The organism is Mycobacterium appelbergii (genome assembly GCF_032883035.1).
GTDB lineage: Bacteria > Actinomycetota > Actinomycetes > Mycobacteriales > Mycobacteriaceae > Mycobacterium > Mycobacterium appelbergii.
In genome coordinates this window covers 172,129-228,635 of record NZ_JAMQTH010000010.1, presented here as the reverse complement: position 1 = coordinate 228,635, position 56,507 = coordinate 172,129, and the positions used below count along the sequence as shown (strand labels likewise).

The following is a 56,507-nucleotide window of genomic DNA, read 5'->3' as shown; positions in this document are numbered from 1 at the left end:
CGCCCGACACCACAAGCGTGCGATCGGTGAATGAGTCCTGCTGGGTGGACATTGGCCTCCTCGCGCATCGGCGTTTGCGGCCGATTTCCTGATGGTATTGCCATTCTCATTTTTGGCAAGTCCCGTAATCATAAGCCTTCGCCGGGCGCGTAACGTCGCCTACCGGACGGTTTAGCGCCAGTGCAGGCCGCGCATTTCCGTCGTGCGGTATTGGCATTCTCATTTTTGGCAAGTACGTTATCGAGTGATGAGCGACGACGTTGAGACCCCCTCGGGCATCCCGCTGGCGCCCGTATACGGGCCAGGTGACCGCTCGGGCGAACCGCCGGCACCCGGTGCCTACCCGTTCACCCGTGGCAACTTTGCCTCCGGCTACCGCGGAAAGACCTGGACGTTCCGCCAGTACTCGGGCTTCGGCACTGCCGAGGAGTCCAACCAGCGCTACCGGTATCTGCTCCGCCAGGGCGGTACCGGCCTGTCCGTGGCGCTGGATCTGCCGACCCAGTGCGGGTACGACTCCGACGACGACGAGTACGGGGAAGAGGTCGGTCGGGTAGGCGTCGCCGTCGACACCCTGGCCGATGCCGAGGTGCTGTTCGACGGCATCCCGCTGGAGGCGATCAGCACCAGCTTCACCATCAACGGGACCGCTGCCATCCTGCTGGCGTTCTACGTCGCCGCTGCCGAGAAGAAGGGCGTCCCGCGGGAGAAACTGACCGGCACCATCCAGAACGACATCCTCAAGGAATATGCCTCGCGTGGCACCTGGATCTGGCCGCCGGAACCCTCACTTCGGCTGATCGCCGACACCATCGAGTTCTGCGCGGCCGAGGTGCCGCGCTTCAATGCGATATCGGTGGCCGGTGCGCACTTCCGCGATGCCGGCGCCAACGCCATGCAGGAGATGGCGTTCACCCTGGCCGACGGCGTCACTTACTGCGACACCGTCATCGAGCGCGGCCGGATGACCATCGACAAGTTCGCGCCGCAGATCTCGTTCTTTTTCTACACACACGGTGACTTCTTCGAGGAGATCGCCAAATACCGCGCCGGACGGCGCCGTTGGGCGACGATCGTGCGGGAGCGCTACGGCGCCACCGCCGACAAGGCCTCAATGTTCCGGTTCGGCTGCGTATCCGGCGGTGCCTCCCTCTACGCCCCGCAGGCGCAGAACAACCTGGTGCGGGTCGCCTACGAGGCGATGGCTTCGGTGCTCGGTGGCGTGCAGTCGATGTTCACCGCCGCCTGGGACGAGCCGTTCGCGCTACCCAGCGAGGAATCGGCGACGCTGGCGCTGCGCACCCAGCAGATCCTGGCCTACGAGACGGGCGTCACGAAAGTGGCTGACCCGTTGGGTGGTTCGTACTTCGTCGAAGCACTCACCGATGCCAGCGAGGCGAAGATCATCGAGATCATGGACGACCTGGAGCGTCATGGCGGGATGGTCCGGTGCATCGAGGACGGTTACCTGCAGGGCCTGATCGCCGACGAGGCGTTCAAGATCCATCGGGAGGTGGAAACCGGCGATCGGCCCGTTGTCGGGGTCAACAGATTTGTCTCCGACGAGCCACCGCCCGAGATCGCCACCTACGAGCTGGATGCGCAGGGTCGCGACCTGCAACTCAAACGGCTGATGAAGGTCAAGGCGGAACGCGACCCTGTCCTGGTGGCCGACACTCTTGCCGCGCTCAAGCGGTCCGCCGAGGGAGACGACAATCTGATGCACAAGCTGATCGACTGCGCCAACGCGTACTGCACGGTGGGCGAGATGGTTTCGGCGCTGAAGTCGGTGTGGGGCGAATTCCAACAGCCGGTGGTGTTCTAGCTATGGCTACCCGAGTACTCGTCGCCAAGCCCGGCCTCGACGGGCATGACCGGGGCGCCAAGATCGTCGCCCGCACCCTGCGTGACGCCGGGTTCGAGGTCATCTACACCGGCATCCGGCAGCGAATCGAGGACATCGTCTCGATCGCCGTGCAGGAAGACGTTGCGCTGGTAGGTCTTTCGATCCTTTCCGGTGCTCATGTGGCGCTGACCACGCGCATCGTCGATGCGTTGCGCGCAGCCGACGCCGGCGACATCGCCGTGGTCGTCGGTGGCACCATCCCGCAGAGCGATGTCCAGAAGCTGCTGGACGTCGGTGCGGCCGCGGTGTTCCCGACCGGCACGCCGCTGGACAGCCTCGTGACCGAGGTTCGCGCGTTGACTGGGAAGGCAGGCATATGAGGTTGGGCGGGCGAAGCGGGGTGGGCATATGAGACTGGGCGTGATGATCGGGGCCGAGCGTGGCGATATGGCCCGCAAGGTCAACAAGCTGGTATCCGATATCCAGTGGGCTGAGGCCGCGGGACTGGACACTGCATGGATGCCGCAGGTGCCCGATGATTTCGACGCGCTGACCATGGCGACCCTGATGGCCGGGCACACGTCACGCATCGAGCTCGGAACCGCTGTGGTGCCGCTGCAGGCGCAGCATCCGATTGCCCTTGCGCGCCAGGCGTTGTCGACTCACGCGATGTCCGAGGGTCGACTTGCCCTCGGCGTCGGCCCGTCACACCACTGGATCATCCGCGACATGCTGGGCCTGCCCTACGAGAAGCCGGCCGCCTACACCCGGAACTATCTCGAGGTGCTGAACGCCGCCCTGGCCGGACCTGGACCGGTAGACGTTGAGAATGAGTCGTTCACCGTGCACAACCCGACCGCGCTCGGCGCCGAAACGCCGCTGCCGGTGCTGATCGCCGCGCTGGGGCCGGTCATGTTGCAGATCGCCGGGGAGATGGCCGACGGCACCGTGCTGTGGATGGCAGACGAGCGCGCCATCGGTGACCACATCGCGCCGCGGATCAACAAGGCCGCGGACCACGCGGGCCGCCCTGCACCCCGGATTGTGGCCGGTATCCCGGTGTGCCTCTGTGCGAATTCGGAGATCGACGCTGCCAAGGAACGTGCCAATCGCATTCTTGCCGAGGCGGAGACATCCCCCAACTACCAGAAACTGTTGGATCGTGGCGATGCCCGCAATGTCGGGGACCTCTGCGCGGCGGGTGATGAGCAGGCGATCCTGGCGCGCTTCAAGAAGTTCGCCGACGCCGGTGTGACAGATCTGTCGGTGCGGCTGTTGCCGATCGGGGACACCCGCGACGAGCTGATCGCGTCGAAGTACCGCACCCGCGAGGTGATTGCGGAGCTGGCCAAGGCCGTGCAGTGAGCGCGGTGGGCGCGCCGCTGGCGGGCATTCGCGTCATCGAGGTCGGCGTGATGTTGGCAGGCCCGTACGCGACGATGATGCTGGCCGATCTGGGCGCTGAGGTGATCAAGGTCGAGCCGCCGGGTGGTGAAATCTCCCGGCAGGTCGGGGACAGCTATTTCGCGAGCCTCAACCGGGGAAAACGCAGCGTGTGCCTGGACCTCGCATCCGCGTCCGGTCAGGCGAAACTTGCCGAGCTGGTGGCTGACTCGCACGCACTGCTGGTGAACATGAAACCTTCGGTGATCCGCCGACTCGGTCTCACATATGAAGCACTGCGTGAGGTCAACGACAAGATCGTCTGCGTGGCGATGACCGGATTCGGACTTGACGGCGGTGACGATCCGGCGTTCGACTATGTCATCCAGGCAGCCACCGGAGTGGCGGCGATGACCGGTGATCCCGATGGTCCGCCCACGCTGCCGGGATACTCGTCGGCGGACAATTCGACCGGATTGACCGCGGCACTCGGGCTGTTGGCGATGATCATCTCCGGGCGCGGCGGTCAGGTCGACGTGTCGTTGCGCGATGTGATGCTCTCGCAGCTGAACTACCGGGCGTCGGCGTATCTCAACGACGGCGCCGAGCCGCGTCGGTACCCCTTCGGTGCGCACTCCTACTACGTTCCGGCCCAGCTGTTCCCGACCCAGGACGGGTACCTGGCGCTGTTCGTCACCCATGACGGGTTCTGGAAGTCGTTCGCCGGTGAGGCGGGCATCGGGGGTTTCTCGACGATGGCCGAGCGGGCCGCTCAACGCGACGAGGTGATCGCCGTGGTGACCACTGCGCTGGCGGCGGACACCGCTTCCGGGTGGGAATCCCGGCTGAAGCCTCTCGGGATCCCGGCCGCTGCCGTGCGCACGCTGCCCGAGGCGCTCGCCATCACGCCCGAGGCACTTGTCTCGGCCGGTGAATTCCGGTTGGTCGGCAGCCCCATCCACATCGGCGGATACGAGCCCGAGTACCGGCAGGCGCCGGCATTCGACGAGTACGCCGACCCGGGGGTTCAATCCTCGTCGTAGGAGACCGTCACGCAGTCGGTGTCCGGCACGGCCTGGCAGGTCAGCACCCAGCCGTCGGCGACCTCGTCATCGTCGAGCGCGTCATTGACGCGCATGCTGACAGCGCCGTCGATGAGCTTGGCGATGCAGGTACCGCAGTTGCCTGCCTCGCAGGAGAACGGCGGCGTCATGCCGGCGCGGCGGGCGCTCTCCAGGAGCGTCTCGCCCGGCCGTCTGGGCACCGACGCCTGTTCGCGGTCGAGCATGATCGTCACCTGACCACCGGTTTTACTGGCGGTATCGGCGGACATCGCTTCTGCCGTCATGAGACTCCCCTGCGCACTAGCATTCTGACTTAAAGAGAATATCATTCTCTTTAAATGATAGTATCTTCTCGGTGTCCTCGGCGCGATCGTCGACTTCTCAGGAAGGGGTTGCGGCTCTTGTCTGACACTGTCGCGCTTTCATTCGAGGATCGCGACTACACCCTCGCCGATCTCGATGACTTGGCAGCCGGCATGGCCACCACGCTGGAGCGCCACGGGGTAGGGCCGGGCGATCGGGTGGCGATCATGTCCTCGAACAGGCCCGAATTCGTGGTCGCCCTGCGCGCCATCTGGCAGCTGGGTGCCGCGGCGGTGTTGATCAGTCCCGCTTGGAAAACCGCTGAGGTCGCGCACGCGCTGTCGCTCACCGACCCCGCGTATGCCGTCGGAGACCACGCGGCGCTCGCCGAGCAGCTGCCGATGCTGCGCCTCGACGAACCGATCGTCCCAACTCACCGAGCGTACGAACCGCCGAGTCCCGATTCCGATGCGTTGTTCGTGTTCAGTTCGGGAACCACCGGGATGCCCAAGGCGGTCCGGCACACACACCGCGCCTTGGCTGTTGCGGTGCGGCACTGGCGTGACGCCCTTGGCCTTACGGCGGCCGACCGCATGCAGATCATGACGCCGCCTTCGCACATCCTCGGGCTGCTCAACATCGTGATGGCGCTGGACACCGGCGCCTGGATTCGGCTGCACCGCCGATTCGACATCGATGCGATGTTGCGCCACATCGCATCCGACCGGATCACCATCGAGATGGCGGTGGCCCCGATCGCGTTGGCGCTGGCCTCCCACCCCGGGCTGGACAGCTACGATCTGTCATCACTGCGCTACATCATGTGGTGCGCCACGCCCGTCACCCGCAGCGTCGCCGAGACCGTCACCGAACGGACGGGGGTGGGATGGCTCACCGCGTACGGCACCACCGAACTGCCCGTCATCTCCTGCAATCCGCTCACCGATGTCCGCATCGACACCGTCGGGCGTCCGGTGCCGGGAGTGCGGGTGCGGATCGCCGAGGACGGCGAGATCCAGTTGAGGTCGGACTCGGTCATGGCCGGATACCTGCCTGCTGACGCGACGCCAGAGGCGTTCTGCGACAGCTGGTATCGCACCGGCGACGTCGGCTTCCTGGATGCCGACGGGTATCTGCACATCACCGACCGTTCCAGGGAGATGGTCAAGGTACGCGGCTTTCAGGTCGCCCCGGCCGAGATCGAGGCCGTGCTACACGGTCATCCGGCGGTCGCCGATTGCGCGGTGTTCGGTGAGCCGGACCCGGCCGACGGCGAGGCGATCGTCGCCGCCGTGGCGACCCGTTCAACGACGACTGCCGAAGAACTCATCGAGCTTGTCGGTGAGCGGCTGGCGTCGTACAAGCGACCCAGCCGCGTGGAGTTCGTAACCGAGATACCCCGGTTACCTTCCGGAAAGGTGTTACGACGAGTGCTGAAGGAGCGGCATGGACGTCCGTCTGACGGCTGAACAACAGCAGCTGCGCGAGGCCGCAGCGAAATTGGCCGACGATCTTGGGCCGGGTGCGGTCCAGGAACTGTCGGAGGAAGGCCGGATCACCCGGTTGGAGAGCACGGTCGCCGCCACCGAGTGGCGCACGCTGCGCTCTGACGGAGCTTCCGGTGTCGAGGTCGCGATCATCGCCGAGGAGTTCGGCCGGGGGCTGGTCGACGTGCCGTTCCTCGGCCCGGTTCTCACCGATGACCTGTCCCGTCGGCTCGGCCGCCCGATGCCGGAATCGACAGCGCAGGCTGGAACGCCCGGTGTGGATCTGACCAGAAGTGCGGTCGGGGTGGTCGAGGCGCCAGAGGCACTCGGCGAGCTGTCGTCCGAGGACACCCTGCGTTGGCAGGCGTTGGCGCTAGCGGCCACCAGCGCGGATCTGGTCGGTGCCGCGCGCGGGGCCCACGCCCTGGCGTGTGACTACGCGAAAGTCCGGGAACAGTACGGCTCGACGATCGGCTCGTATCAGGCGATCGCCCATCTGCTCGCTGAGGGCCTCGCATTGATCGAGGGCTCGATCAGCGTGTTGCGGCATGCCGCCTGGGCGGTCGACGAACTGCCCGCCGAGGAAGCGGTGCGCGCCGGTCGGATCGCGAAGATCTACTGCGCCCGCGCCGCACGCACGGTCTGCGAAACCGCCATTCAGGTACACGGCGGCATCGGCAACACCTGGGAATGTCTGGCGCACGTCTATCTGCGACGCGTACTGACGTCCACCGAGTTGTGGCCTGTTGGATTGGAGGACATCGATCTTGGACTTTCGTGATTCATCCGAGGAAGCGGCATTCCGCGACCGGTTGCGGACCTGGCTGGCCGACAATGCTTCGTCGTTCAAGGCGTCAGGTGATGATTACTGGACGCTGCAGGGGAGGTGGCATCAATCCCTTTATGCGGCAGGGTTTTTCGGAACATCTTGGCCGCGTGAGTTCGGCGGTCAGGACCTGCCGCCGGTCTATGACGTCATCGTCGATGAGGAACTCGCCCGCGCCGGTGCACCGCCGCGGCCCAGCCTCGGCTACCTGGTCGTCGGACTGGGGCAGCACGGCGGCAAGGAACTGCAGCAACGGTTCCTGCCCGGCATGATCAACGGCACCGAGCGCTGGTGCCAAGGGTTTTCCGAGCCCGGGGCCGGCTCGGACCTGGCCTCGCTGACGACCACCGCCACCCGTGACGGGGACAACTACATCATCAATGGCCACAAGATCTGGACCAGCTACTCCGATGTGGCCGACTGGTGCCTGGTGCTGGCCCGAACGGACAAGACCGTGGCCCGCCATAAGGGCATCTCGGCGTTCATCGTGTCGATGCACCAGGACGGCATCGAGCAGCGGCCGCTGCAGATGATCAACGGCGTCACCACCGAATTCGGTCAGGTGGCCTTCGACGGGGCGGTGGTCCCGGCTTCGCACATGGTCGGCGCACCGGGGGAGGGCTGGGCGTTGGCGATGACCGTGGTCAGTCACGAACGGGAGCCGTCGACGCTGGGCTACTCCGCGCGGTACGGAAAGCTGGTGCGGGAGATGGCGGCTCAGGTCGACGCCGCACAAACGAGGGTGCCCGAGGATCTGGCATGGGCGGCGGTGCAGGCCGAAATGCTGCGCCTGCATGTACGGCGCCGGCTGTCCGAACAACTCGACGGCATCAAGCACGGACCACAGGGCTCGCTGGACAAGCTACTCATGACCTGGGTGGAGCAGTCGGTCGGGCACGCCGCGCTGGCGGTGACCGGGACCCGAGACCCCGAGTTGCTCAGTGCCTACCTGTACAGCCGCGCACAGAGCGTCATGGGCGGTACCTCGCAGATCCAGAAGAACATCATCGCGTCACGAATCCTCGGACTGGAGGTCTAGATCCACATGTACGGAATGCCAGAGGAAATCGATGTCCGGGCCGACGGTGCGCTGCGCATCATCACGCTCAACCGGCCCGACGCCTTGAATGCGGTGAACGACAATCTGCACGTCGGGCTCGCGGGAATCTGGGAAGCGCTCAACGAGGACGCAGAGGCCCGCGCGGCGGTGATCACCGGTGCCGGCCGGGCATTCTCCGCAGGCGGAGACTTCAACTATCTCGACGAGCTTCGACGCGACGAGGCGCTGCGGCAGAAGACGATCAAGCACGGTCGGGACCTCGTCGTCGGCATGGTGCGGTGCCGCATCCCGGTTGTGGCCGCGGTCAACGGTCCGGCGGTCGGACTAGGCTGCAGCCTGGCTGCGCTGTCCGATGTCGTCTACATGGCGGAGAACGCGCATTTCGCCGACCCGCATGTGCAGATCGGTCTGGTCGCCGCCGACGGTGGTCCGTTGGTGTGGGGTTCACAGATCAGCCTGTTGCAGGCCAAGGAGTTCGCCCTGACCGGGGTACGGATCAAGGCACAGCGGGCCGTCGAACTCGGACTGGCGAATCACGTCGTGGCGGACCCGCTCGCCGAGGCGATCACGTGTGCGAAGAAGCTCATCGACTTGCCGAAGCAGGCGGTCGAGGCCACCAAGCGGTTGATGAACATCCAGCTCGAGCAGCAGGTGATGGCGTCGCTGGACTACGCCAACCTCGCAGAGTACGTATCGTTCGGGACCGCCGATTTCAATCGCATCGTCGACGGTCTGATCGCCAAGGACTAGTTCGTCAGCTCTTCGGAACGCAGGACGGTGCCGGTGATCCCGCCGGCGTCCTGGCGGGCCAGCAGAACCGCGGCCCGCGCCATCGCCTCGGGTGGCTCGACCATCTCGGCAGGTATCGCCATGCCCCCGCCGCCGGCTTGCCAGCCCTCGGTCAACACCACCCGGGACGGGCTCAGGCAGTTGACCGCGATGTTGTCGTCGCGCAGGTCGGCGGCCAGCCCGAGGTAAAGCCGCTCGGCGGCGGCCTTGGACACCCAGTAGGCGTTCGCCCCGTGCTCGACCATGCCGACGCCGGTGGTGGTTACGGCGATCAGTGACCCGCCGCCGCGGGCGCGGACATGGGGGATAACGGCTTTCGTCACCAGGAACACTCCGGTGAGGTTCACGTCCAGGCACAGCTGCCACCGTTTGAGTGGCGTGGACTCGACGGGCCCGAGCCACAGCACACCGGCGTTGGCGACCAGGATGTCGATTCCGCCGAACTCCGAAACGGTCGCGGCCACAGCGTCGTTCACCGACGCCTCGCTCGTGACGTCACAGGCCACCGGCAGTGCATGTCCGCCCGCGGTGGCGATGGCGTCGGCTACCGATCCGATGGTGCCGGGCAGCTTGCCCGGCTCTTCGGAGCGGGCCGCCACCGCGACCGCCACGCCTTCGGCGGCCAGGGCTCTCGCGATCGTCGAGCCGATGCCACGGCTCGCGCCCGCGACGAACGCGACCTTGCCGTCGAGAGAAGGCATTCCGCGCACGCTCGTCACAGACCGACCGGGGGCAGGGTCATTTGGGCGGGAATCGCAGCGCCCCGTCGAGGCGGATGATCTCGCCGTTGAGGTAGTCGTTTTCGATGATGCTCTGGGCCAACTGTGCGTACTCCACCGATCGCCCCATGCGCTTGGGGAACGGCACCTGCGGACCCCAGTACTGCTCCAGCTGATCGGCGGCGGTGCCATACGCCGGTGTGTTGATGGTGCCCGGGGCGATGGTGACGACGCGGATGCCCAGCGGGGACAGGTCGCGTGCGGCGACCAGCGTCATGCCGAGCACGCCGCCCTTGGCTGCGGAGTACGGCAACTGACCGATCTGGCCTTCGTAGCCGGCGATCGATGCAGTGTTGACGATGACGCCGCGACCGCCTTCCTCCAGCGGATCGGTCTTGGCGATCGCGGCGGCCGACAGCCGCATCACATTGAACACCGCGGTCAGGTAGAACTCGATGGTCTTCTTGAACCCGTCGAGGTCCAGCGGCGACCCGTCCTTGCCGACCAGGCGGCCGCCACTGGCGGGACCACCGTGGGTGTCCACCGAGATTCTCAGCGGGCCAAGTGATTCCGCCTCGGCAATGGCTGCCAGTACGGATTCCTCGGAGGTGGCGTCGGTGCGCACATATCGGACGCCGAGCTCCGTCTCCAGCGCACCGCCCTTCTCGTCGGCGAGGTCGGCGACGACCACCTTGGCGCCTGCGCCGTGCAAGCGGCGCACGGTCGCCTCGCCCAGGCCGCCCGCGCCGCCGACGACGATCGCGGAGCTACCGGTGATCTGCATATGGTTCCCCTTCTTGCAACTGACACTCTCAAACTGAGAGAATAACATTCTCATATTGGGTCACTCCAGGGAGAACATCAATGCCTGAAGCCGTCATCGTGTCAGCGCTGCGCACGCCCATCGGAACCGCGACGAAGGGCACGTTGCGCGACACGGACGCCTACGCGCTCGCCGATCACGTGGTGGGCGCGGCGGCGGGCGAGCTGTCGGGGCCGATCGATGACGTGATCCTTGGCGAAGGGCTCTACGGCGGTGGGGTGATCGCCCGGCATGCCGCGATCACGGCAGGGTTGACCTCGGTGCCCGGCCTGTCCAACAACCGGCACTGTGCGGCCGGACAGGCGGCCGTGCAGAGCGCCGCAGCCGGCATCCGCGCCGGGATGGATCAACTGATCCTCGCCGGTGGGGTGAACTCCGCGTCGACCTCGCCGCGCTTCACCCGGCAGGTGGGTGACGAGACCGCGAGCTGGTTTCCCCCCACCCACCCGGACAGGCCGGATGCTCCCAATATGGACATGTCCATCACGATCGGCTGGAATGCCGCGCTCAAGGCCGGGGTGAGCCGCGAGGAGATGGACGAGTGGGCGTTGGGGTCTCATCGCAAGGCCGTCGCCGCGATCGACGAGGGCCGCTTCAAAGAAGAGATCGTCGCCATCGAGACTCCGCACGGACTGTTCGACACCGACGAACATCCGCGCCGGGACACCACCATCGAGAAGTTGGCCGGACTCAAACCGCTGCATCCCGAGATCGAGGGCTTCTCCATCACCGCGGGGAACGCCTGCGGCGCCAACGACGGTGCCGCGCTGCTGGCCGTGGCCAGTGACAAACTCGGCCTGCCCGCGCTTGGCACCATCAAGGCCTGGGCCTCGGTCGGAGTCGACCCGGCCTCCACCGGCCTCGCACCGGTCGAGGCGATCACCAAAGCCCTTGGCCGGGCCCGTCTGTCGCTCTCAGATGTCGACCTCTTCGAAATCAATGAGGCGTTCGCATCGATGTGCGTGGCCACCATCAAGCTGCTCGACATCAACCCCGACATCGTCAATGTCAGCGGCAGCGGTTGCTCGCTGGGACACCCGATCGCCGCGACCGGCGCACGCATGCTGGTGACCATGGTGCACGAACTGCGCCGCCGCGGCGGCGGAATCGGAGTGGCCGCGATGTGCGCAGGCGGCGGCATGGGGTCGGCCACGGTGATCGAGGTCCCGGCACCCTAGGGTCAGTGACGTGACCGTTGACGAGCTCATCGCCGCCGCCCGCGGCGGATCACTGCGTGCCGCGGGCCGGCTGCTGAGCCTGGTCGAAAGCGACCGTCGCGATGAGGTGCTCGCGGTGTTGGGGCCGGCCGCGCCCCGCGTCATCGGCGTCACCGGACCGCCGGGGGCGGGCAAGTCGACGACAGTCGGCGCACTGGTCACCGCCTACCGTGACCGAGGCCTACGCGTCGCCGTATTGGCTGTCGACCCGTCCTCGCCCTACAGCGGCGGCGCGTTACTCGGCGACCGCATCCGGATGTCCGCCCACATCAACGATCCAGACGTGCTCATCCGCTCGGTGGCCACCCGGGGACATCTGGGTGGGCTGGCCGCCGCGGTACCCTCCGCCATCCGGCTGCTGGCCGCGTTGTCCTATGACCTGATCGTGCTGGAGACCGTCGGTGTCGGGCAGTCCGAGATCGAGATCGCCGCGATCGCCGATCCGACCGTGGTGATCCTCAATCCCGGTGCCGGCGATGCCGTTCAAGCCGCCAAGGCCGGTCTGCTCGAGGTCGCCGACCTGGTGGTGGTCAACAAGGCGGATCGCGAAGGCGCTGACCAGACCGCCCGCGACCTGCGGGCCGAGGCCAGCGTGCCGGTGCTCAAACTGATTGCGGCACAGGGTGAAGGTGTCGACGAGCTCGTGGCGGCCATCGATGCCCACCATCGGGCCGACACCCCCGAGCGGCGCACCGCACGGGCCCGCACGCAGATCCTGTCGCTGGCGCAGACGTTGTTGCGCCACCACGCCGAGTTGGATCGGCTGGCCGCATCGGTCGCCGACGGCACCACTGACCCCTACACCGCGGCCGAACAACTGTTCGCCGACGAGGCCCGCCCGCGGTCAGCTGGGTAGAGCGACGATGCGGCGCATCGTCTGTAGCAACTCCGCGCGCAAGGTGTCATCGTCGATGTCGGCCACCAGTGGATGCATCACCGCGACGCTGATCACGCCGGACAACGTAGCCGCGTGCACCCGCGCGGTGTCGCCTGACCCGCCGCCGAGCAGTGCCGCGTACAGGCGGTCGATGAAACGCTGAAACGGTTCGTGTTCGGCCAACAGTCGTACCACCACGGGATCGAACTGCAGCGTGCTGGCCGCGCGGCGGCGGGCCACGGCCAATTCGATCACGCGGGTCAGCAGCAACTCCCGCGCACGAGTGGGCGAGCCCTCGGCCTCGGCCGCGTCCAGCGCTTCCTCCAGCAGTCCGAGTTCGCGCTCGGTCAGCGCGATGACGATGGCTTCCTTGGTCTTGAACTGGTGGTAGACCGCAGCTTTCGTGACACCGATGGCGTCGGCGATCATCTGCAACGAGGTGCCGCTGACACCGTGTTCGGAGATCAGCTCGAGCGCCGCGTCCAGGACACGGGTCTGTGCAGCACTGCGTTTCGTCGAGAGCACGACACGACAGTAGCCGACGGGTTAGGTGGAATCAGGCCTGTGCGGCGGCTTCATTTGCGGACAGCATCGAGTGGGCGTGGTCCAGGATGAGGGTGCGTGCGCGTGGCCTGGCGATGGCCAGCAGGCAGATGTCGAAGGCATGCAGTGCGCTCGCCCGGAGTTGGTCGGCGTCGATGTCACCGGCGGTCCAACGCCGTTGGAGGTGGAACAACACCATGGCGGCGTGGTCGGCCAGGACATCCGGATCGATGTCGTCACGCAGTGCGCCGCGCCGGGTTGCGGCCTTGATTTCGGTGACGATGAGATCCCAGCCGCTCCATCGGAGGTTGACCTGGTCGAGGAGCCGGTCGTCCATGAGGACGGCGCGCACGACCGCCTTGGGGATGTCGGCGACGACTTTGTCGATGGACAACGTGATGGCCTCCCAGATCCGTTCGATGGGATCTGTAGCCGAGAGCTGGTGTACCGCAACATCCATGGAGTCCAGTGAGCGCTGGATGAGCGCAGCGAGGAGGCCTTCTTTGTCGCCGAAGTGGTTGTAGAGGGTGCGGACGCTGACGCCGGCCTCGTCGGCGAGGCGGCGCATGGACAGCTGCTCGACGCCATGTTGCTCGACGAAGTCCCGGGCGGCGTCGAGTACGTGGGAGCGAGTTCGCTGGAGGGCGCGTGAGGCCATGGGTGTCACTCTACTCAGGTGTGCCACAGCGAGCGATATTTGCCACGCCGGTACAAATGTATAACACCGTTGCAGATTCGTTCTGATTGTGGTTAGCATCACAGCGCCCACATCAGACGTTCTCGAAACTTGCGAGGGATAAGCATGGTGCAGCAACAGCCCTACATCGTGGTCTCGACCGACAGCCATGTCGGACCGTCGCTCAAGAACCAATTGCGTCAGTACTGCGAACCGAAATACCTCGACGATTTCGATGACTTCGCCGCCGAGATGGAAAAGCACGGCATGTTCTCGCTGCGATCGTCCAAAGCGGGGGATCAGGGCTATGACGAGAACTGGTCTTTGGATCAGTCCCAGGCCGAGGAGTTCGCGAAGACCGCAGGCATCCGGAACCCGGACCAGATGGATCTGGGGTTCCTGAACCGCAGCTACGAGCACAGCTTCGTTCCCGGTCTGCAGGACCCTGCGGCGCGGCTGGCCGATATGGACGAACAGGGTGTTGCCGCGTCGGTCATCTATCACGGCGGTCTCAACGGTGAGTCGATTCCGTTCTCGACCACAGGCCTCATCAGCTGGGGCGACTCGAAATACGATCGTCTCGAGGACCTCGGCGTGCGTATCTACAACCGGTGGTTGGCCGATTTCGTGTCGTCAGCCCCGGAGCGCAGCGCCGGCATCGCTCACATCCCGATCTCCGACCCGGCCGCCTGCGTCCGCGAGGTCTACTGGGCGGCGGAGGCGGGGCTGAAGGGAATCAACCTTCCAGCCCCTCGCAATGACATCCCGATGCTGAACGACTCGGTGTGGGAGCCGCTTTGGTCCGCCTGCGAGGAGACCGGGATGACGCTCAACACCCATGGCGGCGGAGGCGAGCATTACCCCTACGAGGGTGAAGGCGCCCAGGCGATGTACATGATGGAGACCCTCTTCCGGACCCGTCGCGGCGTCTGGGTGATGATCCTCGGCGGTGTGTTCGAGCGCCACCCCGCGTTGAAGATGGTGCTCACCGAGCAGTGGATGGACTGGGCGCCGGGCGTGATGGACGATATGGACGGTCTCTACCATTCGCGAACCGGCGAGTGGGTCCGTGCGGCACTGTCCATGCCGCCGTCCGACTACTTCAAACGCAATTGCTTCATCGGTGCGAGCTTCATGTCCAATTGGGAAGCGAAGCTGGGAGTGGACCAGGACCTCACCGACAAGGTCATGTGGGGCGACGACTATCCGCACGCCGAAGGAACGTGGCCGGATACCAGAGAGGCCATTCGGTTCACGTTCAATGACATCGAGCCGAAGTATGCCCGGAAGTACCTCGGCGACACCGCAATCGACGTGTACGGACTCGACCGCGCGAAGCTGGCCGAGGTAGCGGCCAAGATCGGCCCCACGGTCGATGAGGTCGCAACGCCCTACACCGTCCCCGACGATGCTGTCATGGGTCTTTACGCGTTCCGCACCGGCCCTGGACGTTTTATCTAGCCAATCTGGCGATCAGTTACGAGGAGACACTGAAATCGTGGAAGAGACAACGGCTTTGAAATCGCCTTGCCGTACCGTGACTACCGGGGAAGTCGATCATCTGCATGAATTCGGCTGGGTGCAGCTGAAAGGGTTTGTGGATCCCGACGTGGTGCGCAAGATGCTTGCGATCGCCCGCGGCAAGATGGGTGACGATGCGGACAGCAATCCGCTGCAGGCCGGCGCCGCGCCCGAGACCGACGGTGATGGGCAGCCGGGCCTGGAATACTTCAACGTCGAGCAGAGCGCAGGCCTGTCAAACCCGGTGATGCGACCGCTGATCGACGAAGTGGGCAAGAGTGCGAGCGTGCTGCAACGACGACGCCTTGCCGACGGCTCAGCGGTGGGCACCCGGTACTACACCGACTTCTTTGCGCCAAAGTTGCCCAGCACCAAGGTTGCCCGCCATGGGGGAAACGGTGCGACCGCGTTCCATCAGGACTTCATCACGTTCTCCGTCGACCGGTCCGGGGGCTTGACCTTCTGGTTTCCGTTGCAGGCATACGGACCCGAGGCCGGAACGATGTCGTTCGTGAACGCATCGCATCGCGCCGGGGTGATGGGCGACTACACCACTTACGGTGACGGGGATGCCCTCGATGCCTTCCCGGAGCTTCGTGATCTCGAGATGAGTGAGCAGTTGACCTACGAACTCGGCGACATCTCGGTCCATACCCACTTCACGATCCATGGAGCGGGCGTGAACACGATGGACCGGCCGCGTTGGGCCTACCTGCTGGTCACTCAGCCGGCGGACGTGTGCTGGAACGGAGCGCCGACGCCGAACTTCGATTCCAGCCGCATGGCGCAATGGCAGCCCCTCGATGACGAGCGCTTCCCGCTGATCGGCTGAACCAGAGTCCAAGGAGACACGACACATGCTGGTCCTCGCCAATGCCAACGTTTTCGACGGCCGTACGATGCTCCCCGGCAGGCACACGGTGACCGTCGACGGGAACCGGATCGAGGCCGTCAGTCCTCACCCGGGGTCGGTGCCCGACGGGGCGATCGACCTGGCCGGAATGACGTTGATGCCGGGTCTGATCACGTCGCATCTCCATCCCGACTTCTATAAGTTCAGTATTGCCATCGCGGCGACCGAGCGACCCGGCAAAGAGCTGCCGCCCGGAGTCATGATGGCGATCGGAGTGCGTACCTGCCGGGTGCTGCTGGAGAGTGGGTTCACCGGCTACTCGGGTGCATCCTGCGCGCACGATATCGACGCTGCGCTCAAGATGTCGATCGCCGATGACATCATCCCCGGCCCGCGGATCCGTGCCTGCGGACACCATCTCGGAACAACCGGCGATATGAACAACAGTGGACGCTGGTGGAAGCGGTACGAGACGCCGGGAACCGATGTCTGCGCTGACGGTCCCGAGGCTATGCGTGCTCTGGTCCGGGAGGAGATCAATCGCGGTGTCGAGACGATCAAGATCTTCGCCAGTGCCGGTCACGGTCAACTGCATCGCACGATCCGCAACATGTCTCGTGAAGAGATCGCCGCAATCATCACCACCGCCCATGAACGGGGCGCGAAGGTCCGGGCCCATGTTTCGGACAAGGCGATGATGCTGGAGTGCATCGAACTCGGGCTCGACCTGATCGATCACGGAGATGAGATCGACGAGGAGGTCATCGAGGCGATGGTGGAGGCGGGCACCTTCTGGGTGCCCAGCCTCATCTATCCGTGGAGCCTGCTCGAACTCGGTTACGCCGCCGAATTCGGCGTGACGCGTGAGCAGTACGACCACACGCGGGCGATGCTGCCGGTGGCGCAGGCCGCAGGCGTCCGAATCTTGATCGGTGACGACTACAGCGGAATCTTCCGCGATCTGCTCGACGACGATCCACTGGACCACCAGGTCGGCAATTACGGACGTGAATTCGCCTACTACGGCGCGATTGACGGTCTCTCGCCGGCTGAGGTGCTGAGCTGGGGCACCAGGAATGCCGGCCAGTTCCTGGCCGACGAACCCGAGCGGGTCGGCGTGATCGAGGCAGCTGCCATGGCCGACCTCATCGTGATCGATGGCGACCCCCTCGACGATCTCTCGTTGTTGTCCCGTCCGGACGACTCACTCAAAGGGGTCATCCGTGATGGCGCGCTTGTCATCGACCGATTGGAAACTGAGCCGGCTCTGCACTGACGGTGGGCGCGGCCGGCGAACAACAGATGAGGAGCCATGACAGGCAAAGTTCAACGTGGTGTGCCCGTCTCGGCAGAAGCTCCCGGGTTCCTCACGGGGGAGACGATCACCAGCCGAGGTTCTGCCCTACCTGTCAACCGATTCCAAGGAGTGTCATGTCGCCCAGCCCCGCGCCGTCGTTCTCGCGCATCGCGCCGATCGAGATGGACGCACTCACCGAGGAACAGAGATCGCAGATGCGGGGATGGGAGGCCCTGCACTTCAATCGCGTCATGATGCGAAGCCCGAATCTTTTCGAGGTCATCCTGCCGTTGATCGCGAAAGTGGTGGCAAAATCGGAACTTCCATCCCACGATCGGCAGGTACTCATCTTGCGGACCTGTGCCCTCACCGGCGAGGTCTACGAGGCAGAACACCATGTGTTGATCTCGCGCGCCGCAGGATTGTCCGACCGTGACATCGAGGCGGCCCGTGCAGGTGCTGGGTTGTCGCCGGTCCATCAATTGCTTTCTCGCGCCGCCGAAGAACTCGTCCATGACTTCACGGTCAGTGACGACACGTGGATTGCGTTGGCCGATCACTACTCTGCGACCGGGTTGATGGAAATCGTCGGTCTGGTCGGTGCCTACACCACGATGGCGATGCTCACCAGATCTCTTGGTATCCAACTCGAGGACGAGGAGACCATGGAGACGTTCAGGGCGCTGCGGCAATACGTGTGAGAGGCCTGGCCCCATGCTGTCCGACGAAAATCCTCAGACGATGACAGGAGCAACCACGATGGACACTGAGCACGTTCGATCCGTCGATGCCAAACCCATGACGAGACGGGCTGGTGCGACCCGCAGAATCGTTGTCGTGATGGCGATCTCGGGCGCAGCCGGTATCGGGCTGGTTTCGGCGCCCGAAGCGCTGGCCGACGAGCCGCCGTTTCACATCCTGAGCTCGCAGGATCTGTGCAACTTCGTCTGGCCGACATCGCAGGCAATGCCTCGCCCGGACCAGTTCGGTACCGTGTGCGCCAGAAAAGGTGGTGTGCTGCACAGGTTGTCGCGATCCATGCCGGCGTTCGTTTCGGACACATTCATCCTTGAACCGGGTAGTGCAGTGGAATTGCCGGTCGGTTCGGTACGTGTCCATCCCGACGATCCGATGAGTGATTGGATCATCCCTGACTGCCACGTGCCAGGCCGGGTTGACTGCGGCGGGTCTGTGCGCTGAACCCGTCGACGAATTACCGGCACAGTTCGTAGTTCGCGCATCGGCCCATCCTGATGATCGATGGGCCGATGCGCCGCTACATCAGTCGTTGAGCTTGTACAAGTTGATCGCATTCTCGCTGAGGATCTTTCGCGCGTCCTCGGGGGAGGTGGCAGCGACGACCTCGTTGATCGCGCTTGCGCTGTACCCGAACGTGCCCTCGCTGTGTGGGTAGTCCTGCGCCCACATCACGCGGTCGGCGCCCAGGTGGTCGAGGAGCTTCAGGCCGATCGTATCGGTCTGGAAGGTCGCGAACATGTTGTTCTGCCAGTAGTGACTCGGACGGTGCTTCATCGGCCAGCCGAAGAGTTCGCGGTGCGCGCCGTAGGTGAGTTCGGCGTCTTGGAGTGCACCGGCGATCCAGTTGATGCCTCCCTCGGCGAACACGACCTGCAGGTTCGGATGGCGGTCGAAGATGCCGCCGAAGATCAGGCTGCCGAAGGCACGGCGGAACGGTGCGGCCTGCATGAGAAAGAATGTTCCGAAGCCGCCCCGACCACCTGAGGACGGTACTTCGCCGATGTGGAAGTTGACCGGCAGGTCCGCCTCGGCGACGCAGGCCCAGAAGCGGTCCATGTCCGGGCTGTCGTAGTCGATCGTCTCGCCCTGGGCGTTCTTTCCGGGGCTGAAGGGGAGCATGAAACTCTTGAGGCCGAGGTCGACGATCTGCTGGACAGCCTGTTCTGCGTGATCCGGATCCCACCAGTTGCTGCAGATGCCGACGCCGTAGAAGCGGCCAGGGTTCGACCTGCCGAGTTCGGCGATGTACTCGTTGTATGTCCGGTACATGAGCTCTTGCATCTCCTGGTCCGGATAGCGGATGAAGGCGAGCAGGCTCTGGGGATAGACAATCTCCTTGTCGATGCCTTCGGCGTCCAGATGGCGGTTCCGGACACCGAACTCGAACCCGTCGTTGAGAACCGAGCGGGCGAGTGCGGTGTCAACGTCGGCGCTCTCCGGATAGGCCTGCATCGCGTCCTTGAATCCGACCTTCCAGTAGCGGTCGAACCAGACCCGTGGCGCATCCTCGCGCCGATCGGCGGGGAACCGTTCGTAAAAAATGTCCTCCGTGAGCTCGATGTGGTTGTCGGCTGACACCAGGACGAGACCCTCTGGCAGCTTGGCCGAATCCCGGGACTGGCTGGTGCGGTCGACGATCATGCCGGCCTCTGCGGTGAGTGGGTTCTCAAATGTCAGGCGTTCGTCGAGCATGGCAACCTCTCCGTCGAATTCGTTGCAGGACACCGGGCTTGATGGTCCGTGAAGCGCATGCCGAATAAGACCCCCGGCGGGGATCTTGCGGCTGCGACAATGTGATGCTAACCACATCGAGGGATATTTGCAACACTGTTGTACTTTTACTCGAAAGTATCGGATCGAGTTGGGGTGGGCGGGTTTTCAGTCAATCGCGGTCGGCTGCGACGTACTGTTTGACGTTCCATTCGCGTGGATCGTGTGCCCCCGCCGGGACCGCGTTGTCCGGGGTTCCGCCGATCACTTCCGTCCAGCGCTCGACGACAGCCTCGATGGTCAACGGATTTTCGCTGAATCCTCCGGTCTCTGCCAGGTAGACCCGGTTCACGAGCCCACCGGCGCCGTTGATCGTGTCGCCGGACACCGGGCAACACTCGTGGGACAGGACCGCGGCCACCGGCGCCACCAACTCCGGTGGGAGGTTGGACTGCGCGAGCTGGTACATGGGCGAGCTCTCGTCCTGCTGCGCGGCGACCATGCGCGTGAACGCGCCGGGGTTGAGGTTGTTGACCTTGATGCCGTACGCGTCGCCCTCACCGGCGAGCGCGCGGGTGAACGAGAAGACGCCGCCCTTGCTGGCGCTGTAGGCCACCAACAGCGGCGCGCCCGCGAAGGCGCCCGAGCTTGTGTTGACGATGCGGCCGTAGCCGTTGGCCTTCATGTGCGGCCAGGCAGCGCGACACGTCCATATGGTGCCCATCAGATTGATGTCGACATGCTGACGGATGTCATGTGAGGTCATCTCGTCGAATGCGGCGGCGATCGAGATACCGGCATTGTTGATGAGCACGTCGACCTGGCCGAACGCGTCGATCGCAGTCTCGATCAAGGCCGCCGCGCCTTCCTCTGTCGCAATCGAATTGGTGTCCGCGACGGCGCTTCCGCCGGCGCGGCGGATCTCCTCGACGACCTCTTCGGCTGACGCGGTCCCGGCATAACCTGGCGCCACGGTGCGGCCGATGTCGTTGACGACCACGTTGGCACCGCGTTCGGCCAGCAACAGTGCATAGGAACGGCCAAGGCTGGGTTTGCCGCCGGCGCCGGTGACAATCGCGGTGCGGCCGTCGAACCGAAGATCAGTCATGGAGTGCCTTTCTCAGGTCGATGACGCCACCGGTGGGCACTGCGATGCTAACCGCACCGTGGATCAAAGTGCAACAGCGTTGCATAGGTAAACCACTGTGTCAAATATGGTCAGAGCGATTGTCCACATCAGTCGGAGCGCGCGGCGGCGATCCCTGCCCGGTAGCCGAAAACCATTGCCGGGCCCAAGGTGCCACCCGCGCCGCCGTACGCTTTGCCGGTCACCCCCGCCATGGCATTGCCTGCCGCGAACAAACCCGGTATCGGATTGCCAGTGACATGCAGGACACGGCCGTCGCGATCCGTGCGCGGCCCACCCTTGGTGCCCATTGCACCGACCGTGACAGGAACGGCGTAGTACGGCGCGGTGTCGATGGGCCCGAGCGTCTGCCCGGCCGGTGTCGCCGCATCGGGATCACCCCAATAGCCGTCATACGCACTGGAGCCGCGGCCGAAGTCCGGGTCGACCTCTCGTGCGACGTTGTCGTTCCACCGGCGCAGTGTCTGGGTCAACCCTTCGGCGTCGATTCCGGTCTTGGCGGCAAGCTCGCCCAGATCGGCCGAGGCGCAGAACCAGTCCGGCACCGGATCGCCTGGTGCGACCCCGAGAAATCCGTAGCGCTGCAGGTGTGCAGAATCGAACACGATCCAGCCCGGATCGTTGGCATAGCCGGTTTTGGGATCGAGGTACTGAAACGGGCCCGCCATCGAGTTGTATTCGCCTGCCTCATTGAGGAACCTTCTGCCGGCCCGGTTGACGATGACGCTGCGCGGGCGCGTGCGTTCGAGCCGCACACTGCGGCTGCGCGGATGTCCGTCGATGGTGTCGCCAGGGATCTGCACGATCGGAACCCACCAGGCCTCACCCATGTTGGCCAGATCGGCGCCGTGGGCCATCGCCATCCGCAGCCCGTCACCGGTGTTGTTGGGTGGGGACACCGGACCGTGCATGGGCCCGCGCAGATACGTCTCCACCAGTGTGGAGTCCCACTCGAAACCGCCGGTTGCCAGCACCACACCACCGCGCGCCCGTACCCGAATCTCGCTGCCGTCAACCGTGATTCGAACACCGGTGATGCCGTTGGCGTCACCGAGGAGCTCGACGGCGCGCGCGCAGGTCACCGGTTGTACACCGTGATCGAGCAGTCCGCGCAGCAGTCCGGCGATCAGCGCGGTGCCTGCCACGCACAGGTCGGCGGTCGGGTCATCGACAGCGGCGTGGATGCGCGCCCGGGTTTCGGCGTCGATGCCGACGTTGCTGAAATCTGCCGGAAATGACGTGATCCGGTCCCGCCATGCGCCGAGTTTGGCGAGGTCGACCGGGCCTGCGCTGAGAGATCGACCGCCGCCGGGGCGCCCACCGGGCAGTTCCGGCTTGTAGTCGGGGAAGCCCTCGGCGACCGCGAAGCGCAGTTCGCTGTGGGATTCGACGAAATCGAGCATCGTCGGACCGGTGCGCACGAATGTCTCGACCAGATCGGTGTCCATGTATCCGAGCGACTGCGCATGCAGATAGGCGAGCGCGTCGGCGACCGGAAGCGGTCCGTCAGAGCTGCGGTCGTGGGCCGGTACCCAGACGATGCCACCGGAGACAGCGGTCGTCCCGCCTACGGTGGCGGCCTTCTCGTACACCGCTACCGAAGCGCCGTTGACGGCGGCGGTCAGGGCCGCGGTCAGTCCGGCGCCGCCGCTACCCAGTACTACGACGTCGAACTCGTCGTTCCAGTCAGTCTCGTTGTGATCCAAGGCTCCAGACCCCTTTCAGTGCAGGATGGTGGACAGTTCGTGTGCGGCTCGCACCACCGCGTCCTTGCCGTTGCGCACGACATCCTCGCGGTGGGAGATGAGATTGATGCAGGTGGGAGGCGACGGTGGGCGCCTGCGCACCGGCACTGCCAGGCCATAGGTGTCCGGTTCGATCTCGCCGTGGGTGATCACCCAGCCCTGCTCGCGGGTCTGGCTAACCAGGTCCCGTTCACCGGGTCGCACGGGCATGCTGGCCAACAGCGCCACCCCGGCCGCCCCGCGATCGAGTGGATGACGGCTGCCCTCGTGGAAGGACAGTTGGTAGAAGACCTGGCTGGGCACGATGACCGCGATCGCGACCTGTTGGTCGCCTTCGGCGACGAGCAGCGACACCGTGGTGCCGAGTTCGTCGGCGAGGGTGCGCAACGTCGGCACGCTCAGTTGCCGCAGATTGTTGTCGAAGGACGAACCGAGCACGGCGAGTCCGGCTGCGGGGCGGTACCGGCCGTCCTCTCCCTTTGCCACATAGCGGAACTGGCTCAACGTCGCCAGCAGTCGGTACGCGATCGTCCGATGCGCGCCGACGTGGTCGGCGACCTGCTGCACGGTCAAACCGGTGGGTGCACTGGCTATGGCCTGGAGCGCGCTCAGTCCGCGCGCCAGAGTTTGAGAGCCGGGCGCACCGTTGGGAGCGCCTTCGGCCTTCGGCTTGGTGGCCCGGGTTGGCATCGCGCCCTCCTTGACAGATAGATCCTCGCGAGTGATGCTCTGATAATAATGCACGAGAGTGTGCGATATATGAGCAAAGTGCTTACGAATACAGAGAATTCGATTCTCTGCACTCCGGAGAGGGCATCATGACAAGCACTGCGGCCGACGCGGTTTCGGAAATAACCGTCGAGTTCGAGAGCGTCTGGAGTGATCTGCAGGGCGTTGCGTTCTCGCAGGGCTACCTCGATGTGGGCGGAGTGCGCACCCGCTACCTGCACGCCGGTGACCGCGAGTTGCCCACCCTGGTGCTGCTGCATGGGTCCGGCGGACACGCCGAGGCTTATGTGCGTAACCTCGAATCCCACGCCCGGCACTTCTCGACCTGGTCGATCGACATGCTCGGGCACGGATACACCGACAAGCCGGGACATCCGCTGGAGGTGGCGCACTACGTCGAACACCTGATGAAATTCCTCGACGCGATAGGTGTGCAGCGTGCCCACATCTCGGGTGAATCCCTCGGCGGCTGGGTGGCCTCCCGTGCTGCCGTTGACCATCCCGACCGGGTCGAGAAGTTGGTACTCAACACCGCAGGCGGCTCTCAGGCCGATCCCGAGGTGATGAAGCGCATCATCACGCTGTCCATGGCGGCAGCCGAGAATCCCACCTGGGAAACCGTGCAGGCGCGCATCAAGTGGCTGATGGCAGACAAGAGCAAGGATTACGACGACATCGTGGCCAGCCGCCGGCGGGTGTACCGGCAACCGGGATTCGTCGCAGCAATGAGCGACATCATGGCGCTGCAGGACCCTGAGATCCGCGCACGAAACCTGTTGGGGCCGGCCGAATACGGCGCCATCGCCGCGCCCACGCTGGTGGTCTGGACCAGTGACGACCCGACGGCCGATGTCGCCGAGGGGCGTCGCATCGCCGCCATGATCCGCGGTGCCCGTTTCGAGGTGATGCCGGGATGCGGGCATTGGCCGCAATACGAGGACCCCGAGACCTTCAACCGGTTGCATCTCGACTTTCTGCTGGGGCGGTGACGGTGTCAGAACAAGAGGTCGACGTGGTCATCGTCGGTGCCGGACCGGTCGGGCTGACGCTGGCGAACATTCTTGGGGTCCAGGGCGTACGCACACTGGTGACCGACGAGCGGGATGCCGTCATCGACTATCCCCGCGGCGTCGGACTAGACGACGAATCCCTGCGCACGTTCCAGTCCATCGGTCTGGTCGAGCGGATCTTGCCGCATACCGTGCCCAATCAGATTCTGCGGTTCTACGACGGAAAGCGTCGGCTGCTGGCCGAGATGGCGCCTCCCGATGCGCGATTCGGCTGGCCCAAACGAAATGGTTTCGTCCAGCCCATGGTTGATGCGGAACTGCTGGCCGGGCTTGATCGCTTCGAGCACGTCGCGGTCAGTTGGGGCCACCGGATGGAATCGGCCAGTCAATCCGCCGACGGTGTGATTGTGCACTTCGGTGCCGAAGTCCCCGCAGTACGGGCGCGGTATCTGGTCGGCTGCGACGGCGGGCGCAGTGCTACCCGCCACCTGATGGGGGTGTCCTTCGACGGCACCACCTCGGCCACCCGCTGGGTGGTGATCGACCTCGCGAACGATCCACTGGGCCATCCCAACAGTGAGGTCGGCGCCGACCCGCAGCGGCCCTACGCCTCGATTTCGATCGCGCACGGAATCCGGCGCTTCGAGTTCATGATTCACGCCGATGAAACCGACGAACAGGCCGTCACCCCGGCATTCGTGGCCAACCTGCTTGCCCCGTTCGTCCCGTACCCCGAGCAGGTGGACGTGATCCGCCAACGGGTGTACACCCACCACTCCCGCATCGCGGGAGCGTTCCGCAACGGACGGATGCTGCTCGCCGGAGACGCCGCGCACCTCATGCCGGTGTGGCAGGGCCAGGGGTACAACAGTGGCATCCGTGACGCGGCCAATCTCGGCTGGAAGCTGGCCGCAGTGGTCAACGGGCACGCCGATGATGCCCTCCTGGACAGTTACGATGCCGAGCGACGCAAACACGCCAGGGCCATGATCGACCTGTCCACCATGGTCGGGCGCGTCATCTCGCCGACCAACCGCCGCGTTGCGGCATTGCGGGACCGCCTCATTCGCGGTGCCTCTGTGGTGCCGTCGCTCAAACGTTACGTGCTGGAGATGCGGTTCAAACCGATGCCCCGCTACGAACAGGGTGCGGTCTACCATCCGAAGCCGCCCGGGCCGACCTCGCCGGTGGGCACGCTGTTCATCCAGCCCCGGGTGGATACCCGCGAACAGACGAACGTCCTGCTCGACGACGTGATCGGCCCGGGATTTGCGGTGCTGTGCTGGAACAACAATCCGCGGGCATTGCTCGATGACGATGCCTTCGGGCAGTGGAAAGCACTGGGGGCCACGTTCATCGCGGCGCGCCCGCTGACACAACTTCATTGGGCCGGTCACGACGACGCCGACGTGGTGATCGTCGGTGACCGCACCGGTGCGCTCAAATCCTGGTTCGACGTGCATACGGAATCTGTACTGGTGCTGCGGCCGGACCGGTGCGTCGCGGGAGCCGACATCGCTCAGCGTGCACCGGCTCTGAGCGCCGCCCTCGCCGACGTTCTGCATCTGAGGCAGGAAGGAGGAAACCGTGCCAGTAGCCCTGTGCTGTATGTCCCACAGTCCACTGCTGAATCTTCCGGGACCGTCGGCCGAACTTCTTGACGACCTGGCATCCGGGTTGGCAGCGGCTCGGGACTTCGTCTCCGACTTCGACCCTCAACTGGTCGTGACGTTCTCGCCGGACCACTACAACGGGTTCTTCTACCGCCTGATGCCGCCGTTCTGTATCGGCACCGCTGCCAACGGTGTGGGGGACTATGGCACCCACAAGGGTCCGCTGGATGTTGCAGGTGACATCGCCGACGCGTGTGCGCAGGCCGTGTGGCGGTCCGGCGTCGACATCGCCGTCTCGTCGTGCATGGATGTCGACCACGGCACCGTACAGCCGTTACAGGAACTGTTCGGTTCGGCGACGGCACGTCCGGTGGTGCCGATCTTCATCAACTCCGTCGCCACACCGCTGGGCCCGCTGGCGCGGTCCCGCGCGCTCGGCGCCGCGGTCGGGGCGTACCTGAGTACCCTCGACATGCGGGTGTTGGTGTTGGGATCCGGTGGTCTGTCACATGATCCGCCGGTTCCGACGCTGGCCACCGCGCCACCCGCGGCACTGGACCGGATTGTGCACGGTGCACCGATGACCGACGAGCAGCGAATGGCCAGGCAGGAGGCCGTCGCTCAGGCGGCACACGACTTCGCCCACGGCCGGAGCCCGCTGCGGCCGTTGAACCCGGACTGGGACCACAGCCTGCTGGAGATTTTCGATGAAGGCAGGCTCGCCGACCTCGACGGCTGGACCAACTCGTTCATCGCGTCCGAGGGCGGCAACTCGGCGCACGAAATCCGGACCTGGGTGGCCGCGTTCGCGGCGCTGGCAGCCCAGGGTCGCTACCGGACCGGGCGCCACTTCTACCGGGCGGCACCGGAATTGATCGCAGGCTTCGCTATCAGGACGGCGGTGGGAATCCAGTGAATGCAGATGACTTCGACGAAACCGTAGACCTGTTGGTGGTCGGCTCAGGCGGTGGCGGCATGACCGCCGCGCTGACCGCCGACGGGGCCGGTCTCGACGCGCTCGTCATCGAGAAATCCTCCCAATTCGGCGGCTCCACCGCACTGTCCGGCGGCGGGATCTGGGTACCTGGTGCACCCGCGCAGCGCCGGGCCGGCTACGTGCCCTCACCCGAGGGGGTGTTGGAGTACCTCAGGGTCATCACCGAAGGCACGGTCAGCGACGCCAGGCTGCGTCGGTATGTCGAGGCAGCCCCGGAGATGATGGACTTCCTGGAGCGCACCAGCAACTGGTTCGAGTTCGTCTGGAAGCCCGGTTATGCCGACTACTATCCGGAGTTGCCCGGCGGCTCGGCCCAGGGCAGCACGATCAACGTCCCGGCGATCGACCTGCGTAAGCTCGGCGAGGATGAGCGCTACCTCCTGACCCCGCTGGCCTTGGCGCCCAAGGGAATCTGGTTCGCTCCCAAGGACCTCCGGCTGTTCTATCAGGTCCGGCAGAACTGGCGGGGCAAGGCCGTGTTGGTGAAGCTGATCTGGCGGATGTTCCGGGCGAGGGTGTTCGGCGACCGGATGGCTGCCATCGGCCAGTCGCTTGCGGCTCGGCTGCGGCTGGCGATGAAGCAGCACGACATCCCGCTGTGGCTCAACGCGCCGATGACCGAGCTCATCACCGGCGCAGACGGTGCGGTACTGGGCGCGGTCGTCGAACGTGACGGCAGGCCCCTACGTATCCGGGCACGGCGTGGAGTGATCCTGGCCTCCGGCGGATTCGATCACGACATGGCCTGGCGCAAGGAACATCTGCCGGTTCTGGAGAAGGATTGGAGTTTCGGGAATCCCGCGGCCACCGGAGACGGGATCCGGGCCGGTGAAAAGGTCGGCGGAGCAACCGATCTGCTCGACGAGGCGTGGTGGTTTCCGGCCATCTGCTGGCCCGACGGCCGACTGCAGTTCATGCTCAACGAGCGGATGATGCCCGCACAATTCGTGGTCAACGGGGACGGCAAGCGCTTCATCAACGAGGCCGCGCCCTACATGGACTTCGCGCACGCCATGATCAAGGGCCAGCAGGCTGCGCTGGGCGGCCGAAGCGACGGGGACAAGGCCGCGCAACACATCCCGTGCTGGCTGATCACCGACATCGACTCGTTCCACCGGTACGTGGTGGCCGGGCACCTGCCCATCCCGAGGATTCCGTTCGCGCCGGTGCCCACCGGCCGCAAGGTGCCGAAAGCCTGGCTGGAGTCGGGGGTGGTGCAGGAGGCACAGAGCTGGGAGGACCTGGCCGGCAAGATCGGTGTGCCGGTCGAGAATCTGCGGGCCACCGCCGAACGGTTCAACCAACTCGCCCGCGCCGGTCACGACGACGACTTCAGCCGTGGTGACAGCGCTTACGACAACTACTACGGCGATCCGACGCTGCCGAACCCGAACCTGCGACCGCTGGGCAAACCGCCGTACTACGCGTTCCAGATCATCCTCGGAGACCTGGGCACCTCGGGCGGGCTGCGCACCGACGAACACGCCCGGGTACTGCGCGATGACGAGACCGTGGTGGTGGGTCTGTATGCGGTCGGCAATGCCTCGGCGGCGGTCATGGGCCGCAGCTACGCGGGCGCCGGGGCCACCATCGGTCCGGCGATGACGTTCGGCTATGTGGCAGCCAAGCACGCCGCGGCTCAATCGGCCGCACACGCCGTCGACGACGGTACGAAAGCCGACAGCTCAGTTCAGCACCGGATTTCCTAGGAGGAAAAGGAAAATATGAAGATCTCACTCTTCTACGAGTTCGCCCTGCCCCGCCCGTGGACCCAAGACGACGAGCGTGAACTGTTCCTCGACGGGCTGGCGGAGGTCGAGGCCGCCGACAAGGCCGGCTTCTCCACTGTCTGGCTCACCGAGCACCACTTCCTGGAGGAGTACTGCCACGCCACCGCGCCGGAGATCTTCCTGTCCGCGGCGAGCCAGCGCACCAAGGACATCCGGCTGGGCTTCGGCATCATGCACCTGCCGCCCGCGGTCAACCACCCCGCGCGCGTGGCCGAGCGCGTCTCGACTCTCGACCTGATCTCCGGCGGCCGGGTGGAGTTCGGCACCGGCGAATCCTCGTCGGTCGGTGAGCTCGGCGGTTTCGGCATCGACCCCGCCGACAAGCGCACCCAGTGGGAGGAAGCGCTCGAGGTTTCGATCCGGTGTATGACCGAGGAGCCGTTCACGGGCTTCAAGGGGCAGCACATCGAAATGCCTGCGCGCAACGTCGTACCGAAGCCGGCGCAGCGACCACACCCGCCGGTGTGGGTGGCCTGCACAAGACCGTCCTCGGTGCAGATGGCAGCCCAGAAGGCCATCGGTGCCTTGAGTTTCGCCTACACCGGCCCGGGACCGCTCAAGGAGCGGGTGGACGGTTACTACCGGGAGTTCGAGGAGAACGGGTCACCGGTCACGCCGCTGATGAACCCGAACATCCTCGCCATCGGCGGCGACCTGTCGATGATGGTGGCCAAGACCGACGAGCAGGCCGTACAGCGACTCGGCCTCGGCGGCGGGTTCTTCTCGTTCGGGATCATGCACTACTACATGACCGGTGAGCACACCCCCGGCCGCACCCAGGTCTGGGAGCGGTACCTCAAGGAGGTCGAACAGGATCCGTCGTTGGCCTACGGTCCCGGCCGCGGTGCGATCGGCTCTCCCGAGACCGTGCGCGAGTTCCTGCGCGGCTACGAGGAGAGCGGTGTCGACGAGATCATCCTGCTGCTCAATCCGCGCAGTCACGAGGGCACCATGGAGTCCATCGAGCTGATGGGCAAGGAGGTGCTACCCGAATTCATCGAACGGGATGCGAAAGCCGTTGCGGCGAAAGACAAGCGGCTGGAACCGGTTCTGGAGAAGGTCGAGGCCCGTCGGGAACCGTCACTGGCCCCCGGGTTCGACGAGAGCTACTCATTCGGCGGGCTGCCCACCGGCCGTGGCGGCAAGTTCACCGCCAGCGAGATTCCCGAGGCGATGGCCGAGATGAACGAGGGCCGGGTGCAGGCGGCGAAAGACGAGAAGGCCGAGCGCGAGACGCGTTGACCGTGGGACAGATCGACGAACTGTGGCGCTACGACGGACGCCGGGTCGTGGTGACCGGGTGTGCGTCGGGCATCGGCGCGCACCTGGTGAGCCAGCTGACCGAACTCGGCGCGGACGTGGTGGGCCTGGACGTGAATCGCCCGAATCTGGAGCTGAGTGAGTTTCATCCGGTCGACCTGGCCGATCCGGCGTCGATCGACGCCGCGGTCTCCAGGATCGGTGGGACGGTTGATGCGCTGTTCAATGTGGCCGGGGTGTCCTCGGGTATCGGCGACCCGCTGCTGGTGGTCCGGATCAACTTCCTCGGTACCCGCTACTTCACCGAGGCGTTGGTGCCCGCGATGCCGCCCGGATCCTCGATCGCCAACGTATCGTCGTTGGCAGCATCGGCATACCGCGAGAACGCCGCGGTCACCGCGGGTCTGCTCGGCACCCAATCAATCGCCGACGGGATCGAATGGTGCAGCCACCATCCGGAGGCGGTCGCCGACGGTGGTGGTTACCGGCTCTCCAAGGAGGCGATCATCCTCTACGGGATGGCCAATGTCGCCGCGCTGGGCGCGAAGGGGATCCGGATCAACTGCACCGCGCCGGGGGTGACCGATACACCGATCCTCGATCAGCTACGGACCGCGTACGGACCGGACTTCCTGACCGCCTTCCGGACACCACTGGGCCGGGTCGCCGGACCAGACGAACAGGCCAGCGTCCTGGCCTTTTTGAACAGCGCGGCAGCCAGCTACATCACCGGTCAGGTGATCTGGGTGGACGGTGGCACCATGGGCGATACCGACCTCGCCGGATCGGTACCGCGACAGTGAAGCGAAATGGTGAAACATGGCGAATATGAGTGACTTCCGGCGAGTCGCCGACGACGTCCGCAATTGGGGCCGCTGGGGTGGTGCCGACGAGTTGGGGACGCTGAACTTCATCACCGCCGACAAGGTCACCGAAGCGGCGGCACTGGTCAAGGCAGGCAAGGTGTTCGCGCTCGGTGGCGACTTCGGTTCGGCAGGGCCGCAGGGCGCGTTCCAGTTCCGGCAGAACCCCACCCACGTGATGACCGTCGACGGCGGCGACGCGAACACCCTCGCGCAGTATGGGCCACAGTGGCTGCGCAACTCGGTGGCCCATCAGGTCAGCGAGTTCTTCGTCGACAACCCGTTCCGGTTCAACGACGACATGATCGTGATGCCGCTGCAGGCCGCAACCCAGTGGGATGCGCTCTCCCACGTGTACTACGAGGACAAGCTCTACAACGGATTTCCGGCCGATTCGGTGACCAGCTTCGGAGCGTTCCACTGTGGGATCGACAAGGTGGACGGTAAGGGCATCACCAGCCGCGGTGTGCTGCTCGATGTGGTCGCCCACCGGGGTGTCGAGATGTTCCTGGAACCCGGAAACCCCGTGACACCGGCCGAACTCGACGAGGTGGCCGTAGCACAAGGTGTCACGATCGGGCGTGGCGACATCGTGGTCGTACACACCGGGTGGTGGACCCGCTTCCTGTCCACCGGCGACGGGACAGAGCCCGGTTCCGGGCTGGACTGGCGGTGCGCTTCGTGGCTGCACGACCACGAGGTAGCAGCGGTGGCCGCCGACAACCTGATGGTGGAGGATCCCGATCCGGCCGCCGGGGTCGAGGGCACCTTCCTGCCCATGCACATGCTGTGTCTGCGTGACATGGGTCTGATGCTGGGCGAATACTGGGATCTGGCTGCCCTGTCCGCGGACTGTGCGGCCGACGGCGTGTACGAATTTCAACTGATTGCGCCGCCGCTACGCGTGACCGGAGCAGTGGGTTCCCCGGTGAATCCCATTGCGATCAAATGAGGAGACCATGACGTCTACTGAACCGCCCCCCACAAAAGTGCCGTTCGTGGTCGGTCTCGGCGGAACCTTGCGAGCGAATTCATCGACCGAGCGCGCGGTGCGGTACTGCCTGGCATCCGTGGAACATCAGGGCGGCCGGACCCGGATGTTCGCCGGTCCCGATCTCGATCTGCCGATGTATGCGCCACATTCGCTGGATCGCACACCGGCCGCACTCGAACTCGTCAAGGCGCTGCGCGACGCCGACGCCGTGGTCGTCGGCTCACCCGGCTATCACGGTGCCATCTCGGGTCTGGTGAAGAACGCCCTGGACTACATCGAGGATCTGCGGGAGGACCCGAGGGTGTATCTGGACAACACCCCGTGGGGCTGCATCAGCTGCGCGTACGGGTGGCAGGCCGCGGTCGGCACGCTGGGACAACTGCGTTCGATCGGCCATGCATTGCGGGCCTGGCCGACACCGTTGGGCGTGGCGATCAACTCAGCCGACCAGATCTGGGGTGAAACGGGCGAATTGACCGACGGTTCGGTGCGCAACCAACTCGACATGCTGGCCAACCAGGTGCTCACGTTCGCCCGGTCCGGCGGAGCCGCTCGATGACCTTCCAGCGCCACACCGTCGACATCGACGGACTGACCACCAGCTACCTCGAAGCCGGAACCGGTGACCTCGTGGTGTTACTGCACGGCGGTGAGTTCGGGGTCAGCGCCGAACTCGGCTGGGAGCACACCATCGGGGCGCTGGCCGAGCATTACCGGGTGCTGGCGCCGGACATGCTGGGTTTCGGGCAGAGCGCGAAAGTTGTCGACTTCAATGACGGCCGTGGGATGCGGATCCGCCACATCGCGCGATTCTGCGCCGAACTGGGCGTGACCTCAGCACATTTCGTCGGCAATTCGATGGGCGCGATCAACATGCTCGTCGATGCGACGTCGGCCGCCCCACGACTCCCGATCCGGTCGATGGTGGCGATCTGCGGGGGAGGGGAGATCCAGCGAAACGAGCATATGACGGCGCTGTACGAATACGATGCCACCGTCGAGGGGATGCGCCGCATCGTCACGGCCCTGTTCGCCGATCCCTCTTACCCCGCCGACGACGCATATGTGCTCAGACGCTATGAGTCGAGCATCGCGCCGGGAGCGTGGGAAGCCTTGGCGGCAGCCCGGTTCCGTCGGCCAGGGTTGGCGGCGCCTGCCAGTCCGTCGTCACGGCGCGAGTACGACCGCATCTCAGTTCCCACGCTGATCCTCGAAGGTGAGGGTGACAAGCTGCTGCCCGCCGGCTGGGCAGCCGAGATCGCAGGGCAGATCGCCGGCGCCCGCAGCGTCGTCGTTCCGGCGGCGGGGCACTGTCCGCAGATCGAGCAGGCGGATGCCGTCAACCGGGCGCTCGTGGATTTCCTGGCGCCTCAGCGCGCCCGCATCGCGCGGTAGGCCGCGGCGCCGCGTGATGGCGGTGATCCTTCAGGACGGTTGAGCGGTCGTTCTCAGTTAAAGCAGTCGCTTGACTGAACTTCGCGGAACGGGTTGAGTCGAAGCGTCGCCCTCTGCGGCTGAGGAGAAAGGGCTTGCGGCCTACATGAGCAACGAACTGGCTGGAAAAGTAGCAGTGGTCACCGGTGGCGCATCGGGTCTGGGCGAGGGGTTGGTACGCCGCTTCGCCGCCGAGGGTGCGCGCGTGATGATCGGTGACGTCGAGACAGACCGCGGCGCGGCGCTGGCCGACGAACTCGGCGAGGGCACCGACTTCGTCGCGACCGATGTCTCCGATCCCGACCAGGTCGGCGCGTTGGTGAACGCGGCCGTCCAGCGGTTCGGTGGTTTGCACATCATGGTCAACAACGCCGGCGTGTCCGGCACCATGCACCGCCGCTTTCTCGACGACACTCTCGCCGACTTCCACCAGGTGATGGGAGTGAACGTGCTCGGCGTGATGGCAGGGACGCGGGATGCGGCCCGCCGGATGGCGGAGCACGGCGGCGGATCGATCATCAACCTGACCTCGATCGGTGGCATCCAGGCGGGCGGGGGCGTGATGACCTATCGGGCGTCCAAGGCCGCCGTCATCCAGTTCACCAAATCTGCCGCGATCGAACTGGCGCATCATGAGATTCGGGTGAATGCCATCGCGCCCGGCAATATCCGGACCGCGATCGTCTCGAAATCCGCATCTGCCGAGGACCGTGAGCGGTTGGAACAGTTCGAAGAAGGTATCCGGGCGCAGATGCGCGCCGACCGCCCACTCAAGCGGGAAGGCACCGTCGAGGACGTGGCGGAGGCGGCACTGTATTTCGCAGGGGACCGGTCGCGCTACGTCACCGGCACGGTGTTGCCCATCGACGGCGGAACGGTCGCGGGCAAGGTGGCCTCCCGCAAGCCGAAGTCGTAGCGGTAGCCGTGTCCGTATAGCCGGGGCGCGCCTGACAATAACAAAATTGCTACGCCGGGCTAAAAGTAGAACACTGTTGTACAGTTGGTCGTTGCGACGAGAGGGTCGTGACGACCGATTCTCGGTGGAGTCCTGGTGGTGGCGAAAGGCGGAATCCGTGACAGTGAGAGTGGCAACCGATGTCTGTTATGACCCGTACGACGTTGAGCTGAATGCGAATCCGTATGAGACGTATGGACGTCTCCGGGAGGAAGCGCCGCTGTACTACAACAGCGAGTATGATTTCTACGCGCTGAGCCGATTCGCGGACGTCGACAGTGCGGCTGTCGATGTCAGAACATTCAGCTCGGCCCGTGGTGACGTGTTGGAGACCGTCAAGGCCAATATTGACATCCCGCCGGGCTTCATCATTTTCGAGGATCCTCCTATCCACGACATCCATCGCAAGCTGCTGGCCCGAATGTTCACGCCACGCAAGATCAGCGCACTCGAAGCCAAGATCCGCGAATTCTGTGCCGACTGTTTGGATCCCTTGGTCGGCAGCGGACGTTTCGACTTTGTGGCCGACCTCGGCGCGCGGATGCCGATGCAGGTTATCGGCATGCTGTTGGGGATGCCCGAGGGTGATCAGGAGGCCGTCCGGAAACGCTGGGATGACAACCTGCGCACGGAGGCTGGTCGCCCCATGGAAGTGGCCCCGGAGGCCATCGACGCGGGGGAGCTTTTTGCGGGGTATGTCGACTGGCGAGTGGAGAATCCGTCGGATGACATCATCTCGGAGCTGGCCGGCGTCGAGTTCGCCGACGAACACGGCACCACCCGACGACTGACGCGTGACGAACTCCGTGCCTACGCAAGCCTGGTCGTCGGCGCAGGCAACGAGACCACCAACCGGCTGATCGGCTGGATGGGCAAGGTGCTGGCTGAACATCCAGAGCAGCGGCGCCAGCTTGCCGAAGACAACTCACTGATACCCAAGGCCATTGAGGAACTTGTGCGCTATGAACCGTCGGGCCCGAACATGGCCCGGTATGTCACGCGCGATGTCGAATACTATGGACAGACGGTGCCTGCCGGCAGTGTGATGCTGCTGATGCTCGGCGCGGCCAATCGCGATCATCGTCAATTCCCGCCGGACGGCGATGTTTTTAACATCCATCGGCGTTCACCTCAGCACCTGGGGTTCGGCCGCGGTGCCCACTACTGCCTCGGCTCGGCGCTGGCCCGTCTCGAGGGAAGGATCGCGCTGGAGGAGATCTTGAAGCGATTCCCCGAGTGGGATGTCGAGCTCGACAAAGCCGCGTTGACATCGACTTCGGCTGTGCGGGGCTGGGAATCGATGCCGGCTGTGCTGCGCTGACCCGTGTCGTCACTTCGACAACGGGCCGACCAGCTCAACCGGATTCGGTCGCCGCCACCATCGACTGCGCGTCGTGGTAATAGACGCGGATCTCGGCGATCTTCCCGTCCACCAACCGGGTTTCTTCGGCGAAGCGCGTGAACTGCCCGGTATCGGTGAGGGGGTATCCGCCGAAGGTGACCGCCCGATCACCGTCGACGACAATGTCGTGAATTTTGAACTGCGTTACGTCCGCCACCTGTGCGACCGCCGCGTAGATGGCCGATAGTGCCTCTTTGCCTCGGTATTCCCCGCCGAATGGCAGGTAAGGCGGCTCGTAGGTGACGACGTCATCGGCCAGGCAGCACATCATGGTCTCGATATCACCGCGGGCACCTGCCGCATAGAAGCGTTCGATGAGCGAACGGTTCTGTTCTGTCAGCGATTTGAGGTCCGTCATGTCTGCTTCCTGTGCTGTCATAGTTGTTCCGGCCTACCTTCCATTAATCCGATTGGGCCTGCAGTCGGGTTGTATCATGGTGTATGCCAGTAAGTTTGGACTGGTTCGTCGATGACGCCGGACCGCGAAACTCTAACCCGATCACCGGCTTGGGTTTGGGAACTTGGCGGATGCCCCTGGACGCCTCCGCTGATGCTCAAAAGCGAACTACTACAGGAAAAGTCTACAGATGACCGAGATCAAAGATCGCGCCGCCGTTGTCACCGGTGGTGGCAGCGGCATCGGCAGGGCACTGGCGATCGAACTCGCCAGACAAGGCGCGGCAGTGGGTGTCGCCGACATCATGCCGGCCAACGCCGAACGCGTGGCACGCGAGATAACGGACGAAGGCGGCACCGCGATTGCATTGGAATGTGATGTCTGCGAGCGTGGTTCGATCGACGCGATGAGGACCGAGGCGCAAGGTGAGCTCGGCGCGATCTCACTGTTGATCGCGAATGCCGGGGCCACCTCATTCGAGCCTCTGGTCGAGATGTCAGATGCCGACGTCGACTGGATTGTCCATGTCAATCTGATGGGCACGCTCTACTGTGTGCAGTCGTTTCTGCCCGGCATGATCGCGGCGGGAAAAGGTGGGCACCTGTTGGCGACGTCGTCGGTATCCGGCATGTTTCCGGCCTGGCTCCCCAGTCAGGCGCCCTACTCATCGGCCAAGCTCGGTGTGGTCGGGTTGATGTTGAACCTGGGGGCCGAGCTCGCCCCGCACGACATCAACACCACGGTGTATTGCCCGGGCGGCGTCGCGACAGGGATGAAAGACAACAATGAACGCTATCGACCGACGCGTTTCGGCGGCCCCAAAGCGGCGCCGGTGCGGGTGCCCGAGGAATTCGTTCAGGACAGCCTGCGGATGCTGGCCCCAGAGGTGATTGCGCCGATGGTCCTGCGGGCGATCACCAACGATCGCCGCATCGTCTTTGACCATTCCTCCCAACGGCAGGTCTGGATCGACACCTACCAGCAGCCTGTGCTGGACGCCTTCGACGTGGTCGAGCAGGAGGAGATCGCGGCCTCGCGCGGTTGAGGTTCGCCGCGTCCGACAGGGACCCACCCGCGTTCGGCCGATTGCTTAATTCAATCACTTGACTTAAAGATGATGTCGAGGTTCACTGAACCGGTGACGACAGTCAGTCGGACGGCCCGGGCCGATCGGGTCAGCAGCACGCAGGAAGCGATCCTGAAGGCGGCCGAGCGGCTCTACGCCGAGCACGGGGTGTTCGCGGTATCGAACCGCCAGGTCAGCGAGGCGGCCGGGCAGGGTAACAACGCCGCAGTGGGCTATCACTTCGGCACCAAGACCGATCTGGTGCGCGCGATAGAACACAAGCACCGCGGGCCGATCGAGCAGTTGCGTGAGCAGATGGTGGACGGGGCGGGCGATTCTGCCGACCTGCGGGACTGGGTCGGGTGTTTGGTCCGTCCCCTCACTGATCACCTTGCCGCCCTGGGGAACCCGACGTGGTATGCCAGGTTCGCGGCCCAGGTGATGACCGATCCCGCGTACCACAGCATCGTGGTACGGGATGCCCTCAGCTCGCCGTCGCTGGTGCAGGTCATCGATGGAATGAACAGCTGTCTGCCGGATCTGCCCGCCGAGGTCCGTGCCGAGCGCAACATCATGGCCCGCAACCTGCTGATGCACAGCTGTGCCGACCGCGAACGCGCACTGGCCCAGGGAGTCAATGCGCCCCGGTCGACATGGCCCGCCGCGGCTTACGGCCTCGTCGACGCGATTGTGGGGCTGTGGCAGGCGCCGGTCACCGAAGGGCGTGATCTGACGTGAAAGTCACCGTCGACCAAGACAAGTGCGTCTCGTCGGGCCAGTGTGTGCTCAACGCGAGCGAGGTGTTCGACCAACGCGACGAGGACGGTGTCGTGGTTCTGCTCGAACCCAACCCCGGTCCCGACCACACCGACAACGCCCGCCGTGCGGCGGCGGCCTGCCCAGCTCTGGCCATCGACATCCAAGACTGACACCGAGGAATGAACTGATCCCCATGTCCGAGACACTGACCGATACCACGGCGACCACCGACATCCCCGACTATCCGATCGAGCGCGACTCCGCGTGCCCATTCGCACCGCCGCCCCAGGTGCTCGAGCTCGGTAGAGCCAAAGGTCTGTCCCGAGTGCGGATCTGGGACGGCAGCACGCCGTGGCTGATCACCGGCCACGAGGAGGCGCGGACGCTCTTCGCAGACGCCAGGGTCAGCGTGGACGATCGGCGTTCGGGCTTTCCCCACTGGAACGAGATGATGGTATCCACGGTGAACAAGCGGCCGCGGTCGGTGTTCACCTCGGACGCCGAAGAACACACCCGGTTCCGCCGGATGCTGTCTAAGCCGTTCACCTTCAAGCGCGTCGAAGGTTTGCGGGCCACGATCCAGAAGGTGACCGACGACCACATCGACGCGATCCTGGCCGGCCCGCAACCGGCAGACATCGTCGCCGCGCTGGCGTTGCCGGTTCCGACACTGGTGATCAGCGAGATGCTCGGCGTGCCATATGAAGACCACGAGTTCTTCCAACATCATGCCAACGTCGGCCTGGACCGGTACGCCAAGGCCGAAGACACCATGGCCAAGGGCATGAGCCTGTCCAAGTATCTGTGCGACCTTGTCGAGGCCAAGATGGCAGATCCCGCCGAGGACGCGGTGTCAGATCTGGCCGAGCGCGTGACGGCCGGCGAGATCGACGTCAAGGAGGCCGCCCAGCTGGGCACGGGCCTGTTGATCGCCGGGCACGAGACGACGGCCAACATGATCGGGATCGGCGTGCTGGCCCTGTTGCAGAACCCTGAACAGGCCGAGTTCCTGCGCAATGCCGAGGATCCCAAGGTGATCGCGAATGCGGTCGAGGAACTGATGCGGTACCTGTCGATCATTCAGAACGGTCAGCGCCGGGTGGCCATCGAGGACATCGAGATCAGTGGGGAGACCATCCGCGGCGGCGAGGGCATCATCATCGACCTGGCCCCGGCCAACTGGGATGCCAAGGCCTATCCGCAACCCGACAAGCTCGACCTGAGCCGCGACGCCGGGCAGCAACTCGGATTCGGGTACGGCCGTCACCAATGCGTCGGCCAACAGCTCGCCCGCGCCGAACTTCAGATCGTGTTCCACACCCTGCTGCGCCGCATTCCGACGATGCGTCTGGCCATCCCGTTCGACGAGGTGCCGTTCAAACACGACCGTCTCGCCTACGGCGTCTACGAACTTCCCGTCGCCTGGTAACCGGAAGCGAACCGACTGTTCAGCCCTGACAGCCCGATTGGAGCGTCCACCGTGTCAACACCAACTACCACGCTGTATCCCCCGGAGGGGTTCGGCGCACCCAAGGACCGCCGCGGCCACGCGACGGAAGGAGCCCTGACCGGATTACCTGACGGCACCGAGATCTTCTCGGCCGACAATCACATCTCGGTAGCCGACGACATCTTCTACGAACGTTTTCCCGACGATCTGAAAGGTGCTGCGCCACGGATCTGGTACGAGGACGGCGCGTACATGGTCGGGATGAAGGGCAAGTCCTGGGTGGGCGGCGACTTCGGCCGGGTGCTGATGCAGTACGACGATCTCGCCGGTGCGGCCACCAACAATATCGAGGCCCGTATCCGCGAGCTCGCCGAGGACGGCATCGACAAGGAACTGGCATTTCCCAACGCGGTGCTCGCACTGTTCCACTACCCGGACAAGAACATCCGTGAGCGGGTGTTCCGCATCTACAACGAGGTCATGGCTGACCTGCAGGAACGGTCGAACGGTCATTTCTACGGTGTCGGGTTGATCAACTGGTGGGATCCGAAAGGCACTCGCAGCACGCTGGCAGAACTGAAGTCTCTCGGACTCAAGACATTTCTGCTGCCGTTGAATCCGGGTAAGGACGACGAGGGCAACATCTACGACTACGGCGGCACCGCGATGGACGCCGTGTGGGACGAGATCGAAGCGGCCGGTCTGCCGGTCACCCACCACATCGGGGAGACCCCGCCGAAGACTCCGTGCGAGCACAACAGCGTGGTGGTCGGGATGATGATCAACGTCGACTCGTTCCGTGAGCAGTTCGCCAAGTACCTGTTCTCCGGGATCCTCGACCGGCACCCGAACCTGAAGATCGGCTGGTTCGAAGGTGGAATCGCCTGGGTGCCAACGGCACTGCAGGACGCCGAACATCTGCTGGCTTCCTACCGGCACATGTTCAACCACGACTTGCAACACGACATCCGGTACTACTGGGACACCCACATGAGTGCGTCGTTCATGGTCGACCCGTTGGGACTGGAACTCATCGACAAGATCGGCGTCGACAACGTGATGTGGTCCAGCGACTATCCCCACAACGAAAGCACCTACGGCTACTCGGAGAAATCGCTGGCATCGGTGGTTGCGGCGGTGGGACCGGAGAACGCCGTCAAGATCGTCAGCGCCAATGTCACGAAGTTTCTGGGACTCTCATGACCACAGTTGCCCAGGATGGCCCGTCGGTCATCGACATTCCCGAGGAGCCCGACCGTCCCCGGATGCGTCGCGAGATCGGTGCGCGGGTGCGCGCTGCGATGAAGGAGCACGGCGTCGACGCCTTGATCGCGCTGGGCAACGGCAACGTCGTGTACCTGACGGGTGCGAGCTGGCCGTTGCTCGACGCCGGCCTGTCCCATGTGGAGCGCCCGGTGGCGCTGATGCTCGCCGACGACGAGTACCCGCACCTGTTCATGCCGGCGCGCGAAGGCGCACCGTTGGAAACAGACCTCCCCGATGACCATCTGCATGAGCCGGTCTACCTCGAATTCGACGAAGGCGTCGAACATTTCGCCAAGGTTCTCGCCGAGTTGATCCCTGCCCGCGCCACCGTGGCGGTCGACGAGCTGACCGGGGCCATGCGCCGCGCCGCAGGCCGGTTGTTCCCGGCCGGGGCACCGGTGGATGCCGCACCCGTCGTGGGTACGGCCAAGTTGGTGAAGACACCCGACCAACTCTCGGCCATCCGGCGCGCCTGCCGGATCACCGAAGAAGCCATGGTCGATGTACAGAAGTCATTGGCGCCCGGCGTCCGCCAGATCGACCTGTCGGCGCAGTTCGTACGCCGGGCATTCGAACTCGGCGCCACGGCCAGCATGCTCGAGGCCATCTGGCAGGTGATGCCGACCTCGAAAGCCGAAGGTGTGTGGACCACACACGGTGATCTGGCATTGCCGTTGTTGACGACCGAGCGCGAACTGGAAAAGGGCGACGTGCTCTGGACCGACGTCTCCATCACCTACCAGGGCTACTGTTCGGACTTCGGCCGCACCTGGGTGGTGGGTGACGAGCCGACACCACGCCAGCACGCACAGTTCCACAAATGGCGCGATCTGTTGGATGCGGTGCTGGCGGTCACGAAGGCCGGCGCCACCTGTGGTGATCTGGGCCGGGCGGCGATTGCGGCCAATGGTGGGCAGAAACCGTGGCTGCCGCACTTCTACATCGGCCACGGCATCGGTAGCAATGCAGCCGAGATGCCCATGATAGGAACCGATCTGGGCCAGGAGTTCGACGACAATTTTGTGTTCCCGGTCGGCATGGTGCTGGTCCTGGAGCCGGTGGTGTGGGAAGACGGCACCGGCGGCTATCGAAGCGAGGAGATCGTGGTAATCACCGAGGACGGTTGGACACCGCTGACCGACTACCCGTATGACCCTTATGTCTACTGAGGTGCTCGCCGATGACCACGCTCTCCGCTACGGGCGGCGGGAGCGGGTACTGGCGCAGATGGAAGCCCACGACATCGACATCCTGGTGCTCGGCCGGCAGGCCAACGTGCGGTATGTCACCGGCGCACCGCAACTCTGGGTGGCCGGTACCCGGCCGTTCGGCCCCATCTGCGCGTTCGTGCGGGCCACCGGGGACATCCATTTGAACAGCACGTGGGACGAGGGCATACCGGAAGAGATTCCGCACGAGCACCTGTACGGCCTGGCCTGGAATCCCATGACACTGATCGGTGTGCTGCAAGGGATCACGGGTGCGGGCACCGCCAAGCGGGTGGGAACCGACGCCTTGACACCGAACTTCGCCAAGCTGTTGCCGATGGCGTTTCCGAACGCCGAGTTGGTCGACGGTGAACTGGCGATGCGGACCGCGCGCCGAACCAAGACGCCCGAGGAAGTGGCGGCCCTGCGGTCCGCCCTGGGCGTTGCCGAGCACGGGTTGGCCGCCGCCGTGGCGGATCTGATCCCGGGGAACACCGAGCGCATGCTGGCCGGTGCGCTGATGGAAGCCGAGGCTGCCGGTGGCGTCAGCACTCCGGCGACGCAGGACTCGGCATGGATCACCGCCAAGGAGACACCGTGGCGCCGGGCATCGGGTGACGGCCGATTGCGTGACGGCGACCTGGTAGCGGTGGCGGCGGGTGTGCTCGCCGGCGGGTATGTCGCCGAGGTGGCCCGCACCTGGCCGGTCGGTGAGGTCACCGATGGGCAGGCGGTCTCTGCGTTGTACGGCCGGCGTGATCGGTTGTGGGACAGGCTCGTCGATGCCTGCCGCACGGGCAACCGGGCCGGTGCGTTGCTGGCCGCGTATGAAGACGCGGGCGAACCGATCCCGCCGACACCGGTGGCTCACGGTTTGGGCCTTGGCTTCGATCCACCGGTGGTGTCGCCGCAATTGCGGGCCAGCGCCGATGCCGAGGTGTTGGAGGACGGAATGGTGCTCGCGGTGACTGCGCACGTATGGCAACAGGGCATCGGTGCGGTGTTCACGCGTGATGCGGTGCTGATCACCGCCGACGGCCCGGAAGTGCTGTCGGGCAGCCCGTCCTACCACGCGCTCGGAGCTTCTCATGCCTGACCGGCCCAGCCCCGAGGAGATCATTCTCTACGAGAAGGATCCCAAGACCAAGATCGCCACGATCACCTTCAACCGGCCGGATTATCTCAACGCGCCGACGTCGATGGCCCGGCTGCGCTACGCCGATGTGCTGCGAGCGGCGAACGCGGACAACGATGTCAAAGTGGTGATCATCCGTGGCGTCGGGGACAACCTGGGCAGCGGCGCGGACCTGCCGGAGTTCATGGAGGGCAACGACAACCCGGCGGCGCGATTGGCCGAGCTGCGGCTGGAGGACGACGGTGTCGGCGAGGTGACCTATCCACCGAAGGGCACCTTCCGCAACGGGGCCACCATCAGCTCGTGGTACGCCAATTCCCAGGCGGGCAACCGCGCGCTTCAGGACTTCAAGAAGATCAGCATCGTCGAGGCGAAGGGCTACTGCTACGGCTGGCACTTCTACCAGTGCGCCGATGCTGACCTCGTGATCTCCAGCGACGACGCCCTGTTCGGCCACCCGTCATTCCGGTACCACGGCTGGGGCCCGCGGATGTGGACCTGGGTTCAGATGATGGGGTTGCGTAAGTTTCAGGAAATGGTGTTCACCGGCCGACCGTTCACCGCCGCCGAGATGTACGACTGCAACTTCCTCAACAAGGTGGTGCCTCGCGATCAGCTGGAAGCCGAGACCGACAAGTATGCGCGCGCGTGTACGCGTAACCGGCCGGTGGACACCGTCTTTCAGCAGAAGATGTTCTTCGAGATCTTCAAACAACAGCAGGGCGAGTACATGGGGAGCCTGCTGAGCGCCTTCTTCGAGTCGATGGGCAACGGAGTGTCCAACGACAGTGACGAGGATCTGGACATGTTCGAATCGATCGACTCCGGGCTGTCCGCCGCGGTCAACGACAATGACAATAAGTTCCCGCCCGACTTCAGGTTGAGCAAGAAGAACCGAGCCAAGCCTGTCTAGCCGCGAAATGGCATTCCAGCAGGGAAAGTTCGAGTATGAGCCTGCTGGAATGCCATTTCGGCGGGAGAGCGAATGAGCCATGACACCATCACCACCTCGACCACCCCTTGACGGCTACACCGTCGTCGACCTGTCATCCGGCATCTCCGGCGGATACTGCACGAAGCTCCTGGCCGACGGGGGCGCCGACGTCGTCAAAGTCGAATGCCCGGACGGTGACCCACTCCGCAGTTGGTCGGCATCCGGGGCCGTGATTCCGCCGGGCGCCGACGGTGCCTTGTTCACCTTCCTCGCCGGCGGCAAACGCAGTGTGGTCATCGATCCGGCCGATGACGCCGATCTGGCACTGCTCGACCGATTGCTGGCGTCCGCGGATTCAGTGATCTGGTCACCGGAATCACGCGTGGCACAGTCTGTATCACCCACAAAGCTGTCCGAACGTCACCCCGGCCTCATCGTTACCGCCATCACCGCCTTCGGACTGCACGGTCCGTGGAGCGACCGGGCCGCCACCGAGTTCACGTTGCAGGCCTGGTCCGGTGGTGCCATCGGCATCGGGCGAGGCACGCAGGACCGGGCGCCGGTGACCATCGGCGGTCAGGTGGGGGAGTGGCTCGCCGGTGCCTACAGTGCCGCGATGACACTGGCCTTCCGCTCGCGCGCACTGCGGGACGGGCACGGGGAGCTCATTGACCTGTCCAAGTTGGAAGCCCAGATTCTGGGGCTCACCTACTATCCGGTGACCTACTTCGAAATGCTGGGGCGGCCCTGGCGGACCGAACGCCGGCCCACCGTCCCAGGAATTGCCCAGGTTGCCGACGGACTGGTGGCTTTGGGCTGCGGCACGGCGCAACAATGGTGGGATCTGTGCGCGATGTCGGGTCACGACGACTGGATCGACGAGAATACGACCCTGACCATCACCGAGCAGGCCAACCTGCATGCCGACGAACTCTACGAGTGGCTGCAGAACCAACGGGCCGACGACCTCCGGGATCTCGCGACGGCATTCCGGATACCCAACTCGCCCGTGGGGAACGGCCAGAATGTCACGGCCATGGACCATTTCGTGGCCCGCGGCGCATTCGTGACCAATCCGCAGCACGGGTTCGCCCAGCCCGGTCATCCCTACCGGTTCAGCAGCCTCACATTGCGCCCCGCCGCACCGGCGCCGCGGCTCGGTGAACACACCGAGGAACTCCGCGACGCGGCGCTGTCCCCGCGGGACGCTCCGGTCCGACGGCCAGGGGGGAACCGGCTGCCGTTCAGTGGGCTTCGGGTACTCGACATGACCACGTTCTGGGCTGGACCGTCATGCACCCACGTGCTGGGCATGCTGGGCGCCGAAGTCATCCATCTCGAGTCCACCGCCCGTCCGGATGGCACGAGACTCATCGCCGGTATCCCTGCCACGGAGGACCAGTGGTGGGAGCGTTCGCCGATCTTCAGCGCGCTGAACACCAACAAGAAGAGCCTGACACTGGATTTCCAGACCGAAGCGGGCCGGGACCTGTTGCGCCGCCTGATTGCCACCTCGGACATCGTCGTGGAGAACTTCACTCCCCGGGTGATCGATCAGATCGGCCTCGACTTCGACTCGGTGCGCGCCTTGCGCGAGGACATCGTCATGGTGCGAATGCCCGGATTCGGTCTGGACGGACCGTGGCGCGACAACCCGGCGTTCGCCTACATCATTGAGGACGCCTCGGGGCTGAGTTGGCTTACGGGTTTTCCCGATCGCACGCCGTTCGAACCGTATTCGGTGGGGGATCCGAACGCCGGGGTGCACGCGCTGAACGCGCTGCTGCTGGCCTTGGAACACCGGCGTCAGACCGGAGAAGCGGTCCTGGTGGAGGCGGCCATGGTCGACGCGGCGCTCAGCATTGCCGCCGAGCAGGTGATCGAGCATTCCGCATACGGATCACTGTTGCACCGGGAGGGAAACCGTGGCCCGGTGGCGGCGCCGCAAAACCTGTACCGGAGCGCCGATGTCGACGAGTTCGGCCGTGCCGATTGCTGGGTGGCGATCGCGGTCAGCACCGACGGGCAATGGGATGGGTTGTGCCGTGCCCTCGGACATCCGGCATGGGCACAGGAGCCGACGTTGTCGACCGCCGCGGGCCGTCGCGCGCAACACGACCTGATCGACGAGCACCTGGCTGCCTGGTGCCTGACCCGTAGTGGTGACGACATCGTCGACACGCTGTGGGCGGCGGGAGTGCCGGTGGCCAAGGTGATGCAGCCTCATCGGCAGACGGAGTTACCACAATTGCGGCACCGCCGCTTCTTTGAGCGTGTCGGGCATCCGGTGAACGCCGCTGCTCCGCACAGCACCCTGCCCGTTTCGCTGTCAAAGGGGCCGCGGGAATTCCACCGGGAACCGGCGCCACTGCTCGGCGAACACAATCACGTGCTGCTGTCCGGGTTGGGGCTGACCGACGCCGAGATAGCCGCGTTGGCCGAGGACGGTGTCATCGGCACCGAGCCGGGGAGGCGACGGAAAGCCGCGCGCTGAACCTGCAGTGGCCAGTAGCCTCAACAGCCATGGCCATCAATCCTTCTGACATTCTGCTCACGGGCCGGGTCGCCGTCGTCACCGGTGGCGGCACCGGCATCGGCCGCGGTATCGCAGCAGGCCTGGCCGCCTTCGGCGCCTCGGTGGCGGTGTGGGAGCGGGACGCCCAAAGCTGCTCAATGGCAGCGGAAGCCGTCGGCGGGCTGGGCATCCTGACCGACGTCCGCGATTCCGAACAGGTGGATTCGGCTCTGGCGCAGACCACCGCCGAACTGGGCCAGGTCAGCATCCTGGTCAACAACGCCGGCGGGGTGTTCCACTCACCGCTGTTGGAGACCAGCGAAAACGGCTGGGATGCGCTGTATCGGAGCAATCTGCGTCATGTGCTGTTGTGCACCCAACGGGTGGCCCGGCAGCTGGTGGCCGCCGAATCAGCCGGTAGCATCATCAATCTCACGTCGATAGAGGGTGTGCGGGCCGCACCAGGCTACGCGGCGTATGCCGCGGCCAAGGCAGGCGTCATCAACTACACCCAGACTGCCGCATTCGAACTGGCCCCGCATGGTATCCGCGTCAATGCGCTGGCGCCGGATCTCACCCTGACCGAAGGCCTGCTGGAGCTGTCCCCTGACGGACTGCCGCCGGGGATCGGTGATGCCATTCCCATGGGCCGTGCCGGTGATGTCGATGAAATCGCCGCGACCGCAGTGTTCCTCGCCTCGTCGATGTCTAGCTACATCACCGGGCAGACCCTTCACGTCGACGGTGGCACCCAGTCCGCGGGTGGCTGGTACCGCCACCCGCAGACCGGGGCCTCCACGTTGGGTCCGGGCTAGGGACCGGACTTACTTGAGGCAGCTTCCCGCATCGACCGGCAGCGTCACACCCGTGATGTACCGGGCCTCGTCGGACGTCAGGAACAGCACCGCGTTGCTGATGTCGACGGCCTCGACCCACGGAATGGGCAGGGTGTGGAACAACTGGCAGATAGGCGCCATGTCGTCCGGGCCCGGGTTTTCCAGGTCGGGCCGGAACATCTTGAAGGTGCCGTCGTTGTGCAGCATCGGGGTCGCGACGTGCGTCGGATGCACGCTGTTGACGCGAATGTTGTGCTGGCCCAACTCGACGGCGAAGCCGCGCATCAGACCGACGACGCCATGCTTTGCGGCCACGTAATTACCGCAGTGCGGGTAGGCCTTCAGCCCGCCGACCGAGCTGGTCAGCACGATCGATCCGCCGCGGCCACCGGCAATGAGATGGGGGACACCGGCTTTGACCGACTTCCACACGCCGGACAGATTGATGTCGATCATCTCGTCCCAGTCGAGTTCGCTGGTCTTGTCGAGAGTGTCGCCACCGTTGCCGATGCCGGCGTTGGCGACGATGATGTCGAGCCTGCCGAGTTGTTCGACACCGTTGTCCACCGCGGTCTTGATCGCGTCGGCATCGCGGACATCGACCTCGGCGGTCACGACACGTCGATTCAGGCCCTTGATCAGGTTCGCGGTCTCGGCCAGGTCATCGGAGGTCGAGGCCGGGATGGCGCTCTCCGCCCCGGGGCGGATCGGTCCGCAGATGTCGATGGCGATGATGTCGGCGCCCTCCTGGGCCAGCCGCACTGCGTGGCTGCGGCCCTGGCCGCGGGCCGCGCCGGTAACGAATGCGACCTTGCCTTCCACCCGTCCAGACATTGGTTACCTCAGTTCTGTTGGTCGTCAAAATGGGGGGCGCCAGCGATGAAAAGTTGTGCACCTGCTCAGCACTCTGTCATCGCCCTACCCGCCATGTCAATGACAGAATCGATAGGAGCAAGTTGTACTCTGCGTGTAGAAGAATCACGTTCTCACGTAAGTCTGTTGAGGGGTTCTGAGCGAGGTTTCGAGTGGGGCAAATGCGCGCTACCGCGGTGCCGACACACGGAACCGCGACGCTCGCGCGGAAGTCTGCCGCCCCCCAGGGTCAGTACACCGAGGTGGGGCGAGCGCGACGGAGATCATGAGCGCGCTGCAGGGCAGCGCAAGTTCTATTCAGCCGAGAACTGAATTCTCTGCTAGCTGGCGGCGAACCCGTGGGAGCAGAAGTCCCATACCTCGTCGGCTGAGATCGGCTTCGGAGCACCGTCCTCGTTGCCCCCGCTGGACTGGGCGACGAACATCACGGTCTGCATCGTCATCGCGGCCATGCGACGCGGATTGATGCCCTCGCGCAGCTGGCCGGCCGCGGAGGCTTCCTCCATGAGCTCGGTGAGCAGCGTCAACAGCGGTGCGTGTGCGACCTTCACCTCGGAGGGATGCGACACCAGCAGTCTGGGCGCGAAATCGGTGAACAGCGGACGCTGGGCGGCCGGATCCGGTCGCGACGACTCGAAGAGCAGCTGAATTGCGACTTTGAGCCGTTCGATCGGGTCGGAATGGCTCGCGGTGGCCGCGCGGATCTGATCGGCCGACCGGCTCAGCGCATCCTCGAACAGTGCGAGCAGCAGCTCATGTTTCCCGTCGAACTGCAGGTAGAAGCTTCGCAGTGACTGCCGCGAGCGGTCCACGACCTCCTGCACGGTGAAATCGGTGCTGCCTTTTTCGATGATGATCGCCTGTGCGGCGTCCAGGAAGCGCTGCACGCGCTGAGCCGCGCGGAGTTTTGCGGTTTTGATCGACCGCTCGACAGCCCGTTGTTTCCATGCGGGTTCTTCGCCAGTGGTGGTCACCGGCGGCTCAGATGCGTGCCGAGTCGGGAAAGCATGCACTGACTGTACCGGAGAATGTCTTGCCATTGCGGTCCTGGACCCCCTCGCAGCCACCGTGTTGGAGATTGTAACTTTCTCACTGTGAGAATAGTATTCTCATCACGGGAATTACAGAAGTCCTTCGAGAAGAAGGTCATCACGCCCCGGCCGGTGCCCAAGAAGGAAGACTGAATGTACATCGACTACGACGTCGCGGACTCGATCGGCACCATCACCCTCAACAGGCCCGAGGCCGCCAATGCGCAGAACCCTGAACTCCTCGACGAACTCGACGCCACCTGGACCAGAGCGGCCGAGGATCCCGAGGTGAAGGTGATCGTGCTGCGGGCCAACGGCAAGCACTTCTCGGCAGGCCATGACCTACGGGGCGGCGGCCCCGTGCCGGACAAGATCAGCTTGGAATTCATCATCGCCCACGAATCGCGGCGCTACCTCGAGTACACGCTCCGCTGGCGCAACGTCCCCAAGCCGTCGATCGCTGCGGTGCAGGGCCGGTGCATCTCCGGTGGGCTGCTGCTGTGCTGGCCGTGCGACCTGATCCTGGCCGCCGACGACGCGTTGTTCTCCGATCCGGTGGCGTTGATGGGTATCGGAGGCGTTGAATACCACGGTCATACTTGGGAACTCGGTGCGCGCAAGGCCAAGGAGATCCTGTTCACGGGTCGTCCGCTCAGCGCGGAGGAGGCGGAGCGCACCGGCATGGTCAACCGGGTGGTGCCGCGGGAAGAGCTCGACACCCAGACCAGGGAACTGGCCGAGCAGATCGCCACAATGCCGTCATTCGCGTTGCGTCAGGCCAAACGGGCCGTCAACCAGACGCTCGACGTGCAGGGTTTCTACGCTGCCATCCAATCGGTGTTCGACATTCACCAGACCGGCCATGGGAATGCCCTGAGCGTGAGTGGCTGGCCGGTGCTGGTCGACATCGATCAAATGAAGGCCAATATCAAGTAGCGTGCACTCGTGACCGGTCCACGGCGTGCGAGCGTCGACCGGCTTGCAGTGAATTACGCGGTCCGGCTCACCCTGGCGCATCTGACCGCGGCCGCCGCGGTGCTGTTGGTGATCGTCTCGCTGTCGGGCAACACGGTCGGTGATGCCCGCGAGCTGCTCACCACCAAAAATCTGATCGGGTTCATTGCGCTGGTGACGTTTTCGGCTGTGCTGGACGCGGTGCTCGGCGTGATCAACATGCGTCCGACATTCCGATGGTTCGCCACGGGCGAGGAGCCGACGGCTGCGCAGCAACGCGCGGCGGTGCGGATTCCGGTCCGCCAGACCGCAGTCGAGTTCACCGTCTGGATCATCAGCGGCGCGGTGTTCATGGTGCTCAATCTCGACGCGCAGGGCGGTGTCGCCTACGTCATCGGCGGCTCGATCCTCTTCGGCGCCATGATCACCGCCTGCGTCGGGTTTCTCATCACCTCCAGGACGCTGCGTCCGATCATCGCGGCGGCCATGAAGGACTCGACGGGCAGGATCCGGCTGCCGGGGGCGCTGGGCCGCCTCGTCTACGTCTGGGTGCTGTTCACCGCGGTGCCCAGTGTCGGGATCTGGGTGATCGTGCTGGCCCGGTCCAACGGATGGTTCCTGCAGTCGTCGGCCTCGATCGACACCCCCATCCTGGTGATGGCGGCGGTCTCGGTGCTGTTGGGATTCGCCGCGACAATTCTCGTCGCGCGGTCGATCTCGGATCCGGTCCACGAAGTGGTCGTCGCGATGACCGAGGTGGAGCGGGGTCGCGTGAACACCGCTGTCGCAGTGTACGAACCGTCGGAGATCGGGCGCCTGCAGAGCGGATTCAACCGGATGGTCGCGGGTCTGGCCGAACGCGAACGCCTGCGTGATCTCTTCGGCCGCTATGTCGGCGTGGATGTGGCGCGGCGTGCGTTGCAACAGGACGGGGCAGTGGGCGGCGACGTGCGTGAGGTCGCGGTGCTCTACGTCGATCTGGTGGGATCCACCGCGCTTGCGGCGTCCCGCCCGCCCGAAGAGTTGGCGACGTTGCTCAACGGCTTCTTCAAGATCGTCGTCGACACGGTGGAACAACACCACGGGCTGATCAACAAATTCGAAGGAGATGCGGTGCTGGCCGCCTTCGGGGCGCCGTTGCGATTGGACAATCCCGCCTCGGCCGCCATGGCCGCGGCGCGCGCATTGGTGCCCGGTCTGCGCCGGTTGCCCGACGTCGAGTTCGGTGTGGGCATCTCATGCGGCACGGTATTCGCGGGCAACATCGGTGCGGAGAACCGCTACGAATACACGGTCATCGGAGACTCGGTCAACGAGGCGGCACGGCTGGCCGATCACGCCAAGGACCGGGATGTTCCTGTGCTGTGCTCGGCAGGCGCGCTCGCACGCGCAGACACCGACGAGAGCCGACGCTGGGTGGTGCGAGGTTCGACGGTGCTGCGGGGCCGGTCCACCGTAACGGTTTTCGCCGAACCCAGCCCTCAATAGCGCTCGCGCAACCAATCAGAGTTGGGCCAGGCGTGGCGCGGAACCGCGGGCCCGCAGCCCCGCTCCGGCCTTGCGGGTGAGTTCCCGTGAGCTGCCGAGCAATCCGTCGAGCACCAGGACACGCTTCACATGGTGGTGGAGTTCGTGTTCGGCCGTGAAGCCGATGCCGCCGAGCACCTGCTGGCAGTGCCTGGCCGCGGTCAGCGCCGCCTTGCCCGCCGCGGCCTTGGCCAGCAGCGAAGTCAGATCGACGTTGTCCGCACTGGGCAGGCTCAGCGTCGCCTCTGCGCCCTCGATCGCCACCAGCGCCTCGGCCAACCGGTGCCGGACGGCTTGGAACGAGGAGATCGACTTGCCGAACTGCACCCGGTCCAGCGCATGCTGGCGGGCGAGGGCGAGCATCGCGCGTGCCGACCCCACCAGCCACCAGCCGAGCGCCCGTCGGGCCTCAGATATCCGCAACAGCTGTCCGTCGGGTACCTGGCGCAAGGGCAACCCGCCCAGGGCCGGGTTGCTGCCGTTGGTGCGTTCCCACACCACCCAACCGCCACCGGCATAGGGCATCGGCGGGGTTCCACCGGGCAGGCCGCCAATGGTCTCCAGCAGGACGTCGTTGAGAACCGCGGCATGCGAACCTGTTTCGCCCAGCAGCCGGAAAACCAGGGGCATGGCGACTTCGGGCATGTCTGACAGCATGTCGGCCCAACCCAGTTCGGCCAGGGCCGCATCGAGTTCCGCACCGGATGCCGACAGCATGGTCTTGCGCAGGGTGTCTTCGAGCAGGTGCAGCGATTCGCCGTCCATGCCCGGATCTGTGGAATCCACGCCTCAGTCCTTCCCGAGGTTCAGCAGCCGACGGGCGATGATGTTGCGTTGCACTTCGGAGGTCCCGCCGTAGATGGTGGCTGCCCGTGAGTACAGGAACTCGGTGCGCCACGGGCTGTCTTCGAATTCGACGACGCCGGGAAGCAGATTGCGCGCGGTGTCGTAGAGCAGTTGCTCGGCGCCGGCCAGCAGCACCTTGTCGATCGAGGTGTCCGGTCCCAGCTTGTGACCTTCGGCCAGCCGGTGTGCAGTTGCCGCCGACCGGCAGCGCAGCGTGTGCAGCGCCAGATAGACCTCGCCCAGCTCCGAATCCACCACCTGGCCTTGCCGTTTCACCTCGCTGATCAGCACGTCGAACCGCGAGTACAGGTAGGCGATGCGCTGCCAGAAGCACGTTGAGCGTTCGTAGGGCAGCAGATCCATCGCCAGCTGCCAGCCGTCGCCGGGCTGGCCGAGCATCCGATCGGCATCGATCGCCACGTCGTCGAAGTACACCTCGCAGAATTCATCGACATCGTGCATGGTGCGCAACGGGCGCACGGTGATACCCGGGGTGTCGACGTCGACGAAGAACGCGGTGATGGCCTCATGATTCGGTGTCTCCGCGTCGCCGGTACGGGTGAGGAGAATGCAACGGCGCGAGTACTGGGCGAAGCTGGTCCACACCTTCTGGCCGTTAATGATCCAGTGGTCGCCACGCTGGGTGGCGCGCGTGGTCAGTGACGCCAGGTCGCTGCCCGCCCCCGGCTCGGAAAATCCTTGGCACCACTGCTCTTCACCGCTGAGAAGCTTCGGCACCATCTCTGCGGCCAGTTCGGCCGGCGCGTAGTCGATCATGGTGGGGGCCAGGACCTCGAGCATCGAGTAGGGACCGGGCTCGGCCAACCGGCGGCCCACCACCTCCTCGCCGACGATGGCCCGCAGCATCGCCGGGCCACCGAGTCCACCCGCGTGCTCCGGCCAGCCGTACCGACTCCAGCCGGCGTCATAGAGTGCGCGCTGCACCCGGGCGAACTGACGCATGTGGCCCGACAGCGAATGGTCCTCCGGTGGCGGGGTGAGGTCATTGGCATCGAGCCAGGCCCGCAGTGCGGTGCGAAAGGGCCCCGGTTCGTACAGGTCGGTCATCCGGCTTCCGGCCTGCCGATCGCATGCGGCCGACCGTGGTCGTGGTCACCGCTACGCCGAATGAACGTCATGGCACGAGTTTTCAGCCGCCAACCGGCATCGGTACGCACATAGGTGTCGCGGTAGTAGCCGATACGCATGTCGTGTTTGGAGTGCTCGATGAAGCACAGCGGCTGGGTGCCCTGGGCAGTACCGCGGGTGTCGTCGTCGAACTCGACGACTGCGGTACCGGTCATGAACAGACCTTTGGGGGCGGCATCGACGAGGACGGGAAATCGGTTGAGTGTGTAGGTTTCACCGAACGCGCTGTAGGTTCCGTCGGGGGTGAACACACCCATGAGCGCATCGGTGTCGCCCTGGGTGATGGTTACCGCGTACTTGGCCAGCAGCTGCTGAATTTCGACCAGGTCGTCAGTTCGCGTTGGTGTCGGTGGCGTACTCATTGTGGAAGACCTTACCGCCCTTCATTACAAATTCCACATTCTTTGTAACGCTTATGTCCTGTAGTGGGTCGCCGGGCACCGCGATGATGTCGGCCAGCAACCCCGGGGCCAGGCGTCCGCGATCGGTGACGTTGATCAACTCGGCGGCGGTGACGGTGGCCGCCCGCAGGACTGCCGCGGGCGGCATGCCCCAGTCGACGAGTGTGACCAGTTCATCGGCGTTCTTTCCGTGGGGGATGGCCGGGGCGTCGGTGCCGACGGCGATCTTCACCCCGGCTTCATATGCCGCCTTGATCGACGTGCGGGCCTTGGGGAACATCTCAGCGGCCTTGGCCTGCAACTCCGGTGGTGCTTTCGAGACGTCCATGTACTCGGCCAGCCGACGGGTCGTCACCAGAAACCGGTCATGCTCGACCAGCATCTGGATCGCCTCGTCGTCCATCAGGAAACCATGCTCGATGCAGTCGATCCCGCAGGCCACCGCGTGCTTGACCGCTTCGGCCCCATGCGTGTGCGCGGCGACCCGTAAGCCACGCCGGTGCGCTTCGTCGACGATGGCCCGAAGCTCTTCGTCCGAATAATGCTGCGCGCCCGCCTCACCCGTGAGTGACATGACGCCGCCGGAGACACAGACCTTGATCAGCTGGGCACCGTGCTTGATCTGGTAGCGCACCGCCTTACGGATCTCGTCGACGCCGTTGGCGATGCCCTCCTCGACCGTCAGCTCGAGTGCGCCCGGCATGAACGCGGCGAACATCGTCGGGTCGAGATGACCGCCGGTCGGCGTGATGGCGTGCCCGGCGGGAATGATCCGCGGCCCGTCGATCCACCCGGCGTCGATTGCCTTACCCAACGCCACATCCAGTAGGTAGCCGCCGGTCTTGACGAACAACCCGAGGTTGCGCACGGTGGTGAACCCGGCACGCAGCGTGCGACGGGCGTTGCCTACCGCACGCAGCACCCGGGTCGGCGGATCGTCCTGCACCTGGGACAGGCCGGGGTTCTCGCCCCGACCCCCCATGAGCAGGTTGACTTCCATGTCCATCAGTCCGGGCAGCAGGATCGCGTCGCCCAGGTCGATGACCTCGCCCTCGTCGGCTCCGCCGACATGGCCGCCCTCGTCGGCTCCGCCGACATGGCCGCCCTCGTCGGCTCCGCCGACAGCCACGATCCGATCGCCGTCGATCGTCACGATGCCCGGCCGGATGATCTCGCCTGCGTCGATGTCGACCAGGCCCGCAGCTTTGAGGGTCAGCACGTCTAGACCACCGGCTCCTGGATGATCTCGACCCAGGCTGCGCCGCTGTCGAGCACCCGCGGCTGCTTCCACACCTCGACCGGGAAGGACACCATCACCACCGATTGCATCAGGTGCATCAACCTTCTGGCATCGTCGGGCATGCCGTGCAGCGGAAAGCGGGCGTCGAGATAGACCATCACTTCCTCGAGGCGCGCCATCCCTGCGTCGTAGAGTTCCTGCATCTCCTCCATGCTCGACGCCAACCGCTTGGCGTAGCGCTCCGGCTCGGTGGCCAGGATCCAGTCGCTGAACCGTTCGAGATCGGCGAACTCGGCGGGCAGCAACGCCTCTTTGGTCTCAGACATGCGCGACCTTCCCGTTGGATTCGGCTTTGCTCTCTTTGTATTCGTCAACGTACTTGTGCGCCGTGTGGTGCAGGTGGCGAAGCAGGACTTCCTGATCGCACAGCGGGAATTCGGTGACCGCCCTGGTGCCGATCTGGGTCTGCGTGGCTTCCAGGGTGTTGGCGTCCTGCAGCGCGTATTCCTTGAATGTGACGGCGGCCAGTTCCTGCGACAGGCGCTGACGGGTGTTCTTCGGCGGTACGAAGTACAGGTTGGCTTCGAAGATGTGGGTGTCCACGCCGGTCGGCCAATAGTTGTAGGTGAGGTACCAACCCGGAACCCACAGCAGCAGTGTGAAATTGGGGAAGAACTCGAAGGAGTCCTGACCCCAGGTGGGCTGGCGCGCCGGATTGACCGCAGGCGGGAGCTCGTCGGGCAGGATTCCCTTGATGTCCGGGCGGTCCCACGGGCCGAACAGGCCACTGTGCAGGATGCGCTCGATGGGCTTGACCATGTTCAGGTCTTTGGGCGGGCTCATCCCACCCCACGACGAGATCATCGAGTGGTCGCCCTTGATGTCGTAGTGCAGGGCTTCGAAGCCGATCTTGGCCAGCTTCTCGGCTTCCTCCTTGGTCGCCTGCTTCATGTGCAGGATCGGCGCGTGGTAGAACTCGATGAACGCGTCGATGAACAGCTTCCAGTTCGACTTGATCGACGAGCGGTAGCTGTAGACCTCGGTCATCTCGTGGAAGGGATAGCCCTTCAACCCCTCGGCGAAGTCGCCGAGGTACTCGGCCAGGGGTGCGGCGTCGTCGTCGAAGTTGACGAAGATGAAGCCTTCCCAGACCTCGCAACGCACCGGCTTGAGCGGGTAGTCGGACTTGTCGACGTCGAAGAACTCGTCCTCCTGCTGGATGAAAGTC

57 protein-coding genes (2 of these 57 only partly in view) are annotated in these 56,507 nt (G+C 64.9%); 38 read left to right on the top strand and 19 right to left on the bottom strand.

The genetic code is table 11. From position 1 onward, the window contains the following. On the bottom strand, positions 1–52 hold the 5' portion of the coding sequence (locus M1247_RS23555; RefSeq protein WP_317158806.1) for an SDR family oxidoreductase. 824 nt of this gene lie to the left of the window's left edge; the window shows 52 of its 876 coding nt (coding positions 1–52); it begins with the start codon at positions 50–52; the stop codon falls past the left edge of the window. A 195-nt stretch (positions 53–247) separates the two neighbouring features. Here M1247_RS23555 and M1247_RS23550 point away from each other — a divergent pair, with 195 nt between their 5' ends. Genes M1247_RS23550 through M1247_RS23535 form a run of 4 tightly spaced genes read left to right on the top strand, consistent with a single transcriptional unit; the run spans position 248 to position 4,272 of the window. Beyond that, a complete protein-coding gene (locus M1247_RS23550; protein WP_317158805.1) occupies positions 248–1,825 on the top strand; it encodes a methylmalonyl-CoA mutase family protein in 1,578 nt (525 codons plus the stop codon). A gap of 2 nt (positions 1,826–1,827) precedes the next feature. Further along, positions 1,828–2,226 (top strand): cobalamin B12-binding domain-containing protein, encoded by a 399-nt coding sequence (locus M1247_RS23545; RefSeq protein ID WP_317158804.1) that lies wholly within the window; start codon positions 1,828–1,830, stop codon positions 2,224–2,226. Positions 2,227–2,254: 28 nt separating this feature from the next. Then, a complete protein-coding gene (locus M1247_RS23540; RefSeq protein WP_317158803.1) occupies positions 2,255–3,211 on the top strand; it encodes an LLM class F420-dependent oxidoreductase in 957 nt (318 codons plus the stop codon). Beyond that, complete coding sequence (locus tag M1247_RS23535; RefSeq protein ID WP_317158802.1) at positions 3,208–4,272, top strand: CaiB/BaiF CoA transferase family protein; 1,065 nt, start codon at positions 3,208–3,210, stop codon at positions 4,270–4,272. The genes M1247_RS23540 and M1247_RS23535 overlap by 4 nt, the downstream gene beginning before the upstream one ends. Here M1247_RS23535 and M1247_RS23530 read toward each other — a convergent pair. Beyond that, positions 4,257–4,577, bottom strand: a complete 321-nt coding sequence (locus tag M1247_RS23530) for a 2Fe-2S iron-sulfur cluster-binding protein (protein WP_317158801.1) — start codon at positions 4,575–4,577, stop codon at positions 4,257–4,259. The genes M1247_RS23535 and M1247_RS23530 overlap by 16 nt on opposite strands. A gap of 117 nt (positions 4,578–4,694) precedes the next feature. Here M1247_RS23530 and M1247_RS23525 point away from each other — a divergent pair, with 117 nt between their 5' ends. Genes M1247_RS23525 through M1247_RS23510 form a run of 4 tightly spaced genes read left to right on the top strand, consistent with a single transcriptional unit; the run spans position 4,695 to position 8,719 of the window. After that, the gene (locus M1247_RS23525; RefSeq protein ID WP_317158800.1) at positions 4,695–6,065 is read left to right on the top strand and encodes a class I adenylate-forming enzyme family protein; all 1,371 of its coding nucleotides are present in this window, start codon (positions 4,695–4,697) and stop codon (positions 6,063–6,065) included. Then, entirely contained in the window at positions 6,043–6,864 is an 822-nt protein-coding gene (locus M1247_RS23520; RefSeq protein WP_317158799.1) for an acyl-CoA dehydrogenase family protein, read from the top strand. Before M1247_RS23525 ends, M1247_RS23520 begins: the two co-directional genes overlap by 23 nt. Further along, entirely contained in the window at positions 6,851–7,948 is a 1,098-nt protein-coding gene (locus M1247_RS23515; protein WP_317158798.1) for an acyl-CoA dehydrogenase family protein, read from the top strand. The genes M1247_RS23520 and M1247_RS23515 overlap by 14 nt, the downstream gene beginning before the upstream one ends. A 6-nt stretch (positions 7,949–7,954) precedes the next feature. Beyond that, complete coding sequence (locus M1247_RS23510) at positions 7,955–8,719, top strand: enoyl-CoA hydratase/isomerase family protein (protein ID WP_317158797.1); 765 nt, start codon at positions 7,955–7,957, stop codon at positions 8,717–8,719. On the opposite strand, the gene M1247_RS23505 is transcribed toward M1247_RS23510, so the two are convergent. Then, on the bottom strand, positions 8,716–9,459 hold the full coding sequence (locus M1247_RS23505; RefSeq protein WP_317158796.1) for an SDR family NAD(P)-dependent oxidoreductase: 744 nt from the start codon (positions 9,457–9,459) through the stop codon (positions 8,716–8,718). The genes M1247_RS23510 and M1247_RS23505 overlap by 4 nt on opposite strands. Before the next feature lie 37 nt (positions 9,460–9,496). Beyond that, entirely contained in the window at positions 9,497–10,261 is a 765-nt protein-coding gene (locus tag M1247_RS23500; protein WP_317158795.1) for an SDR family NAD(P)-dependent oxidoreductase, read from the bottom strand. Positions 10,262–10,341: 80 nt separating this feature from the next. On the opposite strand from M1247_RS23500, the gene M1247_RS23495 reads away from it, so the two are divergent. Beyond that, positions 10,342–11,478 (top strand): thiolase family protein, encoded by a 1,137-nt coding sequence (locus tag M1247_RS23495; RefSeq protein WP_317158794.1) that lies wholly within the window; start codon positions 10,342–10,344, stop codon positions 11,476–11,478. A 10-nt stretch (positions 11,479–11,488) separates the two neighbouring features. Continuing rightward, positions 11,489–12,373, top strand: a complete 885-nt coding sequence (gene meaB, locus M1247_RS23490; RefSeq protein ID WP_317158793.1) for a methylmalonyl Co-A mutase-associated GTPase MeaB — start codon at positions 11,489–11,491, stop codon at positions 12,371–12,373. On the opposite strand, the gene M1247_RS23485 is transcribed toward meaB, so the two are convergent. Both M1247_RS23485 and M1247_RS23480 read right to left on the bottom strand, forming a co-directional pair. Continuing rightward, entirely contained in the window at positions 12,362–12,919 is a 558-nt protein-coding gene (locus M1247_RS23485; protein ID WP_317158792.1) for a TetR/AcrR family transcriptional regulator, read from the bottom strand. The genes meaB and M1247_RS23485 overlap by 12 nt on opposite strands. Positions 12,920–12,950: 31 nt before the next feature. Further along, positions 12,951–13,595 carry a TetR/AcrR family transcriptional regulator gene (locus M1247_RS23480; RefSeq protein ID WP_317158791.1) on the bottom strand — a complete coding sequence of 215 codons (645 nt, stop codon included), beginning with the start codon at positions 13,593–13,595 and terminating at the stop codon, positions 12,951–12,953. A gap of 144 nt (positions 13,596–13,739) precedes the next feature. On the opposite strand from M1247_RS23480, the gene M1247_RS23475 reads away from it, so the two are divergent. The 5 genes from M1247_RS23475 to M1247_RS23455 all read left to right on the top strand — a co-directional run bounded on the left by M1247_RS23475 (position 13,740) and on the right by M1247_RS23455 (position 18,484). Beyond that, on the top strand, positions 13,740–15,074 hold the full coding sequence (locus M1247_RS23475) for an amidohydrolase family protein (protein WP_317158790.1): 1,335 nt from the start codon (positions 13,740–13,742) through the stop codon (positions 15,072–15,074). Next, positions 15,022–15,966, top strand: coding sequence for a phytanoyl-CoA dioxygenase family protein (locus M1247_RS23470; RefSeq protein WP_317158789.1), 945 nt, complete (start codon positions 15,022–15,024; stop codon positions 15,964–15,966). The genes M1247_RS23475 and M1247_RS23470 overlap by 53 nt, the downstream gene beginning before the upstream one ends. Before the next feature lie 25 nt (positions 15,967–15,991). Further along, on the top strand, positions 15,992–17,263 hold the full coding sequence (locus M1247_RS23465) for an amidohydrolase family protein (protein ID WP_317158788.1): 1,272 nt from the start codon (positions 15,992–15,994) through the stop codon (positions 17,261–17,263). 155 nt (positions 17,264–17,418) lie between these two features. Next, a complete protein-coding gene (locus M1247_RS23460; RefSeq protein ID WP_317158787.1) occupies positions 17,419–17,985 on the top strand; it encodes a carboxymuconolactone decarboxylase family protein in 567 nt (188 codons plus the stop codon). 40 nt (positions 17,986–18,025) lie between these two features. Beyond that, entirely contained in the window at positions 18,026–18,484 is a 459-nt protein-coding gene (locus M1247_RS23455; RefSeq protein WP_317158786.1) for a hypothetical protein, read from the top strand. A gap of 81 nt (positions 18,485–18,565) precedes the next feature. Here M1247_RS23455 and M1247_RS23450 read toward each other — a convergent pair whose 3' ends face one another. The 4 genes from M1247_RS23450 to M1247_RS23435 all read right to left on the bottom strand — a co-directional run bounded on the left by M1247_RS23450 (position 18,566) and on the right by M1247_RS23435 (position 23,335). Further along, positions 18,566–19,735, bottom strand: a complete 1,170-nt coding sequence (locus M1247_RS23450) for an amidohydrolase family protein (RefSeq protein WP_317158785.1) — start codon at positions 19,733–19,735, stop codon at positions 18,566–18,568. Between the two features lie 190 nt (positions 19,736–19,925). Next, positions 19,926–20,861 (bottom strand): SDR family NAD(P)-dependent oxidoreductase, encoded by a 936-nt coding sequence (locus M1247_RS23445; RefSeq protein WP_317158784.1) that lies wholly within the window; start codon positions 20,859–20,861, stop codon positions 19,926–19,928. A 128-nt stretch (positions 20,862–20,989) separates the two neighbouring features. Then, positions 20,990–22,606, bottom strand: a complete 1,617-nt coding sequence (locus M1247_RS23440) for an FAD-dependent oxidoreductase (RefSeq protein ID WP_317158783.1) — start codon at positions 22,604–22,606, stop codon at positions 20,990–20,992. Between the two features lie 15 nt (positions 22,607–22,621). Next, positions 22,622–23,335, bottom strand: a complete 714-nt coding sequence (locus tag M1247_RS23435) for an IclR family transcriptional regulator (RefSeq protein WP_317158782.1) — start codon at positions 23,333–23,335, stop codon at positions 22,622–22,624. A gap of 128 nt (positions 23,336–23,463) precedes the next feature. On the opposite strand from M1247_RS23435, the gene M1247_RS23430 reads away from it, so the two are divergent. The 11 genes from M1247_RS23430 to M1247_RS23380 all read left to right on the top strand — a co-directional run bounded on the left by M1247_RS23430 (position 23,464) and on the right by M1247_RS23380 (position 35,611). Further along, positions 23,464–24,363, top strand: coding sequence for an alpha/beta fold hydrolase (locus M1247_RS23430; protein WP_317158781.1), 900 nt, complete (start codon positions 23,464–23,466; stop codon positions 24,361–24,363). Between the two features lie 2 nt (positions 24,364–24,365). Continuing rightward, complete coding sequence (locus M1247_RS23425) at positions 24,366–26,045, top strand: bifunctional 3-(3-hydroxy-phenyl)propionate/3-hydroxycinnamic acid hydroxylase (protein WP_317158780.1); 1,680 nt, start codon at positions 24,366–24,368, stop codon at positions 26,043–26,045. Further along, entirely contained in the window at positions 25,993–26,913 is a 921-nt protein-coding gene (locus M1247_RS23420; protein ID WP_317158869.1) for a 3-carboxyethylcatechol 2,3-dioxygenase, read from the top strand. Before M1247_RS23425 ends, M1247_RS23420 begins: the two co-directional genes overlap by 53 nt. Continuing rightward, positions 26,910–28,703, top strand: a complete 1,794-nt coding sequence (locus M1247_RS23415; RefSeq protein WP_317158779.1) for an FAD-binding protein — start codon at positions 26,910–26,912, stop codon at positions 28,701–28,703. The genes M1247_RS23420 and M1247_RS23415 overlap by 4 nt, the downstream gene beginning before the upstream one ends. A gap of 15 nt (positions 28,704–28,718) precedes the next feature. Then, positions 28,719–30,026, top strand: a complete 1,308-nt coding sequence (locus tag M1247_RS23410) for an LLM class flavin-dependent oxidoreductase (protein WP_317158778.1) — start codon at positions 28,719–28,721, stop codon at positions 30,024–30,026. Positions 30,027–30,028: 2 nt separating this feature from the next. After that, positions 30,029–30,847, top strand: coding sequence for a coniferyl-alcohol dehydrogenase (locus M1247_RS23405; protein WP_317158777.1), 819 nt, complete (start codon positions 30,029–30,031; stop codon positions 30,845–30,847). A gap of 25 nt (positions 30,848–30,872) precedes the next feature. Beyond that, positions 30,873–31,859: a cyclase family protein gene (locus tag M1247_RS23400; RefSeq protein ID WP_410506926.1), complete on the top strand. Its 987-nt coding sequence runs from the start codon at positions 30,873–30,875 to the stop codon at positions 31,857–31,859. A gap of 7 nt (positions 31,860–31,866) precedes the next feature. After that, the gene (locus M1247_RS23395) at positions 31,867–32,460 is read left to right on the top strand and encodes an NADPH-dependent FMN reductase (protein WP_317158775.1); all 594 of its coding nucleotides are present in this window, start codon (positions 31,867–31,869) and stop codon (positions 32,458–32,460) included. Further along, positions 32,457–33,296, top strand: coding sequence for an alpha/beta fold hydrolase (locus tag M1247_RS23390; RefSeq protein ID WP_317158774.1), 840 nt, complete (start codon positions 32,457–32,459; stop codon positions 33,294–33,296). The genes M1247_RS23395 and M1247_RS23390 overlap by 4 nt, the downstream gene beginning before the upstream one ends. 145 nt (positions 33,297–33,441) lie before the next feature. Beyond that, entirely contained in the window at positions 33,442–34,251 is an 810-nt protein-coding gene (locus M1247_RS23385) for an SDR family NAD(P)-dependent oxidoreductase (RefSeq protein ID WP_317158773.1), read from the top strand. Between the two features lie 157 nt (positions 34,252–34,408). Beyond that, positions 34,409–35,611, top strand: coding sequence for a cytochrome P450 (locus M1247_RS23380; RefSeq protein ID WP_317158772.1), 1,203 nt, complete (start codon positions 34,409–34,411; stop codon positions 35,609–35,611). A gap of 34 nt (positions 35,612–35,645) precedes the next feature. On the opposite strand, the gene M1247_RS23375 is transcribed toward M1247_RS23380, so the two are convergent. Beyond that, positions 35,646–36,050: a nuclear transport factor 2 family protein gene (locus tag M1247_RS23375; RefSeq protein ID WP_317158771.1), complete on the bottom strand. Its 405-nt coding sequence runs from the start codon at positions 36,048–36,050 to the stop codon at positions 35,646–35,648. A gap of 229 nt (positions 36,051–36,279) precedes the next feature. Here M1247_RS23375 and M1247_RS23370 point away from each other — a divergent pair, with 229 nt between their 5' ends. From M1247_RS23370 to M1247_RS23325, 10 genes are all read left to right on the top strand, one after another. Next, entirely contained in the window at positions 36,280–37,134 is an 855-nt protein-coding gene (locus M1247_RS23370) for an SDR family NAD(P)-dependent oxidoreductase (RefSeq protein ID WP_317158770.1), read from the top strand. Positions 37,135–37,206: 72 nt separating this feature from the next. After that, positions 37,207–37,893 (top strand): TetR/AcrR family transcriptional regulator, encoded by a 687-nt coding sequence (locus tag M1247_RS23365; RefSeq protein WP_317158769.1) that lies wholly within the window; start codon positions 37,207–37,209, stop codon positions 37,891–37,893. Beyond that, positions 37,890–38,084 carry a ferredoxin gene (locus M1247_RS23360; RefSeq protein WP_317158768.1) on the top strand — a complete coding sequence of 65 codons (195 nt, stop codon included), beginning with the start codon at positions 37,890–37,892 and terminating at the stop codon, positions 38,082–38,084. Before M1247_RS23365 ends, M1247_RS23360 begins: the two co-directional genes overlap by 4 nt. A 23-nt stretch (positions 38,085–38,107) precedes the next feature. Continuing rightward, positions 38,108–39,343, top strand: a complete 1,236-nt coding sequence (locus M1247_RS23355; RefSeq protein ID WP_317158767.1) for a cytochrome P450 — start codon at positions 38,108–38,110, stop codon at positions 39,341–39,343. A gap of 51 nt (positions 39,344–39,394) precedes the next feature. Then, positions 39,395–40,567, top strand: coding sequence for an amidohydrolase family protein (locus tag M1247_RS23350; protein ID WP_317158766.1), 1,173 nt, complete (start codon positions 39,395–39,397; stop codon positions 40,565–40,567). Continuing rightward, complete coding sequence (locus tag M1247_RS23345) at positions 40,564–41,799, top strand: M24 family metallopeptidase (protein ID WP_317158765.1); 1,236 nt, start codon at positions 40,564–40,566, stop codon at positions 41,797–41,799. Before M1247_RS23350 ends, M1247_RS23345 begins: the two co-directional genes overlap by 4 nt. After that, positions 41,789–42,934 (top strand): M24 family metallopeptidase, encoded by a 1,146-nt coding sequence (locus tag M1247_RS23340; protein ID WP_317158764.1) that lies wholly within the window; start codon positions 41,789–41,791, stop codon positions 42,932–42,934. Before M1247_RS23345 ends, M1247_RS23340 begins: the two co-directional genes overlap by 11 nt. Further along, positions 42,927–43,886: an enoyl-CoA hydratase/isomerase family protein gene (locus M1247_RS23335; RefSeq protein WP_317158763.1), complete on the top strand. Its 960-nt coding sequence runs from the start codon at positions 42,927–42,929 to the stop codon at positions 43,884–43,886. The genes M1247_RS23340 and M1247_RS23335 overlap by 8 nt, the downstream gene beginning before the upstream one ends. A gap of 79 nt (positions 43,887–43,965) precedes the next feature. Then, on the top strand, positions 43,966–46,401 hold the full coding sequence (locus M1247_RS23330; protein ID WP_317158762.1) for a CaiB/BaiF CoA-transferase family protein: 2,436 nt from the start codon (positions 43,966–43,968) through the stop codon (positions 46,399–46,401). A gap of 29 nt (positions 46,402–46,430) precedes the next feature. Further along, the gene (locus M1247_RS23325; RefSeq protein ID WP_317158761.1) at positions 46,431–47,237 is read left to right on the top strand and encodes an SDR family NAD(P)-dependent oxidoreductase; all 807 of its coding nucleotides are present in this window, start codon (positions 46,431–46,433) and stop codon (positions 47,235–47,237) included. Between the two features lie 9 nt (positions 47,238–47,246). Here M1247_RS23325 and M1247_RS23320 read toward each other — a convergent pair whose 3' ends face one another. Both M1247_RS23320 and M1247_RS23315 read right to left on the bottom strand, forming a co-directional pair. Continuing rightward, a complete protein-coding gene (locus tag M1247_RS23320; RefSeq protein ID WP_317158760.1) occupies positions 47,247–48,092 on the bottom strand; it encodes a mycofactocin-coupled SDR family oxidoreductase in 846 nt (281 codons plus the stop codon). A 359-nt stretch (positions 48,093–48,451) separates the two neighbouring features. Next, entirely contained in the window at positions 48,452–49,171 is a 720-nt protein-coding gene (locus M1247_RS23315) for a TetR/AcrR family transcriptional regulator (protein ID WP_317158759.1), read from the bottom strand. A 144-nt stretch (positions 49,172–49,315) separates the two neighbouring features. On the opposite strand from M1247_RS23315, the gene M1247_RS23310 reads away from it, so the two are divergent. Both M1247_RS23310 and M1247_RS23305 read left to right on the top strand, forming a co-directional pair. After that, positions 49,316–50,098, top strand: a complete 783-nt coding sequence (locus tag M1247_RS23310; RefSeq protein ID WP_317158758.1) for an enoyl-CoA hydratase — start codon at positions 49,316–49,318, stop codon at positions 50,096–50,098. Positions 50,099–50,107: 9 nt separating this feature from the next. Further along, on the top strand, positions 50,108–51,604 hold the full coding sequence (locus tag M1247_RS23305; protein ID WP_317158757.1) for an adenylate/guanylate cyclase domain-containing protein: 1,497 nt from the start codon (positions 50,108–50,110) through the stop codon (positions 51,602–51,604). A gap of 15 nt (positions 51,605–51,619) precedes the next feature. Here the strand turns inward: M1247_RS23305 and M1247_RS23300 are convergent, their stop codons facing one another. The 6 genes in view from M1247_RS23300 to M1247_RS23275 are tightly spaced (at most 24 nt apart) and all read right to left on the bottom strand, a layout consistent with a single transcriptional unit that may run on beyond the window. Beyond that, positions 51,620–52,408 (bottom strand): acyl-CoA dehydrogenase family protein, encoded by a 789-nt coding sequence (locus M1247_RS23300; RefSeq protein WP_317158868.1) that lies wholly within the window; start codon positions 52,406–52,408, stop codon positions 51,620–51,622. Between the two features lie 24 nt (positions 52,409–52,432). Next, positions 52,433–53,557 carry an acyl-CoA dehydrogenase family protein gene (locus M1247_RS23295; RefSeq protein ID WP_317158756.1) on the bottom strand — a complete coding sequence of 375 codons (1,125 nt, stop codon included), beginning with the start codon at positions 53,555–53,557 and terminating at the stop codon, positions 52,433–52,435. Next, positions 53,554–54,000 (bottom strand): nuclear transport factor 2 family protein, encoded by a 447-nt coding sequence (locus M1247_RS23290; RefSeq protein WP_317158755.1) that lies wholly within the window; start codon positions 53,998–54,000, stop codon positions 53,554–53,556. The genes M1247_RS23295 and M1247_RS23290 overlap by 4 nt, the downstream gene beginning before the upstream one ends. Further along, on the bottom strand, positions 53,969–55,258 hold the full coding sequence (locus tag M1247_RS23285; protein WP_317158754.1) for a metal-dependent hydrolase family protein: 1,290 nt from the start codon (positions 55,256–55,258) through the stop codon (positions 53,969–53,971). Before M1247_RS23285 ends, M1247_RS23290 begins: the two co-directional genes overlap by 32 nt. A 2-nt stretch (positions 55,259–55,260) precedes the next feature. Then, positions 55,261–55,605 carry a hypothetical protein gene (locus M1247_RS23280; RefSeq protein WP_317158753.1) on the bottom strand — a complete coding sequence of 115 codons (345 nt, stop codon included), beginning with the start codon at positions 55,603–55,605 and terminating at the stop codon, positions 55,261–55,263. Then, positions 55,598–56,507, bottom strand: the 3' portion of a protein-coding gene (locus tag M1247_RS23275; RefSeq protein WP_317158752.1) for an aromatic ring-hydroxylating oxygenase subunit alpha. 395 nt of this gene lie beyond the right edge of the window; 910 of the gene's 1,305 nt are visible here — the last part of the coding sequence; its start codon lies off the right edge, out of view — the gene reads right to left on this strand; it ends in the stop codon at positions 55,598–55,600. Before M1247_RS23275 ends, M1247_RS23280 begins: the two co-directional genes overlap by 8 nt.

What these genes read in the sequence shown, in the direction of transcription:
- M1247_RS23345 (WP_317158765.1), top strand. Translation starts at nt 40,564, where the DNA reads ATGACCACAGTTGCCCAGGATGGCCCGTCGGTCATCGACATTCCCGAG.
- M1247_RS23280 (WP_317158753.1), bottom strand. Translation starts at nt 55,605, where the DNA reads ATGTCTGAGACCAAAGAGGCGTTGCTGCCCGCCGAGTTCGCCGATCTC.
- M1247_RS23410 (WP_317158778.1), top strand. Translation starts at nt 28,719, where the DNA reads ATGAAGATCTCACTCTTCTACGAGTTCGCCCTGCCCCGCCCGTGGACC.
- M1247_RS23395 (WP_317158775.1), top strand. Translation starts at nt 31,867, where the DNA reads ATGACGTCTACTGAACCGCCCCCCACAAAAGTGCCGTTCGTGGTCGGT.
- M1247_RS23460 (WP_317158787.1), top strand. Translation starts at nt 17,419, where the DNA reads ATGTCGCCCAGCCCCGCGCCGTCGTTCTCGCGCATCGCGCCGATCGAG.
- M1247_RS23300 (WP_317158868.1), bottom strand. Translation starts at nt 52,408, where the DNA reads ATGGACGGCGAATCGCTGCACCTGCTCGAAGACACCCTGCGCAAGACC.
- M1247_RS23505 (WP_317158796.1), bottom strand. Translation starts at nt 9,459, where the DNA reads ATGCCTTCTCTCGACGGCAAGGTCGCGTTCGTCGCGGGCGCGAGCCGT.
- M1247_RS23320 (WP_317158760.1), bottom strand. Translation starts at nt 48,092, where the DNA reads ATGTCTGGACGGGTGGAAGGCAAGGTCGCATTCGTTACCGGCGCGGCC.
- M1247_RS23550 (WP_317158805.1), top strand. Translation starts at nt 248, where the DNA reads ATGAGCGACGACGTTGAGACCCCCTCGGGCATCCCGCTGGCGCCCGTA.
- M1247_RS23340 (WP_317158764.1), top strand. Translation starts at nt 41,789, where the DNA reads ATGTCTACTGAGGTGCTCGCCGATGACCACGCTCTCCGCTACGGGCGG.
- M1247_RS23470 (WP_317158789.1), top strand. Translation starts at nt 15,022, where the DNA reads ATGCTGTCATGGGTCTTTACGCGTTCCGCACCGGCCCTGGACGTTTTA.
- M1247_RS23520 (WP_317158799.1), top strand. Translation starts at nt 6,043, where the DNA reads ATGGACGTCCGTCTGACGGCTGAACAACAGCAGCTGCGCGAGGCCGCA.
- M1247_RS23510 (WP_317158797.1), top strand. Translation starts at nt 7,955, where the DNA reads ATGTACGGAATGCCAGAGGAAATCGATGTCCGGGCCGACGGTGCGCTG.
- M1247_RS23465 (WP_317158788.1), top strand. Translation starts at nt 15,992, where the DNA reads ATGCTGGTCCTCGCCAATGCCAACGTTTTCGACGGCCGTACGATGCTC.
- M1247_RS23400 (WP_410506926.1), top strand. Translation starts at nt 30,873, where the DNA reads ATGAGTGACTTCCGGCGAGTCGCCGACGACGTCCGCAATTGGGGCCGC.
- M1247_RS23430 (WP_317158781.1), top strand. Translation starts at nt 23,464, where the DNA reads ATGACAAGCACTGCGGCCGACGCGGTTTCGGAAATAACCGTCGAGTTC.
- M1247_RS23530 (WP_317158801.1), bottom strand. Translation starts at nt 4,577, where the DNA reads ATGACGGCAGAAGCGATGTCCGCCGATACCGCCAGTAAAACCGGTGGT.
- M1247_RS23540 (WP_317158803.1), top strand. Translation starts at nt 2,255, where the DNA reads ATGAGACTGGGCGTGATGATCGGGGCCGAGCGTGGCGATATGGCCCGC.
- M1247_RS23335 (WP_317158763.1), top strand. Translation starts at nt 42,927, where the DNA reads ATGCCTGACCGGCCCAGCCCCGAGGAGATCATTCTCTACGAGAAGGAT.
- M1247_RS23420 (WP_317158869.1), top strand. Translation starts at nt 25,993, where the DNA reads ATGTCCCACAGTCCACTGCTGAATCTTCCGGGACCGTCGGCCGAACTT.
- M1247_RS23390 (WP_317158774.1), top strand. Translation starts at nt 32,457, where the DNA reads ATGACCTTCCAGCGCCACACCGTCGACATCGACGGACTGACCACCAGC.
- M1247_RS23375 (WP_317158771.1), bottom strand. Translation starts at nt 36,050, where the DNA reads ATGACGGACCTCAAATCGCTGACAGAACAGAACCGTTCGCTCATCGAA.
- M1247_RS23370 (WP_317158770.1), top strand. Translation starts at nt 36,280, where the DNA reads ATGACCGAGATCAAAGATCGCGCCGCCGTTGTCACCGGTGGTGGCAGC.
- M1247_RS23455 (WP_317158786.1), top strand. Translation starts at nt 18,026, where the DNA reads ATGACAGGAGCAACCACGATGGACACTGAGCACGTTCGATCCGTCGAT.
- M1247_RS23365 (WP_317158769.1), top strand. Translation starts at nt 37,207, where the DNA reads ATGTCGAGGTTCACTGAACCGGTGACGACAGTCAGTCGGACGGCCCGG.
- M1247_RS23475 (WP_317158790.1), top strand. Translation starts at nt 13,740, where the DNA reads ATGGTGCAGCAACAGCCCTACATCGTGGTCTCGACCGACAGCCATGTC.
- M1247_RS23480 (WP_317158791.1), bottom strand. Translation starts at nt 13,595, where the DNA reads ATGGCCTCACGCGCCCTCCAGCGAACTCGCTCCCACGTACTCGACGCC.
- M1247_RS23450 (WP_317158785.1), bottom strand. Translation starts at nt 19,735, where the DNA reads ATGCTCGACGAACGCCTGACATTTGAGAACCCACTCACCGCAGAGGCC.
- M1247_RS23435 (WP_317158782.1), bottom strand. Translation starts at nt 23,335, where the DNA reads ATGCCAACCCGGGCCACCAAGCCGAAGGCCGAAGGCGCTCCCAACGGT.
- M1247_RS23330 (WP_317158762.1), top strand. Translation starts at nt 43,966, where the DNA reads ATGACACCATCACCACCTCGACCACCCCTTGACGGCTACACCGTCGTC.
- M1247_RS23500 (WP_317158795.1), bottom strand. Translation starts at nt 10,261, where the DNA reads ATGCAGATCACCGGTAGCTCCGCGATCGTCGTCGGCGGCGCGGGCGGC.
- M1247_RS23325 (WP_317158761.1), top strand. Translation starts at nt 46,431, where the DNA reads ATGGCCATCAATCCTTCTGACATTCTGCTCACGGGCCGGGTCGCCGTC.
- M1247_RS23310 (WP_317158758.1), top strand. Translation starts at nt 49,316, where the DNA reads ATGTACATCGACTACGACGTCGCGGACTCGATCGGCACCATCACCCTC.
- M1247_RS23295 (WP_317158756.1), bottom strand. Translation starts at nt 53,557, where the DNA reads ATGACCGACCTGTACGAACCGGGGCCCTTTCGCACCGCACTGCGGGCC.
- M1247_RS23315 (WP_317158759.1), bottom strand. Translation starts at nt 49,171, where the DNA reads ATGGCAAGACATTCTCCGGTACAGTCAGTGCATGCTTTCCCGACTCGG.
- M1247_RS23495 (WP_317158794.1), top strand. Translation starts at nt 10,342, where the DNA reads ATGCCTGAAGCCGTCATCGTGTCAGCGCTGCGCACGCCCATCGGAACC.
- M1247_RS23290 (WP_317158755.1), bottom strand. Translation starts at nt 54,000, where the DNA reads ATGAGTACGCCACCGACACCAACGCGAACTGACGACCTGGTCGAAATT.
- M1247_RS23445 (WP_317158784.1), bottom strand. Translation starts at nt 20,861, where the DNA reads ATGACTGATCTTCGGTTCGACGGCCGCACCGCGATTGTCACCGGCGCC.
- M1247_RS23385 (WP_317158773.1), top strand. Translation starts at nt 33,442, where the DNA reads ATGAGCAACGAACTGGCTGGAAAAGTAGCAGTGGTCACCGGTGGCGCA.
- M1247_RS23545 (WP_317158804.1), top strand. Translation starts at nt 1,828, where the DNA reads ATGGCTACCCGAGTACTCGTCGCCAAGCCCGGCCTCGACGGGCATGAC.
- M1247_RS23355 (WP_317158767.1), top strand. Translation starts at nt 38,108, where the DNA reads ATGTCCGAGACACTGACCGATACCACGGCGACCACCGACATCCCCGAC.